The following is a 55,498-nucleotide window of genomic DNA, read 5'->3' as shown; positions in this document are numbered from 1 at the left end:
CCCACTTGCCTTCGAGGAACTCGGCCTTGACGCCAAGCTTGTCGGCGATCGCCTTGGCGATTTCGACGTCGAAGCCGACCAGTGCACCGGACGTGTCATGGTAGGTGAACGGCGCATAGGTGCCTTCCGTGCCGACCTTGATGACACCGGCGTGCTTGATCTGGTCGAGATTGGCGCCGGCATGGCCTGCAGTGACAGCCAGGGCCTGCAGCGTTCCGGCGATGATGAGCGACTTGAGCCATTTCATTTTTCTGTGATCCCGTCCTTGGCCGGCTGGCCGGCATATTTGTGAGCGCTGGAAACTGACAGATGCAAGCCGAAAAAATAAGGAACAGAATTTCAAAAACAACCGGTTTATGAAACCTAATTCTCCAAATGGCACTTTCTGCTCGTCATCGCAGCCATCACGAACCGTCCTGGGAATCCTTCAGGCAACACAATCCCGCCGCCACGGTCGCGGAACCTTTCCCGCGCATGGCAGTTCTGGCTGTTGTAGGGCACGACGCCGCCATTTCAACCCGGGCGCCAGCCAAGTTTGCAAAGTCATCCGCACCACCCAGGGAGCGCCTCATGATGGAAGACACGGCAGGACGGATCATGGTCCGCGCGGCAATGAAGGCTCCCTACCTCGAGCGTGACGAAGAGCATCGGCTTGCATTGCTCTGGAAAGAGGACAACGACCAGAACGCGCTGCACAGCATCACCGTCGCCCATATGCGGCTGGTCATTTCCATGGCCTCCAAATTCCGCCATTACGGCCTGCCGCTCGGCGACCTGGTTCAGGAGGGTCATGTCGGACTGCTCGAGGCCGCCGCCCGCTTCGAGCCGGAGCGCGAGGTGCGGTTCTCGACCTATGCGACATGGTGGATTCGCGCCTCGATGCAGGACTATATCCTGCGCAACTGGTCTATCGTGCGTGGTGGCACCAGCTCGGCCCAGAAGGCGCTGTTCTTCAATTTGCGACGCCTGCGCGCGCGGTTGGCGAATGGCACGGAGCCGCTCTCCAACGCCACGCTCTATCGCGAGGTGTCGGAGGCGCTTGGCGTCTCCGAAGCCGATGTGGCGATGATGGATTCGCGGCTCTCGGCGCCCGACTCCTCGCTCAACATGCCTATTGCCGACGATGCGGGTTCGACCGAGCGCATGGATTTCCTGATTTCGGACGATCCGCTGCCCGACGAGATCGTCGGCGACAAGATCGATGTCGCGCGCCGCTCGCTCTGGCTGAGGGAGGCGCTTCGCGCGCTCAACGCACGGGAACTGAGGATCATCGAGGAACGGCGGCTGAACGACGAGGGCGCCACACTCGAAGCGCTCGGCGAAACGCTCGGCATCTCCAAGGAACGCGTCCGCCAGATCGAGGCCCGCGCCATGGAAAAGCTCAAGGTCGCATTGGTGAAGCAGAATCCGGAGTTCATGGCGACTGCCGCCTGAACGGCGGCAGGCGTCCAGCGGCGCCTACTTGTCGGTGACGATCTTGACCTTGTCGCCGGCCGAAACGGCGGCACCCGGCGACAGCGCATTGAGCACGCGGAACAGGTCGAGCTTGCGGTCGACGCCGACCATCTGCGCCGAAAGCGAACCCATCGTCTGCCCAGGCTGGACGGTGACGACGCGGATGTGCAGCGGCTTCAGCGCCGCCTTTTCGGCAGCGCTCAAAATCCGGAACGAGCCGCTGACCGAGCGGGCGATCGTGTCCAGCGACGTGCTGGCGGAAGGGGCCGCGGTCAGCAGCCGGTAGACCTGGCCGCCGGCGCGGATGACCGCAATGTCGAACTGCCAGCCTTCGGCGCCGGCATGCGCGGTCGCCGCCTCATTGCCGTTGATGGTTTCCTGCTTGACGCTGCTGTCGACGAGACCAGCCACCCAGCCGCTGCGGATATAGTCCGTCAGCGCCCGGTTCTTGTCGATGGAAACGCCATCGAAACGGATCGCTATGTCGCCGGGGCCGGTGGCCGTCACCGCTGCCGCCGAATTGTCGATGATGAAGCCGTCCGGCACCGTGAACGACACGCCAAGGCCCGGGTGCAGGAAGGTTTCGCCGCGCACATAGCCTTCCTCGGGTGTGTCGCCATAGAGCAGGCCGTCTATGCCGGCGAGGAAGGAATCGCGGTCGCGCGTGCCGACGCCCGGCGCGCCGAACTGGCGGGCATGGCGCTGCGCCAGATCGATGCGCTGCGGCGTGTTGGGGTGCGTGGCCAGGAAGTCCAGGCTGGCATCGGTGGCGCCGCTGATCGAGCGGAAATCGGTATAGGCCGACATCGATTGAAGGAAGCGGCCTGCGGCGAAAGGATCGTAGCCGGCCTCGCCGATCGATTTGATGCCGATGGCGTCGGCTTCCAGCTCCTGGTTGCGCGAAAATTGCGCCAGCCTCAGCTTGCCACGGATCAACGCCGCCTTGGCGGTCGGGCTGTCGCCGAGCACGTCCGAAACCACCTTGGTGGCCAGGCCTTCCTCGGCCTCCAGTTGCTGGCGCTGCAGGCCGTGATTGGCGGTGACGTGGCCCATCTCATGCGCGATGACGGCGGCAAGCTCGGCCGAATCATTGGCCAGCGCCAGGAGGCCGCGGGTGATGTAGAGATAGCCGCCCGGCAGCGCGAATGCGTTGACGTTGGGCGAATTTAAAATGGTGATGCGATAGGTCTGTGTCGGGTTGGCGGACACCACCGTCAAACTACCGACCACCTTGGCGACCATGCGTTCGAGCTTGGGGTCGGAATATTCACCGCCATAAGTCGCCAGGATGCGCGGGTGCTGCGCCTTGGCCAATTCGGCGAGCTTGTTGTTGGCGCCGACATTGTCCACCGTGATCGGCTTGTCGGAAGGCTGGAAGCCGGATTCCTGAACTTCCGGCGGCGTGAACATCTGGCAGCTTGCCAACGCCACGGCAAAGCCAGCCAGCGCGAGAAAGCGCGCCAGCGGTTTCATTCCCAATGTGTTAGCGCCGATCGCCAGAACGGCTTCCTTTCGGGTCCCGGCGCATGATCACGAAAATCGGGGGCGATCTTCGGAACGTGTCATGCGCTATCTCAAACTGCTGCAGCATCCGTGCCCGTCCCTTACGGCGGCGGCGGATACTGCAGGCAAATCACGGCCTGTGCCGGACCGGTAGGGCGACCTAGCCACACTCCCCCGGTCATGGCAAGCAAACGCCACATCGCCTGGAGCCGGTTTGACCGTAAATTATGTCCGCTTCCGGGCAACATCGCGTGATGTGGAATATCCAGCACCCGCGCCGATATAGCGCCGGAACGCCTCCGGACCAGCCCCGGTAAAGAAATCATCAGCCTTGCCGGTTGCCACCACCAACCCATTGTCGACAAACACCATGTGCTCGCCGATGCGGCGTGCATCCTCGGGCTGGTGGGTGACAAATAGCACCGTCATGACGCGTTCGGCATGAACGGCAGCAACCAGATCCAGCATCTCGTCGCGCAAAGCGGGTCCGAGCGAAGCGAAGGGCTCGTCGAGCAGCAACACCGGTCGGTCGCGCACCAGCACGCGGGCCAGTGCGACGCGCTGGCGTTCGCCCCCGGAGAGCTCGCGCGGCAGGCGTTTCTCCTTGCCCGCGAGACCGGTGCGCGCAAGCGCCTCGGCGACCGCGGCGCGGTCCGCCTCGGTCAGTCCCAGGGAGGGCGAGCGGCCGAGCCCGACATTCTGCTCGACGGAAAGATGCGCGAAGAGATTGTTCTCCTGGAACACCATCGACACCGGCCGCGCCGAGGCCGGCTCGGCGCTGACATCGGCCCCGCCGATCAGCACGCGGCCCGATTGTGGGGTCTCGAAGCCGGCGACCAGATTGAGCAGTGTCGACTTGCCCGAACCGCTCGGACCCATGATGGCGGTGATCTTCGCCGTGGCGAACTCGACGTCGAAGACAAGTGGCGCATCGCCATAGCTGCCATAACTGAACGACACATTGTCTAGCCGCACCGGCGCGCCCTTTTCGAGCCTGTTGGCCGCCCTCTCACGCATCGCGGACCTTCTCCCTTCCCAGCCAGTGCGCCGCCACGATCAACGCGAGACAGACGAAGCCGAGCAGCAGTGCCAGGCCGGCGGCATCCTCGGTGCGGTAGCTGCCCATCCGTGCCAGAAGAAGGTAGGGCAATGTCTGCACGGAATCACTGCCGAACAGGGCAATGACACCGAGATCGCCGAGCGACAGCGCCATGGCGAAAGCGAAGGCCGTGGCGAGCGGTCGCCGCAGCGACGGCCAGTCGACCAGCATCAGCCGGTTCCAGCCCGCAATGCCGAGCTGTGCGCAGAGCCGTTCGTGACGCTCGCTCGCCGCATCATAGGCGGGACGCACGGCGCGCAGGGCGAACGGCATCGCCATCACCGCATTGACGGTGACGACCATGACCGGGGCGATGGCAAAGACATCGCCGGCATGGCGCAGCAACACGAACCAGCCGGCGCCGACGACGATCGGCGGCACGACAAGGACAAAACCGGCGCCTGTATCGGTGGCGCGTTCGAGCAGTGTCTTTGCGCCGGCACGGCGGTTCAGCGCCAGTGCCCGCCGCGCCATGGTCAGCGCCAGCGACAGCATCACCGAAAGCAGCGCCGACAGAAAGGCGAGCGCCGCGCTGGTCAGCGTTGCCTGCCGGACAGTGGCCTCTCTGGCCAAACGGCCGAGGTCCGCACCCAACCCGGCCACCACGGTTGCCGCCATCGGCCCAACGACGAACAGCAGCGCCAGGATGATGACTAGCGCGTTCAACCAGGTCTCGCTCCGATTGACCGAGAGATAGCGGCGTTGCGCGACCGGCAAATTGGTGTCGCCGACCACATTGGCGCCCAGGCGCGTCAGGGTCAGCACAACGATAAAGGTCAAGGCGATCTGCAACAGCGTCAATGTAACGGCCCGGGCGGGATCGAAATCGAAGCGCAGCGCCTGGTAGATGCCGACCTCAAGCGTCGTCGCGGCCGGCCCGCCGCCGAGCGTCAGCACGATGGTGAAGGATGTGATGCAGAGCATGAACACCAGCCCGGCGACGCCGGGCAGTGCGGCGCGCAGCGTTGGCCATTCGATCAGCCGGAACGCCGGCCGCGCCGCCATGCCGAGCTGGCTCGCCAACCGCCATTGGTCGGCCGGTATGGTCTGCAGCGCCTCGAGGAACAGCCGCGTCGCCAGCGGCAGGTTGAAGAAGACATGGGCGACGAGGATGCCGGACAGGCCATAGATGCCCGGCCAGCTTCCCCCGCCGATCACGGCAAGCACGCCGGCGAAATAGCCGGCACGGCCATAAAGCGCCAGGATGCCGAGTGCTGCGACAATAGCCGGCAGCGCCAACGGCACGGCGAAGATCTGCAGGATGAAGGCGCGAGCGAAGAAACGTGGGTGCCGCGACAGAGCGCGCGCCACGAACAGCGCCGGGATGACCGAAAGCAGCGTCGAGAGCGCCGCTTGCCAGAGCGTGAAGCGAATGACGCGAAGCAGATAGGGATCGAAGGTTGCCCAGGCGCCCGAGAAATCATGGGCGCCCTCGAAAAGCAGGCCAGCAAACGCGCCGCCGATCAGCAGCGCGATTGCAGCGAGCGCGAGGGTGCCAGCGGTGATGCGGGGGTCAGACGCGCGTTGCACGCTGGACCACCATTCTTTCCATCGCGGCAATTACAAAGGATTGCGTTCCTTGGCGCCCCCCTCTGTCCTGCCGGACATCTCCCCCTCCAGGGAGGAGATCGGCCGTCACCCATGCTTCCGCTAGTCTCCAACGTTGCCGGACTATAACCAGCAACGACGCTGCCAATCTCCCCCCTTGAGGGGGAGATTGCCGGCAGGCCAGAGGGGGGTGGAGTGGCGCGAACATCAAAAGAACTCGCAAGCCTACTTGCTCATCACCGCCAGCCATTCATCGACCCAAGCCTTGCGGTTGGCAGCGACCTCTTGCGGGCTGAACAGCAAGGTCTTGGTCGGCTTGACCAGTTTGTCGAAGGCCGGATTGAGCGGCTTGTCGGTCTTGCCGGCCGGGAACATCCAGTTGGTCTCGGGGATGGCATCCTGGAATTTCGGCCCGGTCATGAAGGCGATGAACTTGGCCGCCAGCGGGTTCTTGGCCCCCGCCGTGGTGATACCCGCGACTTCTATCTGCAAATACTCGCCCTCCTCGAACGACGCTGCCTGATAGCGCTCTGTCTTCTCGGCGACCATGTGGTAGGCCGGCGACGTCGTGTAGGACAGCACCATCGGCGCCTCGCCCTTGGTGAACAGCCCATAGGCCTCGCTCCAGCCCGGCGTCACGGTCAGCACTTTCGCCTTGAGCTTGGCCCAGGCCTCGGGCGCCTTGTCGCCATAGACTGACTTGACCCACAGAAGCAGACCGAGGCCCGGCGTGGAGGTGCGCGGATCCTGGATGACGATCTTGTCATCGGCACTGCCCTCGACCAGCTCTTTCAGGCTTTTCGGCGGGATCTTCAGCTTCTCGGTGTCGTAGACGACGGCGAAATATCCGTAGTCAAAGGGGACAAAAGTATCGTCGCTCCAGCCACCCGGCACGTTGACATCAGTTACGCCGCCATGCGGCGCGAACAAGCCTGACGCCTTGGCATCGGCGGTGAGATTGGTGTCGAGGCCAAGCACGATATCGGCCTTGGTCGATGCGCCTTCCAATCTGACGCGGTTGAGCAGCGCGACGCCGTCGGCGACCGAGACGAACTCGACATCGCAGCCGCATTCGGCCTCGAACTCCTTCTTCACCACGGGACCCGGACCCCAGTCGGCGGTGAAGCTATCATAGGTGTAGACGGTGAGCTTGTCCTTGGCCAAGGCCGGTCCGGACAAGGCCACGACCGTTGCTGAAACAAGAGCGTATAAAAACGTGCGCATCGGCGCCTCCTTCGTTCGAATTGAAAGGAATTGAGGCGTCGGACTGTCCGAAACGTCTAATCCCTCCGCCGGTACAAACCGGATCAGGTTCAGCGGGTTGGCGAGACTGCCTCTCAGCCGGTCCGCGAAGATCGCGTCCGGCACCCCGTTAGAGCGTTTCGACACATAGGCCGGGCCGATCCCCCATGCAAGTGGGAGTTTGCCGCCTTCCGTTTCCCGTGCCGGGCTGGTAAGGGCCACACGATATGAGCACATTCACCATCCTGCTTGGCGGCGATCTCATCCGCACGCCACGGCTCGACCGCCAGGCCGAAGGCTCCCGCGTCATCGCCGCCGACGCCGGCATCGGGCATGCGCGGCTGCTGGGTCTCGTGCCCGAACTGTGGGTGGGCGATTTCGATTCCGTGCCAGCCGAGCTGCCTGACGATCTCGCTTCCGTGCCGCGCCGGACCTTCCCGGCGGAAAAGGACCAGACCGATGGCGAACTGGCCATTGCCGCCGCACTCGAGCGCGGCGCGACCCGCCTGGTGCTCGCAGGTGCTTTCGGCGGCAAGCGCGCCGACCACGCTTTCCTGCATCTGGCGCTTGCCCTGCGGCTGGCCGAGGCCGGGACTGATGTGCTCCTGACCAGCGGCGCCCAGGAAGGCATCCCGCTGCTGCGCGGAACGGCCGGCTTCGACTATGCCGATGGCACGCTGTTTTCGGTGCTCGGCTTTTCCGAGCTCGCCGGCCTGACCGTCACCGGCGCCAAATGGCCGCTGAACCACGTCAAGGTGGTGTTCGGTTCGTCGCTGACCATCTCCAACGAGGTCAAGTCCGACAAGACCGGGGGCCGCCTCGAAATCGCGCTCGGCCATGGCCGCGCGATGCTGCTCGCTCATCCCTATCCCTTACCTGAAAGCTGACATGGCCCCGCCTCTTCTCAACCTCGACGGGATAAAACTGACCTTCGGCGGCACGCCGCTGCTCGACGGCGCCGCCTTGACGGCTTCGGCCGGCGACAAGATCGCACTGGTCGGCCGCAACGGGTCGGGCAAGTCGACCCTGCTGAAGATCGCCGCTGGCCTGATCGAGCCGCAGGATGGCGAGGTGTTCCGCCAGCCTTCGGCGACCGTCCGCTATCTGCCGCAGATGCCCGACATGGAAGGTTTTGCCACCGTCCGCGCCTATGTCGAGGCCGGGCTTGGCCCCGCCGACGATCCCTACCGCGCCAGCTATCTGATGGAGCATCTCGGACTGTCGGGCGAGGAGCGGCCCAACGATCTGTCGGGCGGCGAGGCGAGGCGCGCTGCCCTTGCCCGCGTCATGGCGCCGGAGCCAGACATCCTGCTGCTCGATGAGCCGACCAACCATCTCGACCTCTCGGTCATCGAATGGCTGGAAGAAGAACTCATCCGCACCTCCTCGGCACTGATCGTCATCTCGCACGACCGCCGCTTTCTCGAACGTGTGTCGCGCGCCACCATCTGGCTCGATCGCGGCCAGACCCGCAGGCTGGACAAGGGCTTTGGCCATTTCGAGGAATGGCGCGACCTGGTCCTGGAGGAAGAAGAGCGCGAGCAGCATAAACTCGGCCGCCAGATCGTTCGCGAAGAGCATTGGCTGCGCTACGGCGTGACGGCGCGGCGCAAGCGAAACATGCGCCGGCTCGGCGAGTTGCAGACCATGCGCCAGCGTTTTCGCGGCCATCGGGGTGCCGAAGGGTCGGCGACCATGGTGGCGAGCGACGCCGCCGAGTCCGGCAAGCTGGTGATCGAGGCGAAGAACATCGAGAAGAGCTTTGGCGATCTCACCGTGGTCAAGGGGTTTTCGACCCGCATCCAGCGCGGCGATCGCGTCGGCCTGGTCGGGCCGAACGGCGCCGGCAAGACGACGCTCTTGAAGATGCTGACCGGCGAGATGAAGCCGGACGCCGGTTCGGTGCGGCTCGGCACCAATCTGGAGATCGCCACGCTCGACCAGAAGCGCGAGGCGGTCGACCCGCAGGAGACGCTGGCGCAATATCTCACCGACGGGCGCGGCGAGAACCTCGTCCTCAATGGCGAGCAGCGCCACGTCGTCTCCTACATGAAGGATTTCCTGTTCAAGCCGGAGCAGGCACGCACCCCGGTGCGCGAGTTGTCCGGCGGAGAACGGGCACGGCTCTTGCTGGCGCGGGTGCTGGCGCGGCCGGCAAACCTTCTGGTGCTCGACGAGCCGACCAACGATCTCGATATGGAGACGCTGGAACTGCTGCAGGAACTGGTCGCCGGCTTTGCCGGCACCGTCATCCTGGTCAGCCACGACCGCGATTTCCTCGACCGCACCGTGACCAGCCTGATCGCGCCGGATGGTGAAGGCCGCTGGATCGAATATGCCGGCGGCTACTCCGACATGCTGGCGCAGCGCGGCGGCACCAGGCTGGACGACCGCAAGGCGCGTGCGAAGGCCGAAAACGGCGAAGCGCCAGTGACGACCAGAAGTGAAGCGGCCGCGCCAAAGGGGCCGGCGAAGAAACTGTCGTTCAAACAGAAATTCGCGCTGGAATCGCTGCCCAAGAAAATCGAGGCTGTGACGGCTTCGATCTCAAGGCTGGAGAACAACATCGCCGATCCGGCCTATTACGAGCGCGACCCGGCCTCCTTCCAGAAAACCATCGCCGCCCTCGACAAGGAGCGCGCCACGCTGGCGGCGCTGGAGGAAGAGTGGCTGGAACTGGAGATGCTGCGCGAGGAGATGGAAGGGTAAGGGATTGTGTGTGAACTTTTATGCGCCTACATTATGCGCATAAAAGAGAGCGATTTCCATGCTTCAATCGACGTCAAAACCTCAACGGCAATCCGTCAACACGTCCATCGATTCCCAGTTGATCAGCGACGCGAAAGCGTTGGGCATCAACATTTCCCGTGCCGCCGAGGCGGGGATCGCGAAAGCGATTGCGGCGGAAAAGACGCGTCGATGGCAAGAGGAAAACAAAGAAGCCATTGAAAGCTCCAATGAATATGTCAGGCGCAACGGACTGCCATTAGCCAAATACCGGCTGTTTTGATGGCACGTTACGATCTTTATCGGAATGCTGAAGGCGGCGGCTATTTTCTCGATGTTCAGTCCGACCTTCTTGAAGGACTGAGCACAAGAGTCGTCATTCCGTTGATGCCGCCCAACATAGCACCGGTTCCGGGCCGCCGACTAAATCCGACCTTCGCTATCGATGGCAAAGATCATGTAATGGTCACGCAGTTCATGTCAGCCTTGATGGCCTCTGAATTGCCGGATGCCGAGGGAAATCTCTCCCGGCACCACGACGACATCGTCGCCGCGCTCGATATGTTGTTCCAGGGCTTCTGAGTCAACGAGGCTTCGGGCCGGCTTCCTTCTCAGCCCGCCGTCTTCGCCTGCCAGGCCTTGATTGCCTCGTCGAACACCTTCTCGCCGGGAATGCCCTTTTCCATGGTCAGCAGTGCCCGCCGTCCGGTCTTGTAGACGACCGGTACGTCGATCCAGTCCTGGCCGCGAAGCAGGGTCATGTTGGCGTCTTCGTCGGCCTTGGTATCGTTGAGCGCGACGAGGAAGAAGCCGTCGGCGATCTTGGCCGGAATGCCGATCAACGGGCTGCCGGCATCCTGCTCCGAACCCTTCATGGCGACGCGCAGGATGTTGTCGACACCGCCGCCCTCGAAACCGTCGGGCGTCAGGAAGATCATCTCGATGATATGGCTGGCCGGCAGTGTCTGGTCGGTGTTGCGGCGGATGGTCATGCGCAACTGGATGTCCTTGCCGGGAATGGTGGCCTCGGCGCGGATCGCCGGCTCCGGCGGCAGGTCGCCACCGGGCGATTCCTGCACCAGCGACCAGACGATGTTGCCGGGCTCGGCGGAACCCTGGGCAGTGCTGGTACGCTCCTCATAGAAGATCGCCTTCTGGCCGACAGGCAGAGCGGCTTCCGCAGGCGCAGCTGCCGTGGCGGGCGGCGCGGCGCCGGCCGGTGCGGTCGGCGTGCCGGCAGCATCGGCTGGCGCTGCCGGGGCAGCTCCGTTGGCAGGCGGTGTTGCGGGGGCGGCACCTGTAGCGGGGGGCGCTGCCGCGGCAGGTGTGCCTGCGGCCGGAGCGGAAATCGCCGGTGGGTTCGTCGCCGAGGGCGGCGTGGTCAGCGCGGCGACCGATTCGCCTTCGCCGATGCCGCTTTGGCCACCGGCCGGACCCGGGTCGACTTCACTGCCCTGCGGCGTCAGCCGCTGCGTGAATTTCGTGCTTTCGGCTTCCGTGCCGCCAGCCGCGGGCGCCGGAGGCGTTGCCGCGGCATCGGTTGCCGGCTTGGCAGGCGCTGGTTTCACCGGCTCGGTCTTGGCGACCTGATTGCCGCCAAACCCAAGCATTTTGCCGAAGGCATCCTTGTTCAGCCAGATTCCGTAGCCGCCGCCGGCTACGACCAGAAGAGCGACGACGGCCGCGATCAGCCCACCATAGCTGCGCTTGCGCTCGGCGGGACGCAGGCGCTGGAAGGTATCCGACACCGGCTCTTCGTCGCTGGAAAAGACATCGGCCTCGTCCTCCTCCTCGTCGGCATCCATACCTGGAAGAGGCGTGTCGGCGCGAGCCAGCTGGGAAGGCGCCGGCGTCGCCCTTTGCCAGCTCGGCTCGACCTTGGCGGCAGGTGGTGGCGCGGGCTGATAAGATTCAGGCTTTGCAGCGGGCGGTGCCGGCCAGGCTGATTCGGCCTTGGCCGGCTGCCGTGTATGGGTTGGCTGATTCTTGTTGCGATCGATCGACGAAAAGATGTGTTCCAGCTCCGCCAGCGGATCGGTCTCCGGCAGGCTCTTGGCATAGTCCCGCTCGACACTCGCGATCGCGTCTTCCAGCGAACGCATCTGCGTGGCTATGGCTTCGGCGGCCGGCGGCGGCGAATATTCCTCAAGCTTCTTCGCCAGCATGGTGCGAACGCTGGCATAGATGCGCGTACGCTTTTCCGGCGTCTCGTCACCATGCTTGCCGAGCGCCTTTTTCAGAATAGCAACGTAATCTGCCATGCTTCAGTCGACCTGTATTTTGTTTCCGCGCCGGCCCCCGCAAATCGGCCGCGATGCCCGGAAAGGCTTCAGAAACTAGTCTTGAAACGGATCGGTCACAAGTATCGTGTCGTCCCGTTCGGGGCTGGTGGAAAGGAGTGCGACCGGGGCGCCGATCAGCTCTTCGATGTAGCGGACGTATTTGACGGCCTGGGCCGGCAGATCGTTCCAGCTGCGCGCGCCGGCAGTGGTGCCTTTCCAGCCCTCGAGCGTCTCGTAGACCGGCTCGACACGTGCCTGCGCGCCCTGGCTGGCCGGCAGATAATCGATCATCTCGCCGTCGAGACGATAACCTGTGCAGACCTTGATCTCGTCCAGCCCGTCGAGCACGTCGAGCTTGGTCAGCGCGATGCCCTTGATGCCGTTGACAGCGACGGCCTGGCGTACCAGCACCGCGTCGAACCAGCCGCAGCGGCGCTTGCGGCCGGTGACGACGCCGAATTCATGGCCGCGCGTGCCGAGGAATTCGCCGACCTCGTTCTTCTGCTCGGTCGGGAAAGGACCCTCGCCGACGCGTGTCGTATAGGCTTTGGTGATGCCGAGCACATAGCCGATGGCGCCTGGGCCGACGCCGGAGCCGGCGGCAGCCTGTCCGGCAACGGTGTTCGACGAGGTCACGAATGGATAGGTGCCGTGGTCTATGTCAAGCAGCGTGCCCTGCGCGCCCTCGAATAGGATACGCTCGCCAGCCCGGCGCTTGTCGTCGAGGATTTTCCAGACCCGGTCCATATAGGGCAGGATGTCGTCGGCGACCGAGGTCAGTTCCTGCATGATCGCGTCATGCGTGACTTCCGCATGGCCAAGCCCCCGACGCAGCGCATTGTGGTGCGTCAGCAGCCTGTCAACCTTCACGGGCAGTGTTTCCAAATCCGCCAAGTCCATCACCCTGACCGCGCGCCGGCCCACCTTGTCCTCGTAGGCGGGGCCGATGCCACGACGGGTCGTGCCAATCTTCGTCCCGGAATTGGATGCGGCGTCCTCACGGAATCCGTCCAGCTCCCGATGCAGGGACAGGATAAGCGCTGTGTTTTCGGCTATTTTCAGGCGATCCGGTGCGACTTCGACACCTTGCGCCTTGAGCTTGGCCACCTCGGCGACGAAAGCATGCGGGTCGAACACGACGCCATTGCCGATGATAGACAGCTTGCCCTGGCGCACGACGCCCGACGGAAGCAACGACAGCTTGTAGACCTTGCCGTCGACGACCAGCGTATGGCCGGCATTGTGGCCGCCCTGGAAACGCACCACGACATCGGCCCGCTCCGACAGCCAGTCGACGATCTTGCCCTTGCCTTCGTCACCCCACTGCGAGCCGACGACCACCACATTGGCCATGTTTCTTTTCCCTTGAGACGCCGCCAAGCGGCTTGAATATGGTTCGAAACGACAGGCCTCTATAACGTCAAGACCTCGCGAGCGCGACCTTTCTTTGCCGTCGAAAATGCCCTGAGGCACAACAATTTTCGGCTTTGACATCATTTACTTGGGCGAGCGAGGGCAATAGGCCGGCAAACACCGCAGCTCCGGCGACTGGAATCCCGCGATGCATCGAAGCGCCTACATATTCCTGCTGCTCACCACCTTGCTCTGGGGCGGAAATTCGGTGGCCGGCAAGCTGGCGGTCGATCACGTCTCGCCGATGACGCTGGTCTTCCTGCGCTGGGTTCTGGCCGTGGCGATCATGCTGCCCATCGGCTGGAAGACCATCCAGAAGGACTGGCCGGTCGTCCGCAAGCACTGGTTCGTGCTGGTCGCCCTCGGCGCCAGCGGCTTCACCCTGTTCAACACCATCTTCTACACGGCGCTCAACTACACGACAGCGATCAATGTCTCGATCGAACAGGCGGCGATGCCGACCCTGATCATGACTGCCAATTTCGTCTTCTTCCGCCTGCGCGTGAACTGGGCGCAGATTGTCGGCGTCGTGCTGACCATCGCCGGCGTGATCCTCACCGCCTGCCATGGCGATCCGCGCCGGCTGTTGACGCTGGAACTCAATTTCGGCGATGCCATCATGCTGGTCGCCGTGTTTCTCTACAGCGGCTATTCGGTCGGACTGCGGTTGAAACCGGTGATGCATTGGCAAAGCCTGATGCTGGCCCTGTCGGTTGCGGCACTCGTCACTTCGCTGCCGTTCTTCCTGTGGGAGGTCGTCGCCGGCAAGGTCATCATGCCCGACGCGCGCGGCTGGACCGTCATCGTCTATACGGCGATCGGCGCCTCCGTCGTTTCGCAGATCTTCTACATCAGAGGCAACGAACTGATCGGCGCCAACCGCGCCGGCCTGTTCATCAATCTGGTGCCGATCTTCGGCACGCTGCTGTCGGTGCTGATCGTCGGCGAGACGTTCCACCTCTATCAGGTACTGGCTTTGGTGCTCGTGCTGGGCGGCATCGGGCTTGCCGAATACAGCGGGCGCAAGATGGCGTTGGCGGACCACCGCGGATGACATGTGGCGGCTGACGCCCTCCGCCGTCGCGGCAATTCACGCGAACGGCCTGGACTTCGCCAATGGCCGCGGAACGGCGGCATAAACCCTGCCGCGTCCCCACTTGGAACATTTCACCTCCAGCGGAGTTTGAACGGCAGGGAGGCGACATGATGAGCCACAACCCTCGCAGCACGGCAAGCATCGCTGGTCACCCTATCCATCCCATGCTGATTCCGTTTCCGATTGCTTTTTTCGTCGGCACCTTCGTTTGCGATCTTATCTTCTGGCGAACAGCCGATCCCGGATGGGTCACCGGATCGCTCTGGCTTCTCGGCGCCGGCCTGATCATGGCTGCCCTGGCTGCGCTTGCTGGCCTGACGGATGTTCTCGGCGATGTTCAGATCCGCAATCTCACGACGGCATGGCTCCATGCCGGCGGCAATGTACTCGTCGTGTTGATCGAGCTTTACAACTGGTACTTGCGGTATACCGGCGGAGCGGCGGCCGTGATGCCAACCGGCTTCGTCCTATCGCTGATCGTGGTTCTCATCCTGCTGTTTACGGGCTGGAAGGGTTGGGAACTGGTCTACCGACATCGGGTGGCTGTCTCCGATGGCTCGGACGAGTTGACCTGAACCGGCCGCCGCGGCGGCCGGCATCAACGAGGGCGACCCCTGTCCTCGATCACATCGCGTTGACGTCGAACTGCAGCCGCTTGGCCGAGTCGATCGACTTATGCGCCTTGACCTTTTCCAGCACGGCTTCCGGGAACGGCGCGTCGAGATAGAGCAGCGCTATGGCATCGCCGCCCGGCCGGTTGCGGCCGAGCTGGAAGTTGGCGATGTTGACGCCATTCTCGCCGCAGACAGTGCCGAGCAGCCCGATAATGCCCGGCGCGTCGGCATTGGTGGTGTAGAGCATGTGCTGGCCGACCTCGGCATCGAGATTGATGCCCTTGATCTGGATGAAGCGTGGCTTGCCATCCGAGAAGCATGTGCCGGCGATCGAGCGCGTCATGTGCTCGGTCTTCACCGTCAGCTTGATATAGCCGTCGAAGACGCCCGACTTGTCGCGCTTGACCTCGGCGACGATGATACCGCGCTCCTTCACCATGATCGGCGCCGACACCATGTTGACGTCGGAGACCTGAGGCCGGATCAGTCCGGCGAGTGCGGCGCTGATCAGCGCGCGCGTGTTCATCGTCGCGGTGGAGCCGTCGAACAGGATCTCCACCTCCTTGATCGGATCCTCGGTGACCTGGCCGACGAAGGCGCCGAGCACCTCGGCAAGCTTGACGAACGGCTTCAGCCGCGGCGCCTCCTCGGCGGTGATCGACGGCATGTTGATGGCGTTGGAGACGGCGCCCTTGATCAGATAGTCGGCCATCTGTTCGGCAACCTGCAACGCGACATTCTCCTGGGCCTCCGTCGTCGAGGCGCCGAGATGCGGCGTCGCCACCACATTCTCCATGCCGAACAGTTCGTTGTTCTCGGCGGGTTCGACCTCGAAGACGTCGACGCCGGCGCCGGCCACCTTGCCGCTCTTCAGCGCCGCGATCAGGTCGGCCTCGACGATCAGACCGCCGCGTGCGCAATTGATGATGCGCACGCCCTTCTTCATCTTGGCGATCGCCGCGGCATCGATGATGTTGCGCGTCTTGTCGGTCAGCGGCGTGTGCAGGGTGATGAAATCGGCGCGGGCGAACAGTTCGTCGAGTTCGACCTTGTCGACGCCAAGCTCCTCGGCACGGCTGTCCGACAGGAACGGATCGAAGGCGATGACGTGCATCTTGAGGCCAACGCCGCGTGTCGCGACGATCGAACCGATGTTGCCGCAGCCGATGACGCCCAGCGTCTTGCCGGTGATCTCAACGCCCATGAAGCGGTTCTTTTCCCATTTGCCGGCATGGGTCGAGGCGTTGGCTTCAGGGATCTGGCGCGCCAGCGCAAAGATCATCGCCACCGCATGTTCGGCTGTGGTGATCGAGTTGCCGAAGGGCGTGTTCATCACGATGATGCCCTTGCGGCTTGCCGCCGGGATATCGACATTGTCGACGCCGATGCCGGCGCGGCCGATGACTTTGAGATTGGTAGCGGCGTTGATCAGCTTTTCGGTGACCTTGGTCGCCGAGCGGATGGCGAGGCCATCATACTGGCCGATCACTTCGGCGAGCTTTTCCTTGTCCTTGCCGAGATCGGGCAGATAGTCGACCTCGACGCCACGATCCTTGAATATCTGCACGGCGGTGGGGGAGAGTTTGTCTGAGACGAGAACGCGGGGCGCCATGGCGACCTCCTTGAAATGGATTTGATCCTGATGGGAATGGGCGGCCCGGAGGCCGCCGCGAATGATCTCAGGCCGCCGCTTTGAGCGACGCCTTCTGTGCGGCGAAGGCCCAGTCGAGCCAGGGCAGCAGCGCTTCCAGATCCGACGTCTCGACCGTCGCGCCGCACCAGATGCGCAGGCCGGGCGGTGCGTCGCGATAGGCACCGATATCGTAGGCGACGCCTTCCTTGTCGAGCACCGACACCAGCCCCTTGGCGAAAGCCGCCTGCCCGTCGGCGTCGAGCTCGGACACGTCCGGATCGGTGAAGGACAGGCAGACGGACGTGTTCGACCGTGTCGCCGGCTGGACGGCGAGATGACCGAGCCAGGAGGATTTGCCGACAAAGCGATCGAGGACGGCCGCATTGGCATCCGCCCTGGCGATCAGCGCGTCGAGGCCGCCGGTCGACTTCGCCCAGTTGAGCGCATCGAGGTAATCCTCGACGCACAGCATCGAGGGGGTGTTGATGGTCTCGCCCTTGAAGATGCCTTCGATCAGCTTGCCGCCCGAAGTCAGGCGGAAGATTTTCGGCAGCGGCCATGAAGGCTTGTAGGTCTCCAGCCGCTCGACGGCACGAGGCGACAGGATCAGCATGCCGTGAGCGCCCTCGCCGCCCAGCACCTTCTGCCAGGAGAACGTGACGACATCGAGCTTTTCGAAGTCGAGCCTCTGCGCGAATGCGGCGGAAGTCGCATCGCAGACGGTCAGGCCCTTGCGGTCCGCGGGAATGAAATCGCCGTTCGGCACGCGCACGCCCGACGTGGTGCCGTTCCAGGTGAAGACCACATCGCGGTCGAAATCGATCCTGGTAAGATCAGGCAGTTCGCCGTAGCCGGCTTCGATCTTGCGCACATCGGCGAGCTTCAATTGCTTGATCACGTCGGTGACCCAGCCGGAGCCAAAGCTCTCCCAGGCGACCATGTCGACGCCGCGCTCGCCGAGCAGCGACCACAGCGCCATCTCGACCGCACCGGTGTCCGACGCCGGCACAATGCCGATGCGATAACCCGCCGGGACCTGGAGAATCTCCCGCGTCAGCTCGATCGCCTGTTCGAGCTTGGTCTTGCCGATCTTGGCGCGGTGGGAACGGCCGAGCGCGGCATTGTTCAGCGCCTCGACCGACCAGCCGGGACGTTTTGCACAGGGACCTGAGGAAAAATTGGGGTTTGCCGGACGGAGTCCGGGCTTCGTATGCGTCGTCATCGTGGTCTATCCTTCCAGATAGTGGCCCCTCGTTGGGGAGGGGTGGCCCACGGACGGCGATATGCGTTCAGGCTTCGGGCGTCAAGAGGAAAGTTTTTGTCGCTGCCGGGATACCGGCGATCCCTGATCGGGATGTCGTGACTTCAAACGCAAACGGCGGACCCCGAAGATCCGCCGTCCTGAACCTCGTGCTCGCCGCGCCTACCAGAGATCGTAGCGCAGCCCGAGCTTGACCTGATGGTTGCTGATACCTTTTTTGACCGGATAGGAGGTCAGGCTCTCAGCCGTCACATATTCAGCGTCCGGGGCGGAGAAATACTGATAGCCCAGGTCGACGGAAACGTTCTTCGATACCTGATAGGCGAGGCCCGCATTCAGCGTGTAGGCCAGCGAGTACTGGGTCTTGCTGTCACTTACGGCGAAATCGTCCGTGTCGTCGCCATTGTCGGTGAAATAGCTTGCCGACAGGCTGCGCTTGCTGCGGACGACCCCGATACCGGCGCCGAGATAGGGTGTGATGCCGACATAGGTGCCAAGATCGACATAGCCGTTGAGTATGCCCGACAAGGCGTAGTTCTTCAGGGATGCCGACGCCACGGTCGGCTCTGCCGCAGTCGCTGAATCGTCATAGCCGACGCCGATCTCGTTGCCAGGCAGATAGCCGAGATTGAGGTCGGCGCGCAGATAGTCGTTGAAATGGTAGCCGAAGCCGATGCTGGCAAAGATCGGATCTTCTTTGTCGCTGAAGCTTGCAGGTGGCGAAGGTGTGAAGGCGAAATCCTCATTTTTGAAGCTCTTCTGCGCCAGATAGGAGACGTCGCCGCGCAGGTACCAGCCGGAACCGACCTCGACCGGGACATAGTCGGGCGCCTGGTCGACATAGATCGGCGGGTCATAATCGGCCGCGTGCACCGGCGTCAGCGGCAGGAGGGCTAGTGCACCGAGCGCCAGCGCCATACGCGATGTAAGTTTCATGGTCCCCGACTCCCGAATTTGGCGCAGCCCGCAATCGCAGCGGCAGCCATCGTTTCAAGGAGCATTGTTAACCATAGTGGTTAAGTGCCGGTTAAGGCTAACAGAGCGTTAGCGGATTCATTTCCGCTGTTGATTCTAGGCGGCCAAACGAAAAACCGCCCGGCTTGAGGCCGGACGGTCGAAGAATTCAAGTGATGAAGAATTCAAGTGATGTAGATGGCGTTACTTGGTGTAGATCGGCTCGGGTTCGGGCTGGTAGGCGACGACCGGCGCGGCGCAACCGTTGCTGCCGCCGAACTGATAGCGCAGGCCACCGCGCACTTCGTGGGTATTGAAGCCGTGATCGAAGCCCGGCCCCGCGCTGCTCGTATCAAATTCGAACATGCGGCCGCCCTGGATATGGGAGAAGCGGTAGCCGGCGTCGAGGATGACCTTGTCGGTCAGGCAGTACGAGGCGCCGGCCATGACCGCGTAAGCGAAGCGCCAGTTGGATGATCCGGGATTGGTCTCAGTGGTGTTCGGGTCATAGACGGTATCCCACTTGACCCGGGCACCGCCGATACCGGCGCCGACATAGGGCGTGATGCCGTGCCAGGTGCCGATATCGACATAGGCATTGGCGAGCAGCAGCAGGGCGCTCATCTTCGACACTTCGGTCGAGGTCGTGGTGGCATCCGAGGTGCCGCCGTTGAAGTTCGATTTGAACCAGTAGTCGGCGGTCAGATCGGTCCGGAAGTGGTCGTTGATCTTGTAGCCGATGCCGGCGCCGAGCGAGAAGCCGCCCTTGAGCTTGCCGTAGTCGAAGGACTTGCTGCCGGCGACTCCGACAGGAGGTCCGCAAGGGCAAGGCTCGGCTCCGTAAGTGATGTAGTCAATGTCACCTACCTTCGACTTATGATAGCCGATATCGCCACGGATATACCAGCCGCCGACCTCGACCGGCTGTTCGTAGACGGCCTGAGGCGGAGCCTCTTCAACCATCGGTTCCGGCAGGTCGGCTGCGAACAACGGTCCTGCCAGGCCCGCGAACAGTAAGGCGAGCAGGGCCTTTCGTGCTGTCTTGAACATGCTTGTCACCCCTGAGAAGCTCGGAACGGCGAACCCGCCCGAAATGCGATTGGCTTTCAGTCGTGGATAATGAATTGCAAAGGTTAAAAGGCGTTTAACCCTGTTGCTTAACCACGAATCTCGAAACTCTAGGGATTGGCGCGAGATTTACGGACACCGAAAAAAGTGGCGGCTGACAAGAAAAAGCCCGCCGAGGGGCGGGCCTTGGACCGGTTAAGGGAGCGCGGCGCGCCTGGTTGTCCGATCCACGTCCTGCTGGACGCGCTGGGGTCAGGCGGCGCTGCGCGTTTCCGAGATGACTTCAACGATGCCGTTGACGACGGACTCGACCAGCTGCGGGTCGTCGCCTTCGGCCATCACGCGGATCAGCGGTTCTGTCCCTGATGGCCGGATAACCAGCCGTCCGGTCTTGCCGAGGCGGTTACGGGCGTCTTCGATGGCGGCCTTGACCGGCGCCTCCTCGAGCGGCTTGCCGCCGGAAATATGGACGTTCTTCAGAAGCTGCGGCACCGGTTCGAACTTTTTCGACAGTTCGCTGACCGGCCGCCCCTGCCGCTTGATGCAGGCCAGCACCTGCAGCGCCGAGACCAGGCCGTCGCCGGTCGTCGAAAAGTCGGACAGCACGATATGACCTGACTGTTCGCCGCCGACATTCAAGCCATGCGCGCGCATATGCTCGACGACATAACGGTCGCCAACCTTGGTGCGGTGCAATTGCAGCTTCATGCCGCCGAGGAAGCGCTCGAGGCCGAGATTGGACATCACCGTCGAAACGACGCCGCCGCCCGCAAGCCGCCCGCTCTGGTGCCAGGATTCGGCGATCAGCGCCATGATCTGGTCGCCATCGACGATCGCGCCGTTTTCATCGACGATGACGACGCGATCGGCGTCGCCGTCGAGCGCGATGCCGATGTCGGCGCGCACTTCGTGCACCTTCTTTTGCAGGCCGGCCGGATGGGTCGAGCCGCATTCCTTGTTGATGTTGAAGCCGTTGGGCTCGACATTGATGGCGACGACTTCGGCGCCCAGTTCCCACAGCGCCTCGGGCGCCACCTTGTAGGCCGCGCCATTGGCGCAATCGACGACGATCCTCAAGCCCGCGAGCGACATCGAGCGCGGCAAGGTGCGCTTGGCGAATTCGATGTAGCGGTCATGCACGCCATCGACGCGCTTGGCGCGGCCAAGCCCGTCGGAATCGGCGAGCGCCAGTTCGATATCCTTGTCGAGCATGCTCTCGATGCGCTCCTCGATTTCGTCGGAGAGCTTGTAGCCGTCGGGTCCGAACAGCTTGATGCCGTTGTCGTAATAGGGGTTGTGCGAGGCCGAGATCATGACGCCGATATCGGCGCGCAGCGAACGCACCAGCATGGCGACAGCCGGAGTCGGGATCGGGCCGAGCAGGAACACGTCCATGCCGGCGGCACAAAGACCGGCGACCATGGCATTCTCGATCATATAGCCGGAAAGCCTGGTGTCCTTGCCGAGCACGACACGATGACGATGGCTGCCGCGTTGGAAGGAAAGGCCGGCGGCCATGCCGACCCGCATCGCGATTTCCGCAGTCATCGGAAACTTGTTGGCGCGCCCGCGAATGCCGTCCGTGCCGAAATAATTCCCTGCCATGCTAGTCAGCTTCCTCGAAGTTTCTTCCCCGGCACGTCATGCCACAATTGGCCGGCGCGCTATGATCACATTGTGTGATTATACGTTACCAATTCTTAGAAAACCATTGTTGTGCACTGCACACAACGTGGCTGCAACCTGACATGCCCAGACTGCCATGCTGCAATATACAAGTCATTCGAGCCTTTCAGCGCGGATGCATCAGGAAAATCTTGCTCTCAACCAGGCAATGGACAACGATTTCATCACCTTATCGGGAGAAGCCGGTTTTCGGCGATATATACGCCACTTAGCATCTGGCGCAACCGGCCGTTGAGCGTTATTGATTTGCAGGGACGTATCATGGGCTGCTGCAACGGAGAAACGCTATGCTCATCCACCGACTTGCCACTTTGACCGGCCTCGCCGTCGCGACCTTGTTCCTGGCCGCGCCAGCCAACGCACTGACGATGGCCGAGTGCAGCACGAAGTATAACGCCGCCAAGGATGCGGGGACACTCGCCGGAGCGACCTGGAATCAGTTCCGCAAGGCTCAATGCGGCACCGATGCCGCGGCAACCACCGACGCCAAGCCGGCCGATACCAAGAAGGCCGCGGAAACGAAGCCGGCCAAGGCTGCCAAGGCTGCCGCCGCGACGGACGACAGCACAGCCAAGGGCCTGACGGCGAAGGAATGCAGCACGAAATACCAGGCGGCGAAGGCTGCCGGCACGCTGAACGGCATGAAGTGGAACGACTTCCGCAAGTCCGAATGCGTCGCCGGTGCATCCGCCGCTGCCGCCGCCAAGCCGGCAACCACCAAGGCTGCCGCGGCTCCCGCCGACGGCAAGGGTCTGAGCATGGCCGAATGCAGCACCAAGTACCAGGCTGCCAAGACGGCCAACACGCTGAAAGGCATGAAGTGGAACGACTTCCGCAAGACGGAATGCGGCACCAGTGCCTCGGATGACGACACCGTGCCGGCCGCCGACGAGGCGAGCTACACCAAGGAGCCGGCAAAGCCGACCACGGCCGCACCCAAGGGCGTCACTTTCCCGTCCGCGATCTCGGCTAAATATGCCAGCGAGACCCCCGGTAAAGGCCGCATGCACACTTGCCTCGACCAGTACTATGCCCTCAAGGACGCCAATGCGCTTGGCGGCCTGAAGTGGATCCAGAAGGGCGGCGGCTTCTACAGCCTGTGCAACGCCAAGCTCAAGAGCTGATCGCTTAGCCATAGTCTCCAAACAAAGGCCCGCGCATCGCAAGATGCGCGGGCCTTTTTTGTTGCGCGAAGACGCACACTGCCTTGCTCGCATCTGCATGTCGCCGGGCTGCCGGCATCATCAATTCGCCTACACTGCCCACCGCCAAGCTCATCGGTAGTCCGAAAAGATTCTGTTGAACATATAAAGAACAAACCATATACAAAAAGACGTCAAACTTATTATCAACCAGGAGGGTCTTATGCACAGTTTGAAATTGGCGGTATTGGCTGCGACCGCATTTGTCGCTTGGAGCGTCGCCCCCGCAAGCGCACTGACGATGAAGGAATGCGGCGAGACCTATCGAACAGCCAAGGAAGGCGGCACTCTGAACGGCATGGACTGGACGGCTTTTCGCAAGGAGAAGTGCGCGACATCAGCAGCGGACAGTGTCAGCGAGGATACGGTCAAAACCGAGCCGCAGACGAAAAAGGAAACCAGCGCGGCGGTCGCCCCCACTGTAGCGCCCGCGGGCGTGACATTCCCGACCACGCTGGCCGCCGAGTTCAAGACCGAAAAGCCCGCGAAGGCGCGCATGAAGACCTGTCTCCAGGGCTACCATGGCAACAAGGACGCGGGCACGTTGAACGGCCTTCGCTGGATCCAGAAGGGCGGCGGTTATTACAGCCTGTGCAATGCCAAGCTGAAGAGCTGAGCGACAAGACATCTGAAGAAGAGAAGGCCTGCGAACCGCAGGGTTCGCGGGCCTTCTTGTTGCCTTCGAGGGCACGCCAGCGGCGACGTTGCCAATCTCCCCCGCAAGGGGGGAGATTGGCTATCACCTAGGCTTTCGCCAATCGTCATCGTCGCAGATGCGAGGTCGCGGACAACTCCTCCCCAACGCCAAAAACAAAAAACGCCGCGGAGCAAGCCGCGGCGTTCGATGAAATCAGTGGTCAAGCTCAGCTCGATGGCTGCGGTTCCATGCCGCCTTCGGGCTCCGGCCCCTTCTTGCGCCGGCCGCCGGACTTCGGCACGGCAGAGCCACGGCTCGGCGGCGTGTCGTCGCCAAGGTCGCGCGCTGGCTTGTGGCCGGCGATCAACTGCTTGATCTCCTCGCCGGACAGCGTCTCGTATTCCAGCAGGCCCTGCGCCAGCGCGATCCATTCCTTCTTCTTCTTGGTCAGGATGGACTTCGCCGATGAGTAGGCCTCGTCGATCAGGCGGCGTACTTCGGCATCGATGATCTGCGCTGTCTCTTCCGAGACGTTCTGCGTGCGTGCCACCGAATGGCCGAGGAACACTTCTTCCTGGTTGTCGCCATAGGCGACATGGCCGAGCTTGTCGGAAAAGCCCCAGCGCGTGACCATGGCGCGCGCCAGTTTGGTCGCCTGCTCGATATCCGAAGAGGCACCCGAGGTGATGTTTTCCTTGCCGAACTTGAACTCCTCGGCGACACGGCCGCCCATCATGATGGCGAGCCGCGAGATCATGTATTTGTAGCTCATCGAATAACGGTCGCCTTCGGGCAACTGCATGACCATGCCGAGCGCGCGACCGCGTGGGATGATCGTGGCCTTGTGCAGCGGATCGGCCGATGGCACGTTCAGCGCGAGAATGGCGTGGCCTGCCTCGTGGTAGGCGGTCAGCTCCTTCTCGGCCTGCGTCATGGCCGACGAGCGGCGCTCGGCGCCCATCATGATCTTGTCCTTGGCGTCCTCGAATTCGGCCATGGTGACGAGGCGCTTGTTGCGCCGTGCCGCCATCAGCGCGGATTCGTTGACAAGGTTCATCAGGTCGGCGCCGGAAAAGCCCGGCGTACCGCGCGCGATCACCTTGAGATCGACATTGGGCGCCAGCGGCACGTTGCGTACATGCACCTTGAGGATCTTCTCGCGGCCGACGATGTCAGGGTTCGGCACCACGACCTGGCGGTCGAAGCGGCCTGGCCTCAGCAGTGCCGGATCGAGCACGTCGGGCCGGTTGGTGGCAGCGATCAGGATGATGCTTTCGTTGGATTCGAAACCGTCCATCTCGACCAGCAGCTGGTTCAGCGTCTGCTCGCGTTCGTCATTGCCGCCGCCGAGGCCGGCGCCGCGATGACGGCCGACAGCGTCGATTTCGTCGATGAAGATGATGCAGGGCGCGTTCTTCTTGGCCTGGTCGAACATGTCGCGGACGCGGCTTGCACCGACGCCGACGAACATCTCGACGAAGTCGGAACCGGAAATGGTGAAGAACGGCACATTGGCTTCGCCGGCAACCGAGCGCGCAAGCAGCGTCTTGCCGGTTCCCGGAGGGCCGACGAGCAGCACGCCGCGCGGAATCTTGCCGCCGAGCCGCTGGAATTTCTGCGGATCGCGCAGGAACTCGACGATCTCTTCCAGATCTTCCTTGGCTTCGTCGACGCCGGCAACGTCCTGGAAGGTGACGCGGCCATGCGCTTCGGTGAGCAGCTTGGCCTTCGACTTGCCGAAGCCCATGGCGCGACCGGAGCCGGACTGCATCTGGCGCATGAAGAATATCCAGACGCCGAGGATGAGGATCATCGGCAGCCACGAGATCAGATAGCCGAACAGCGAATTGGAACCGTCTGTTTCAGGCCGCGCATTGATGGTGACGTTCTTGTCCTGCAGCCGCGAGACCAGCGAAGGATCGCCGGGCGAATAGGTCTGGAAGCCGCTGGCATTGTCGGTGTAGGTGCCGCTGATACGGGCGCCCGCGATGGTCACCGTCTTGACCCGGCCCGCCGCGACATCCTGCAGGAACTGCGAATAAGGCACATCGCTGGAGGCCCCTCGCGTCTGCGGCGTCTGGAACAGATTGAACAGGGCTATGAGCAGGACCGCTATGATCGCCCAGAGCGCGAGGTTGCGATAGTTCGGATTCATCAATTGTCCCGTTGGCGTCCGCGGGGCGGACACGCGTCATGAGAGGAAACTTGCGCCTAACATAGGGAGAGCGTCCCCCCTTGCCAAGCAGAACAGCACGTCTGGGTTAAGCTTTCGCGCAACCATCAGCCGGCACTGTGGCCGCTGAAAGGCAAGGGCGGCACCGGGGCCGCGCCAATCAGCCCGGCGACGGCCTGCGCCGGCGCCAGGTCGAAGGACGGCAGGAAGCGGGCAAAGGGGGTAACGACCGGCCGCACTTCCATCATCGCCGACTTCAGCCCATATCCAGGCAAACCAAGGCATTCCCCGGCGTGCCACAACGCCGGTTCGGCCGCGAGCGCGGCGCGCATCAGGCTCGGCGGGGCTTTTCCTTGGCCCGTCGCCAGCCGCTTCGCCGCTGCCGTGCCTAACGGGGCAATCAACAATGCGCTGCTGCTGTCGCTCAATGTGATGCGCCGGCGGCCATCCCACAGGGTGCTGCCGGTGGCGGTTGCGGCGGCGGGCAGGCCGCGCGCCTCGCGGCGCAGGAAGATGCCGGAGCGCCGGGAATCGACAACCGTCCGCGACAATGTGGCGCAAAGAAATCCAGCCCTCAGCCGACCGAACAGAGCCTCGCTGCGGGCCTGATCCGGCAGGAAGGCAATTCCGCCGGTCATGGCCAGCAGGATACGCAACGCATAGACGGCCGCTCGCTCGTCACCTGTGTTCAGCAAAAGCGGATCAAGACGAATGAGCCCGCAGGACAGCCGGGTCGCGAAATCGCCGATCAAACTTGCGGCGGCGAGGCCGAGTTGACTGCGCGCGCGGCCCTCATGCGCGGCCAACGCCAGTGCATCGCCGATGCGCTGTGCACCGTTGCCGTCGGCAAGGGCTGCCCGCATGCGCGGCCGCTCGAAAGCCTCGTCGGCATTGGTCGGGTCGTCGGCCCAGCCGACATTCTCACGCCGCAGGACATCTCGCAGCGCCGCGCGCCGCAACCCGAGAAGCGGCCGCACGATCCACGCGCGAGAGTCATACAGGGTGGCCGGCGCCATGCCGGCAAGTCCCCGGCCTGCCATTTCGGCATGGCCTTGGCCCTCGTCCCGCGCCAATCCTTCTGCGCGCGCTTGCCGCATCAACACCGTCTCCGCCTGGTCATCGGCGGTATGGCCGGTGAGGATCATGCCGACGCCTTCGGCTTGTGCCGCTTCGGACAACAGCCGGTAGCGCGCCTCGCGAGCGGCGGCGGGCAGGCCGGTCGATGGCTTGGGGCCCGACCATGTCAGGATGCGGTGTGAAATTCCGAGTCTGGCGCACAGCTTCGCCACTGCTTGCGCTTCCGCAGCCGAACCGGACCGCAAACCGTGGTCGATCGTCACCGCCAGCAGCTTGGTTGCCGGCGCCGTACGGTCGAGATGGTGTCTGAGAAGAAGGAGCAGGGCGGTCGAGTCGCTGCCGCCGGACACGGCCGCAACAGCGCCGCTGGTAAAATCGATATGCGAAAAAGGGTTAGACGAAAGGTCCGGCTCGGTGTCGAGCATAATGCATGTCGCCCAAAAGTGATCCCGGTTTCAGGACAACGACATGTAGGACAAGGATCAGCAGGCAGCCAGAGCCTTCTCTTGCTTGACGCGTTCCTTGAGCGCACTGGAAATATCAGGGTAGCGCTTGCCGACCTCGCTGAAGGTGGCACAGGCAACATCATGCTGCTTGAGGCCGACCAGCGACACGCCGAGCTTCAGCAACATGTCGGGAGCTTTCTTGGCCTTGGGGTAGTCCTTGCTGGCGGCAAGGAAAGTCTCGGCCGCATCGCGGTATTTCTGCTGGCCGAGCAATGACTCGCCCAGCCAGTAATGCGCGTCCGCCGCCTTCGCATCCCTGGGGAAGCGGGCGATGTGGTCGCGAAAACCCTGCTCGGCGGTGCCGTAGTCGCCCGAGAGGATGAACTGGTATGAGTTGCGGTAAAGCTCCTCCGGGTTGTTGGTGGCGGGCAACGCCGCGACTACCGTGTCGGACTTGCCGGCCTTGGGCGCCGCCCCGGCGACTGGCGCGGTGTCCTGCGCCGGCGCGGTCGATTGTGTGTTGCCGCCGGCATCGATGACATTGCCATTCTTGTCGACGGTGATGGTGCCGAAATTCTTTTCCGGCGCTCCCGTACCGGGAATGACCTTGCCGGGGTCGCCATCGGGAGATTCGACGATGACGTCCTCGACCGTCTTGCCGCCTGCCGACTGGTCGTTGGCGGGCGCGGCGCCGGCATCGGCCGGCGCCCGTATTGCCGGGGCCGCCGCCACGTCGTTGTCGGGGCCGGTGGTGGCGTCCGATTTCTTCTGCGCCGGCGGCTGCCCGCCTTGCGTGCCGCCACCTTCCAGCTGCTGGAAGCGGAATTCATTATCTTCCTGCTGCTTGCGAATCTGCTCCTGCATCTGCAGGACCTGGAAATTGAGTTCCTCGATCTTGCCGTTCATCTGCCGCAGTTGCTCTTCCAGGCTGGTGACAGCGGCAGGATCGGACTGCACCAGCTGAACCTGGTCCGGTTTCTTCTTTTGACCAAAAAACCCCGGCAATTCGATACTGGGAAGATGGAAGGTAAAGCCGCTGTCGGTTGATTGCCCTGTGCCACTAGCCAAGGCGGTGACGCCTGATAGGAGCAGCAGCGCAAGCGTGCCGCTCAGAACCGATCTCAAATGCATGTGCCTCTCGCAGTGATTTCGTTAGCTTGTTCGCGCCTTCCAATCAGAATGGGACCAGCCAAGCGCCCTCGGCTCATAGCAGGAGCCGAGACTTCGGCCAAATTTTGTTTCGAGCATCCGGATATGAAAAAGGCGGCCCCAGGGCCGCCTTTCGCGCAGGTATGTTGCATTTTTACCGCTAGACGGCCGCGCGTTCTTTGACGCGCCGGTCGGCTGCGTGATGCCTCAGGAGCCAGCACCGCTGAGCGTGGTGACCGCGCGGCGATTCTGCGACCAGCAGGAGATGTCGTCGCAAACCGCGACCGGACGTTCCTTGCCGTAGGAAATGGTCTTGAGACGGCTGGCCGAGACGCCCTTGGCAACGAGGAAGTCGCGGGTGGCGGCGGCGCGGCGGGCGCCGAGCGCCAGATTGTATTCGCGCGTTCCGCGTTCGTCGGCATGACCTTCGACGACGATGGCATACTGCTTGTACTGGTTCAGCCACTGCGCCTGGCGCGAGAGCGTCGTCTGCGCGTCGGCACGGATCGAGGTCGAGTCGGTGTCGAAGAAGATACGGTCGCCGATGTTGACGGTGAAGTCCTGCGCCGAGCCGGGCGTCGCCGCGCCGGCGCCGTTGAGGCCAAGATCGGCCGCGTTGTTCGGCGTCTTCTTCGAGGCGCAACCTGCGATGGCGAGCATCGCCACCAGCGCGATCATGACCGGGTTTCTGGTAAGTGCTGCGATACGGCCCATGCCGCCTCTCCTTCGTATTTCGAGTGATCTACTTTGAGTGATTTCGTTGATCACCCAGTAACCACGTTTGGGTTAACCGGCATTCAAGAAACACGGTTAAATTTTGGTTTAAGCTGCCCGTCCGCAGCCGTTTCGGCCTGAAGCCACAGTTCACGCGGACCCTAGGCGTAAATACGGCCAAAAGGCGGCCAAGGCATGGAAAAGGGGCCGAAACGGCCCCTTTTCAGCATGTGTGGCAATTCAGCCGAACCTATTCGAGCAGCGGCGACCAGGCCGGGTCCGAAGCGAAATTCGCCGTTGGGATCGATTGCTCGTTGCGTCCGGTCAGATCGACCGAAACCAGTTTGGGGCCACCGGCGGAATCGCGGAAGAACATCAGCACGCGGCCGTTCGGCGCCCAGGTCGGTCCCTCCTGCTGGAAGCCGGAGGACAGGATGCGCTCTCCCGAGCCGTCGGTCTTCATGACGCCGATCTGGAATTCGCCGCCGGTCTGCTTGGTGAAGGCAATCAGGTCGCCGCGCGGCGACCAGACCGGTGTCGAATAGACGCCGTCGCCAAAGGAGATGCGGGTCTGGCCCGAGCCGTCGGCGCCCATCGCGTAGATCTGCGCACGGCCGCCACGGTCGGAGGTGAACACCACCTTGCTACCATCGGGCGAATAGGACGGCGAGGTGTCGATGGCGGTCGAGTTGGTCAGCCTCGTTGTCGAGCGGCTGCGCAGATCCATAGCGAAGATGTTGGAATTGCCGTCGTCGCGCAGCAGGCTCATGATCACCTTCTGGCCGTCGGGCGAAAAGCGCGGCGCAAAGGTCATGCCGGGGAAATTGCCGACCAGTTCGCGCTGCCCCGTTTCGATCTGCAGCAGGTAGACCCGCGGCTGACCGCTTTCATAGGACATGTAGGTGATTTCCTGCCGGTTCGGCGAGAAACGCGGCGTCAGCACGATCGACCTGCCGTCCGAGAGATAGCGCACATTGGCGCCGTCCTGGTCCATGATGGCAAGGCGCTTCTTGCGCGCGTTCTTGGCGCCGGATTCGTCGATGAAGACGACGCGGGTGTCGAAATAGCCTTTTTCGCCGGTCAGCCGCTCATAGATGGCGTCGGCGATGATGTGGGCGACACGGCGCTGATTGGCGTCGTTGGCGAAGAACTGCTCGCCGGCCATCTGCTGGCCCGCAAAAGTATCCCACAACCGGTACTGGGCGCGGATGCGGCCGTCGGCTTCCTTGCTGACGCTGCCGGTGACCAGCGCCTGCGCGTTGATCACCTTCCAGTCGTCGAAGCGCGGTGCTGCATCGGGGTTGGTGATCTTCTCGATAAAGGCGCTTTTGTCGATCGGAGCGAACAGACCCGAACGCTTCAAATCGGCGGTGACGATCTGCGAAATCTGCGCCCCAAGCGCGTCGCCGCCCTGGAAATCCGTGATGGCGATCGGCAGCGGCTCGACATTGCCCTTGTTGACGTTGAGCTCGACGAGCGCCAGCGCCGGCAACGTGCCTGCCGCGGTCATGCCCATCGCCATTGCTGCGACCATCAGGAGCGGCTTGAGGATTGATTTCATGTCTTCTCGCTTCTCGTACTGATTTTCGGATACGCGGGCCGCCTTAGAGGCCCAGCATCTCCCTTGGATCGAAGGTGACGCGGACGTCGGCCCAGATGTCCTGCTTGCCGGCGGGAACTTGCAGGCCGGTGACATCGCATTTTTGCACCGCACGAACGGCACTTTCGTCGAACTGGCGATTTCCGCTCGACTTTTCGACCGCCGGGCGCCCGTCCAGCTTGCCGGAACCATCCAGGTTGAACCGCACCACGACGACGAAGTTCTCGGAACCTTCCAGGCCCGCGGGAAGGGTCCAGCAGCCGCCAAGCTGGCTTTCCAGGGCGCCCATTTCGGACCTGGAAAGCTTCTGGCCCTGATCCTTGTCGCCGCCGAGCGATGCCTGCTGGGTCGAGCGCTTGGCGCCGCCGCCGGATGGCTTCTGCTTGTCGAGCAGCGCGGAGATCTCGTCGGCGTTGAATTGCTTGTCATCGGACTTCGGCTTCGACGACGCTTCCTTGACCGGCTTGTCGGCGTTCTTGCGCTCCGGCGCCTTGGCGCTTTCGGCCTGCGCCGGCTGCGGCTTCGGCCGTGCCTCCGGCGCGGGCGCCGAGTCGGGCAGCTGCGTCGCCTCGGCGGGGGGCTCCTGCGCTATGGCTTCGGCGACGGCGTCGGGCTTGACCTCGGGCGTCGGATCGATGGCGGCGGTCTTGTCCTGCGGCGGCGGGGTTGGCGCCGGCTTGGCCGGTGTCGGCTTGGGGTCGGGCTGCTTGACCGGCTCGGGCTTGACCTCTTCCTTGGGCGTCGGCGCCGGCGCCACTTCCGTTGCCGGGGTGGGCTTGGGCTTCTCCTGCGGCTTCGGCACGTCCTCGGGCTTCGGCTTTTCGATCGGGGTCGGCGCGGGCGGCGGAGCCGAGGTCATGTCGACGGGCTTGGGCTTGGCTTCCGGCGTTATCGGCTTGTCCGTGTCGACGCTGTTCTCGCCCACCTTCTGCGCATCCGGAACGATGTCCGGGCGCTGCGTCGGCACGGGTGCCGGCTTTTCATGCATCACGGCCTTCTTGTCGCCCTGCAACGTCTGCGCGATGGCTTCCATCGGCACGATATCGACCGCGACCGACTCGACGTCGGACGACGGAAGCGCGGCCGGCGCCGTCAGCGTGAACAGGCCGAAGGTCAGCGCCGCCGTATGCAAGATCACCGATGTGGTGAGGCCGGTCTTCATCGCGCGTCTATTGGTCCTGTTCCTGCAGTGAAACCAGCCCGATGTTCTTGTAGCCAGCGGCCGAAATGCGGGCCATCACCTTCATCGCCGTGCCATAGTCGGTGGACTTGTCGCCGCGGATGAAGATGCGCTCCTCATAGCCGGTCTTCGAGATCGCCTGCAGCTTGGCTACCAGCTCCTCGATCGGGATCTCGGTTTCCTGGAGATAGATCTGGCCGGCGGCGTTGATCGAGACGGTGATCGGCTGCGTGTCGGCATTCATCGCCTTGGCCTGCGTATCCGGCAGGTCGATCGGCACGCCGACCGTCAGCATTGGTGCGGCGACCATGAAGATGATCAGCAGCACCAGCATCACGTCGACCATCGGCGTGACGTTGATCTCGGACATCAGTGCATGGTGACGGCCGCGCCGCCTGTGGCCGCGTCCGCCGCGTCCTCCCATGCCCATGGACATACCCATCTGCTACTCCTCAGGCCTTGGGGGCCACTTTTTCATCGATTTGGCGCGAGAGTATGGCGGAGAACTCGTCGGAGAACCCTTCCATGCGCACGGCTATCTTGCTCGCGTCGGACGACAGCTTGTTGTAGGCGATGACGGCCGGAATGGCGGCGAGCAGGCCGATGGCCGTCGCCAGCAACGCTTCGGCAATGCCGGGCGCAACCACCGCGAGACTGGTGTTCTTGGAGCCGGCGATCGCCTGGAACGAGGTCATGATGCCGATGACGGTGCCGAACAGGCCGATAAAGGGTGCCGCCGAGCCGGTGGTGGCAAGGAAACCGAGGCGCCCTTCCAGCTTTTCCATCTCGCGGGTCAGCGCCAGGTCCATTGCCTTGTCGATGCGGGTCTGCAGGCCGAGCGGCGACTTGGCGCCCTTCTCGAAACTCTTCTTCCACTCGCGCATGGCGGCGACGAAAATGGCGCCCATGCCGGTGGTCTTGCGGTCGGCGAGCGTGCGGTAAAGCTCCTCCAGCGACTGCCCCGACCAGAACACCTGTTCGAACCGGTTGAGCGCCAGCCGCATGCGGGCATAGGAAACCAGCTTGTCGACGATGATCGCCCAGGTCCAGACCGAGGCGCAGAGCAGGCCGATCATGACCAGCTTGACCACCCAACTGGCCGAAACGAACAGCGACCAAACCGACAATTGCGCGCCCGGATCGGCGAGTGCGATATTTTCCATCGTTACGTCCTTAAGATTTTCCGGGCGAAGCTGGCGGCTGGCCCCTGGCATCCCTTGTGGTCGGTTCGCACGAAGCTACCGGAACAACCCCAAACTGTGCCGTTATCGGCCTTTTCGGGGCAAATATTGGTGAAAGGAAGGCGTTCGATAACGCCAATCTTCGCCAATCTCTTCATGAACCGTTATGGTTAAGGATGGGTTAGTATATAAGGCGCGGCGCATTGCCACGCCCCGCGGCAAGGCCATCAATTCAATGGCTGCGCCTAGGGTGTGCTGAGATTCAGGTCAGGCCGAGCCGAAAACGGTAGATTCCGAGAACCGGAGCGGAGCGTACTTTTCGTACGCGAGCACCGGAAGCGCAGGAAGCTGCTGTTTGCAGGCCGGCATCACCTGAATATCAGCGCACCCTCGGCATGAACGCCGCCACCCATTCCTTGGGAAAACGCCTTGGGCGGCCATTCTCGCCGATGATCGCCGCCTCGACCTTGGCCTTGACCAGCACCTCGTCGCTGCGCTTGAGCTGCTGCGCCATGAAGATGCGCGCGCCGGAAATCTCCTCGGTGCGGGTGTCGACCGTCAGGATGTCGTCAATGCGGGCGGGGCCGCGAAAGTCGATCTCCATGCGGCGCACCACCCAGACTATTCTTTCGCCATGCTTGCCGTCGGCAAGCTCGGTGTGGTGCACGCCGGTCAGCCGGAGATAGTCGGAGCGGCCGCGTTCGAAGAATTCGAGATAGCGCGCATGGTAGACGACGCCGGAGAAATCCGTGTCGGCATAATAGACCCGCGCCATCAGCCGGTGGCCGAACGCCGTCAGCGCACCGGAAAGCCCAGCCAGCAGCGTCGCCGATTCACCATGATCGCCCATTGCGCTTCCTTTTTCAGCCCCGACGAGGCACCTGTTTCCCGCGTGGCACAGCATCGGATGGCACTGTTGACGGAGATGATCAAGACCTTGATGGCGGCGCTGCTTGTGCTCGCGGCCTTGGCGTGGCCCAGCCAGGCGGCGAGCTTTTCGATGAAGCGCGGCCTCAATCTCGACCAATGGGTCACATGGCCCGGCGAAGACCAATGGGGCGACGCCAAGGCCATCCTGCCCTATCCGGAGTGGCGCAAATTCCTTGGGGAGAACGATCTCAAGGCACTGAAGGATGCCGGCCTCGATTTCCTGCGCATGCCGGTCGACCCTTCGCCTTTCCTGTCCGACCAGACCGTGGCCTTGCGTGACGACCTCTATGCCAGCGTGCTGGACTCCGTGCGCATGATCAACCGCGCCGGACTGAAAGTCGTCGTCGACATGCACCTGATCCCGGCCGGCGGCAGCCGCAAGATCGGCATGGCGCAAGTGATGGAAGACCCGCGGACCTTCGACGCCTATCTCGAGATGGTGCGCAAGATGGCCCGCACGCTGGCCGGCGAAGATCCCAGACAAGTGGCTCTCGAGCCGATGAACGAACCGATCGTCGACTGCGACAGCGACGGCACCAGCCTGTGGCCGGACCGCCAGCGCAAACTGTTCGCGGCAGCGCGATCCTCGGCCACCAAGCTAACCTTGATCCTGACTGGTGCCTGCTATTCCGCTGCGAACTCGCTGGAAAAGATCGACCCGAAAACAATACCGGACGACAACGTCATCTGGACCTTCCATTCCTACGATCCGTTCCTGCTCACCCATCAGGGCGCAACCTGGGCCGGCGACTTCATCCCCTATGTGACTGGCCTGCCCTATCCGCTGAGCGCGGTGCCCAAGGCACAGCTCGACGTGACGCTCGACACCATCCGCGCCAGGATCAAGGCCGAGGCGCCATGGACGCGGCAGAGCGGCCTGCTTGCCTATCTCGACGAACAGGTCGCCAGCATGGACAGCCCCGACAAACTGCTCGGCTTGATGGATGCGCCGTTCAAAAAGGTCGAGGCATGGGCGAAGGCCAACCGCGTCAAGCCGGAAGACATCACGCTGGGCGAGTTCGGCATGATCCGCCAGGAATACGGCAATGCCTATGTGATGCCGGCCGAGTTCCGGGCCGCCTATGTCAAGGACATGATCGCGCGCGCCGAAGCGCATGGCTTCTCATGGTCGGTGTGGAGCTATGGCGGCGCCTTCGGCATCGTCGACGCCTTCAACGGCGACAAGGCCGAGCCGGATGTAATGGACGTGATCCGTGGGCTGCGTTGATCGCTCACGGACGGCGCGCCGGAAAATTACTCTTCCTGGAACAGGTTGATCTGCTGCTGCGCCAGATCCTTCGGCGCGTCGAGGCCGAGATGGCGCCAGGCATTGGCCGTCAGCATGCGGCCGCGCGGCGTGCGCTGGATGAAGCCCTGCTGGATCAGATAAGGCTCGATGATGTCTTCGATGGCGTCGCGCGGCTCTGACAGGCCGGCGGCGATCGTCTCGATGCCGACCGGCCCGCCGCCGAAATTGCGCGCGATCATGCTGAGGTACCGCCGGTCGAGCGCGTCGAGGCCGAGCGCATCGACCTCCAGCCGAGTGAGCGCCTCGTCGGCGATCTTGCGGTCGACATGGCCGTCGCCGGCCACCGAGGCGAAATCGCGCACACGGCGCAAGAGCCGGCCGGCGATGCGTGGCGTGCCGCGCGCACGCCGCGCGATCTCCAGCGCACCGTCGTCGCCAAGCGGCATTTGCAGGATGCGCGCGCCGCGCCGCACGATCTGCTCCAGCTCCTCGACCGTGTAGAAATTGAGCCGTACCGGAATGCCGAAACGGTCGCGCAGCGGATTGGTGAGCAGGCCGAGCCGCGTGGTGGCGGCGACGAGCGTGAAGCGGGCAAGGTCGATCTTGACCGAACGCGCCGCCGGTCCTTCGCCGATGATCAGGTCGAGCTGGAAATCCTCCATCGCCGGATAGAGGATCTCCTCCACCGCCGGGCTCAGCCGATGGATCTCGTCGATGAACAGCACGTCGCCTTCCTCGAGATTGGTCAGCAGCGCGGCAAGATCGCCGGCCTTGGCGATGACCGGGCCGGAGGTCGAGCGGAAATTGACGCCGAGCTCACGCGCCATGATCTGCGCCAGCGTCGTCTTGCCCAGACCGGGTGGCCCGACGAACAGTACGTGGTCGAGTGCCTCGTTGCGGCCTTTGGCGGCCTCGATGAACACTTTGAGATTGGCCCGCACCGCCGCCTGGCCGACAAAATCGTCGAGCGTCTGCGGCCGCAAGGTCTGCTCGGCATCCTCGCCGCGTTTTTCCGGCGCAATCAGGCGGGGCGACAGGCTCATGCGAGCAGTTCCATACTGGCAATGGACTTGGCGGCCCGCTGATCGAACGTGACTGTATGCGAGCAACCCAGATTTCGATTGTGCTCGGCGATCAGCGCATCGGCAAAATCTACCTGCGGCAAATTTGATCTTTCGAGCGCAATCACGATGGCATCGAAATCTTCGAACAACAGTGTCTTGACCTTCAACAGTCTCTGGATTGCCGCCTGCATCTGCTCTTTCGGTAGTCTGTAGCGCGAAATCAACGACCAGCTGAATTCCACCAGCACGATCAAGCTGACGAAGCCGGGAGCATCGTCGCTGAGGCCTTCGCCGAATGCGAGGGCTTTCGCCCGTTGCTCTGCATCGTCGTTCAGCACCATTCGAAGCAGAACGTTCGTATCAATGCCGATCGACGTCACTCGTCGCCCTCTCGTCCGCCTTGCGATCCGTCTCCGACAACATGCCTACCAACTGCATCCCGCACCGCGAGGTCGATTTCCTCCAGTGACGCCGGACCGCCGGGCGGATCGCCCAGAAATCCGGCGAGGTCCGCAAAGTCGAGATTGCGCGGTGTTCCAATCAGGTAGCCATCCATGACCGTCCAGGCGATCATGTCACCCGTTTTGAGTGACAGCGCATCCCGGACATCTTTTGGAATTGTAAGCTGACCCTTCGAGGTCAGACTGGCGTAAGCACCCATTTTCTTACTTTCTAAGAAATTTCCTACCAATCATATGATAGTTGGAATTTTCTTTTCCAACAACCATATCACTGCGCCAGTTCCTTCAGCCCGAAGCGGATCAGCTTCGGCGCATCGGCATCCTCGCCCGCCGTCTTCAGCGCCGCCGCCACAGCATTGGCGGCGGTGTCGCGCGAATAGCCAAGATTGACCAGCGCCGAGACCGCGTCGGTTATCGGCGCGGATGCCACGCCGTCGCCGAGCTCTTGTTTCAGGCCGATGGTGCCCGAGGCGGTGCCGGCATAGGCCGGCGCCTTGTTCTTCAATTCGGTGACGATGCGCTCGGCCACTTTCTTGCCGACGCCGGGCGCGCGCGAAACCATGGCGATGTCGCGCAGCGCAATGGCGTTGGCGAGATCCGCCGGCGCCAGCGTCGACAGGATGGCCAGCGCCACCTTGGCGCCGACGCCCGGCACATTGTTCATCAGCAACCGGAACCACTCGCGCTCGAGCTGCGACTGGAAGCCGTAGAGGCGCAGCATGTCCTCGCGCACATAGGTCTCGATGAACAGCACCACCGCTTCGCCGGGCGAAGGCAGCGCGGCCAGCGTGCGCGCCGAGCAATAGGCGGCATAGCCGACGCCATGGATATCGACGAGACAATGGTCCTCGTCGACCTCGTCGAGCGTGCCCTTGAGCTTGCCGATCATGCCAGACCTTTCATGGAAGATGGGCTCTCATGGGTGCGTCTCAGGAGAGATGATGTCGAGCTCCGGGAAGTAACTGCGGTAACGCGCGGCGTCGCGGGTCAAAAGACGATGTCCAGCGACGGTCGCGTGAGCGCCGATAAAGAAATCGGGCAAGGTTCTTTCCCTGATGCCACCGGCCCGGCGATAGCGGGAATGCGTGACGCCGGCAAGGAATGCCGCGTCCCAAGGTACAAGTTCGCGATCCATCTCAAGCATGTCGACTGCTTTTCGAAGCGCCGTTTCCGTCGCTATCAGTGGCGCGAGTTCGGACCAAATGATGGTGTTGACCACCAAGGCTCCATCACGGCGGCAGGAAGCAATCGCCGACGCCGACCATGTTGTCAGCGGTCCGGCCGGTCCCCAGACGTCGATCAGGACATTTGTGTCAATCAACGTCGAGATCTTCACGCGGCCCCCTCAACCACTCCATGTACTGATCGGTGGTCATGCCTCCCAGATCCAACGTCCCCTCCATCCGGTCGAGGACATCGCTGAACCTGCGCAATTTGTCTTCCTGGGAGAGGTTCTCGTTGACGGCAACCAGCCGAACGCCCTCGTCGGTGGCCACAAACTCCACCTCGGAGCCCGGGGCGATGCCCAGACGGTCCCTTATCGGCTTGGGGATTGTAACTTGCCCCTTGGTGGTCACGCGCATGGTAATACCTCTGCGGTATTACTTATCCCTGCAACGTGAACAAGTCAAGAACATAGCTAGCCGGCCAGCGCCATCCTGTAGGCCACGCTTTGCCGATGATGCGCGTGGCAGATGGCGATGGCCAGCGCGTCGGCGGCATGTTCGGTGTCGAAGACGGCTTTTGGCAACAGCACCTTCACCATCATGTGGATCTGCTTCTTGTCGCCATGACCAACGCCGATCACCGCCTTCTTGACGGCGTTGGGCGCATATTCGGCAACGACGAGACCGGCACGCGCCGGCACCAGCATGGCGATGCCACGTGCCTGGCCGAGCTTCAGCGTCGCCACGGCGTCCTTGTTGACGAAGGTCTGTTCGACCGCCGCCTCGTGCGGCATCGCGCTGTGCAGGATATCCGCCAGCCCGTCATGCAGCTGGCACAGCCGCGTTGCCAGCGCCGCCTTGTCGTCGGACTTCACAGTGCCTGAAGCAATAAAGCGCAGCGAATTGCCGAGGCTTTCGACGATGCCCCAGCCGGTGCGCCGAAGCCCCGGATCGATACCGATGATGCGAATCGCTTCCGCCATTTGCCGACTTTACCTCCGGCCCACAGCGATGCCAGCGAAATGTGAACAAACCGGAAACAGAAAGACAGACCGAGGTCTAACCCCGAGCGAAAGCCGTGTTGAGCAGGCTGATCTGGTCGGAAACCGGATTGAGGCGGCGCGCCATCGGTTGCATGTCGACCAAGGCGCCCGAGCCATAGATCTCCTCGTCCATGCGGCGCACCAGTGCTTGCAGGCGCAGCGAGCGGGTGACGAGGTCGAGGAAATCCTCGGGCAGCTCGGCCCAGCCGGTGGCTTCGTCATGGGCGGAAGCGGTGTCGAGGCGCACCTTGGACTTTTCCGACGCGACCTGGTCGCGGGTCATCTCGCCGGAATTGGCGGCGCGCTGCAAAAGCAGCCAGGACGCAACCTGCATCAGCCTGGTGGTCAGCCGCATCGATTCGGCCGCATAGAGCGTGGCGCCCAGCCGCGACAGTTTCTTTGCCTCGGCCCGGCCCTTGCCGTCGAGATATTCGGCGGCCTGTTCGACCAGGCCCATGCCTTCCTGGTAAAGCGGCTTGAAGGATTGCGAGAAAACCCGGCGCTCCGCCAGCTTGACGGTTTTCGCACTGCCCTTCGAAGGCTCGTTCATTGATACGCCCCTGCACTTGCAACCGGCCGATTCGGCTCCCTGCCGATACACCCGGAACCCTATCTGACTGAAGCTTGAAAATGCGCTTCGTCACTGGCGAAGGCAAGCACATGTTTAACAGAAGGTTAACGGCGAGCCGCCATTGGGCGGCCCCCGCCGAGATGCGGACAAAAAGGGAAATGAAGACAAAAAAAGAGCCGCGGATAAGGCGGCTCTCAGGAGTTTAACAGGGAGGCGTCAAACAAAGTGGCTCCAACCACTCGGTAAGAATCCAGATCACTGGATGAACATAGTAAACACCTGTAAAGCTTAATGAAGCCTTAACGGCGCGGATGTTTTTTGACCGAACGCCGCCATACTGTGCCGTAACAGCACAGCATCTCCTACGTCAGGCTAGCTCAGGCTGTCCTCCAGACGGCGGGCAAGGCGATGAAGGCAAACAACAGCATGGCTGCGTAGAAGCCCATCGAGGAGGCCGCCACCAGCGGTTCGATCGCGGCATTACCGGCAAGCAGGAAATAGAGGCCGATCAGCAGGCCGATACCGCTGATTGCGGTCAGCCAGAAATGAACGGTAGCGAGCGTCTTCTGCCCGATTGCCGGAAACAAATGGTAGAAGAAGGCGAAGACCGCCGACATCAGCCATCCGGCCACCATCGTGTGGGCGTGGGTCGGCATCTGTCCGTGATCCTGGCTGATCGCCATGTACAGGCCGAGCGCCATGCCGCACAGCGAATAGATGATGGCCAGCGTGAAGAAATTCCGTGCTATCCCTTGCATAATAATGGTCCCCCGAATTGCCTTTTCCCGTTTGCGGGAATGGGTTGATCGTCAGGCGATTGTTGTCGCCACCGGGCTCCCGGCATTGGCGCACTAGCATCGGCAGCGTATCCGGACGATGTCGCGCCAACCCCTCCCGACATCCGTATATTAGCAGAAAATCAGATAGTGCATTCACAATCTCGGCGACTTCGTAAGTTGAGGGCAGGCTGAAACAGAGCCGAATTTTTCGCGACATCGTACCGAAACAGGCACCACGCAAAACGCCCGCTCCTCTGACGGCCGGCGCAAATCAGCGCTGCCGCAAACCTGACCGGACACTGCAGGAGCAACCCATGGACTGGTACTCGATCGTCAAATTCCTCCACGTCACTACCGCCATTCTGTGGGTCGGAGGCGGCTTCGTGCTGTTCCTGCTGGGCATGCTTGCCGAGCGGGCGGGCAACATCGAGGAAAAACTGCAGGCAATGCGCGCCAGCGGTCAGCTGGGCGGCAGGTTCTTCGCGCCGATGTCGATGCTGACGCTGATTTTCGGCCTCATCATGTGCTGGTTCTGGGTCGGCTTCTCCGACCTATGGATCCTCATCGGCCTGGCCGGCTACGCCACGACCTTTTCGATCGGCATGTTGATCTTCAAGCCGACGGGCGAGCGCATGGGCGAGATGATCGCCAAGGAGGGCGTCACACCGGCTGTTCTTGCCATCGGTCAGCGCATGATGAGCGCGGCACGCTTCGACTATGCGGTGATGCTGGTGATCATCGCCGACATGGTGCTCAAGCCGACCGCGCATGATATCGGCATCCTCGCCGGCATGGTGCTGGTCGTCGTGGCCGGCGCCACACTGGCCTTTGGCGGCAACCGTCGCCTCGTGCCGAGCGCCGCGTGACCCCCGGATAAACAGGGCGGCTGCGCGGCCGCCTTTCTACATCAAGCCAGCGATGCCGTCCCAAAGCAGCTTCAGCGCCACGACCGCGACGGTTGCGTAGGTGAAGGGATAGAATGTTTCCGGGCGCATCCGTCGCACCAGCCACGCCCCGGCGATGGTCGACAGCGGCGCCAGCGGCATCAGCACCGCCGACGCCGTCAGGTTGGCGGTGTCGAACTGGCCGAGCGCGAAATAGGGCACGAGCTTCAGCGCATTGGTGGCGGCAAAGAAGATCGCCGCCGTGCCCGACAACACCTTCGGGTCGAGCCGGATCGGCAAGGCATAGACCTGGAAGGGCGGGCCGCCGACATGGGCGACGAAGCTGGTGAAGCCGGCGACCGTGCCCCAGACGGCGGCGGCGACACGGTTGGGCTTGGCCGCGTGGTTGGCGCCATGGCGAAACTGCAGATAGAGCCAGCGCAGGACGAAAATGATGGCGACGGCGCCGACGATCAGCCGCACCGCTTCTTCGGTGACCAGTGCCGCCGTCAGCCAGCCAAGGCCGATGCCGATGACGGCGCCCGGCATCATGTCGATCAGCATCTTGCGGTCATAGACCCCCCACCATGTCCACACCGAGACGATGTCCATCAAGCACAGGATCGGCAACAGGATGGCGGCTGCCTGCACCGGTGGCATGGTCAGCGCCATCAGCGGCACGCCGACGAAACCGACGGCGCCGCCGAAGCCGCCCTTGGACAGGCCGACCAGAATGACCGCCGGAAGGGCAGCCGCGTAGAACCACGGATCGAGAAGCAGGCCGGACATGGGAGGGGGACTGGTCTGGAGGGAAAGCGTATCGACGCTTGAATAGCCCAGAATCCCGAGCGGGGCGACAACAAATATCGGCAGGGCCGCCCCATCCCTTGGCTGTCGGCGCCTTTGCCTATCGGCGGGCCGAGACCAGCAGGAACATCGGCCGCTCTAGCTCCTCAGCCAGTTCGGGTTTGGCCGCAATCTGTGCGTCGGTCGGGCGGAATTCCTCGACATGGTCGATGGTGAAGCCGGACCGGATCAGAGCGTTGAGCGTGGTGCCGATCGTGCGGTGATGTTTCACCACACCCTTGGCCAGCCAGTCCGTCCGGCGCGGTCCTTCAACCAGGTACTGGTCGACAGGCCATGTCTTGCGGCCCTCGGCATCGATTGCCCAGCCGGGATTGGTCGGCGCCATGAAAATCGGATGCTCGGTCGAGAAGACGAAATGCCCGCCGGGCGCCAGCGCCTGATGCACGGTCCTGAACAGACGCATCACGTCCTCGACATAGTGCAAGGCGAGCGAACTGTAGACGAAATCGAAGCTGGCTTGCCGCAGGCTGAGCTGATCGAGGTCGGCCGTCTCATAGGTGATGCCGGCGTCCGGGCCGGCCGCTCTCGCCCGGGCAAGCATCTTTTCCGACAGGTCCAGGCCAAGCACATGCACCGCCCCGTGCTCGTGCGCCCAGCGGCAGAACCAGCCGAATCCGCAGCCGAGATCGGCGACTCTCGAGCCGCTGACATCGGGCAGCATCGCGCGCAGCGCCGGCCACTCGGCGGCGCCATCCAGACCTTCGACGGAACGGCCGAGCTGGCTGTAGCCTGCGAAGAAATCCTCCCGGTCGTATATATTCTGCGCCATGACGGTCTCGATTCGTTTGGCCGGCACCCTAACCAACCGGCCCGGCTTTCCACCCGGCTTCGATCGGCCCTCTGAAAACATGGCCGAGCCCAGCCTGGCTCAGGAAGCCTGCAAGGCCTTTACCCTGTCACGAGGCGCGGTTGCATCGAGCGGCGGCGGCCGCCGCCGGATCGGCTGCGCCTTGATGATGGCGGTGCTGGTCTCGGCCTTGTCGGCGATGCGGTCGAGAATCCCGTCGAGATCACCGATCGAGCGCACGAACAGCCGGGCGACGAAACAGTCATCGCCCGTCACCTTGTCGCATTCGCCGAATTCGGGGATTTCCTCGATCAGCTTCTGGACGATGTGCAGCTTGCCCGGCAGAGGCCGGATGCGCACGATCGCCTGCAAGGTATAGCCGAGCGCCAGCGGATCGATCTCGACGGTGAATGCGCGAATGACGCCGCGCTCCTCGAGCCGTCGCAGCCGCTCCGAAACGCTTGGCGACGACAGTCCGACCTGGGCGGCCAGCTCCTTCAGCGAGGTTCGCGAATCCTTGACCAGGATTTCAAGGAGATTTCGGTCGAGATCGTCCAGCATCTTTTTCGTTTCCAGATAGTTTGGAGTTTTTCCTAATATAATTAGGCTAATCGGCCATACACCCTTTCCAATCGGATGGAAAGGTTCGCGGCCGCATGAGATTATAGCGGCTCAACCGATATGGAGATTCGTTGTGAACGAAACGGTGCGCGGCACGGTCGAAATGTCAGCCGCAATGGCCATCCTGGGAACGATCGGATGGTTCGTCGTCCTGTCCGGCCAGCCGATCATGGATGTGGTGTTCTGGCGTTGCGCTTTCGGCGCGCTGACGCTGCTCATCATCTGCACCGCCCTGGGGCTGCTGCGCAACCGACTGTCGTTGCGCATCATCGGCATCGCCGCGCTCGGTGGCGTCGCCATCGTCGTCAACTGGCTTTTGCTGTTCAGCGCCTTCTCCCGCGCGTCGATCTCGATCGCCACCGCCGTCTACAACACGCAGCCCTTCATGCTGGTCGGCTTCGGCGCGCTCTTCTTCGCCGAGCGGCTGACCTTGACCAAGCTGACCTGGCTGGCCATCGCCTTCGCCGGCATGGTGCTGATCGTTGAGGCCGCTCCCGACGCCGGTGATGTCGGGACGGATTACTTTACCGGCATCGTCATGGCATTAGGCGCGGCTTTCTTCTGGGCCGTCGCCGCCATCGTCACCAAGAAGCTCAAGGGCACGCCGCCGCACCTGATCGCGCTGATCCAGGTCTGCGTCGGCGTGGTCATGCTGGCGCCGTTCGCCAATTTTTCCCAGCTTCCGGCCGATGCGTGGAGCTGGACCATGCTGGCGACGCTCGGCATCGTCCACACCGGCCTCATGTACATATTGATGTACGGCGCCATCCAGAAGCTGCCGACGCATCTGCAGGGGTCGCTGTCCTTCATCTACCCCGTCGTCGCCATCCTGGTCGATGTCGTCGCCTTCGGCCATCGGCTGCATCTGAGCCAGATCGTCGGCGCCACCGCCATCCTGATCGCCGCCCCCGGCATGAATCTCGGCTGGACGCTGTGGAAGGGCAAACCGCCCGTCGCAAGCCCGCACCCGATCAAGTAAAGCGGTCCGCCGGCGTCTGGCGGGCCAACATCGCGATCCCGGCTGCCCGCCTGTTCAAAGCGGGCACTTTGCTCTATGCCGCAATCCAACCATCTTCGCCCGGCATAGGCGAAACGCGGGACCCGAAGAACCATGAATGACGTAACGCCCCCCAACCGCTGTCGCATTGTGCTGATCGCGCCGCCCGGCGTGCCGGCGGCCCGAATCGCCGCGGCATTCGAAGGCGGCGACGTCGCTTCGCTGATCCTGCCCGAGAACGGCATGGATGAGGCCTCCTTCCAGGCTTTCGCCGAACAGATCGTGCCGGCGGCGCAAGCCGCCGGTGCGGCCGTTATTATCGCCGGCGACACCCGCATAGCCGGCCGCGTCCAGGCCGACGGCATCCATGTCGAGGTCTCCAAGGCCGAGCTGGCCGAGACGATCGAACACTTCCAGGCAAAGATGATGGTCGGCACCGGCGGCGCCAAGACGCGTGACGACGCGCTCGAGCTTGGCGAGACACGGCCCGACTACATCTTCTTCGGCCGCTTCGGCTACGACAACAAGCCCGAACCACACCCGCGCAACCTGTCGCTCGGCAGATGGTGGGCGGATATGATCCAAATCCCGTGCATCGTCATGGCCGGATCCGACATCGCCTCGGTCGAAGCCGTGGGCGCCACCGGTGCCGAATTCGTGGCGCTGTCGAGCGCCGTGTTCGCCGACGGCACCGATCCCAAGACAGCGGTCGCCAGCGCCAACGCGCTGCTCGACGAAACCGCGCCACGCTTCGAGGACTGACGTGCCCTCGGCGAGGCTTCCCCTCCAGGCCCTGCTTGCGATGCTGATGGTCCAGGCAGCGGCCGCGGAGACCATCCCGCTGCCGCAGCCCAAGCCGGAAATCGGCGTGCACACCGACAAGCCGATCGACAAGCCGCTGCCGCAGCCCGCCACCACGGCAGAACCGGCGCCGCTGCCGTCGGCCGACACGGTCAATCCCGACCGCTTCGGCGCAAAACCCGCCGACGCGGCCTATGGCGCCTTCCAGCGCGGTCTCTACAAGACAGCTTACAATTTGGCATTGGTCCGGGCGCAAAACGGCGATCCGGCGGCGCAGACCTTGGTGGCCGAGATCCTGTCGCGGGGGCTCGGTGTACCGGTCAATTCGGCGCAGGCGGCGAAATGGTACGCGCTGGCCGCCGAACAGGGTGTGCCGGAATCGCAGTTCCAGTATGCGCTGATGCTGCTCGACGGCCGCTATGTCAAAAAGGATGGAAAAGAAGCCTACGCCCTGATGCAGGCCGCCGCCGAAGCCGGCAACCGGCTGGCGCAATTCAATTTCGCGCAGATGCTGGTCCAGCAGGACCCCGGCGATGCCGGCATGGCCAAGGCGGTCTCCTACTATGAGCGCGCCGCCGCGACCGGCCTCGCGGACGCGCAATATGCGATGTCGCAGATCTACGCCAATGGCGTCGGCGGCAAGCCACGCGACGACGCCCAGGCAAGGCGCCTGCTGGCGCAGGCAGCCAGGCAGAACTACGACACCGCGCAGATCGATCTCGCCGCCTGGATGATCGAAGGCCGCGGCGGTGCGCGCGACCTGAAATCCGCCTTCGGCTGGATGAAGCAGGCGGCGGAAGGCGGCAATGTCGCCGCCCAGAACCGCCTGGCCAAGCTCTATATGCAAGGCATCGGCACCGATCCGGACCTTGTGCTTGCCGGCGCCTGGTACGTCGTCGCCCGCCGTGCCGGCCTCATCGACCCCCAGATGGACGACTTCCTGCAGGGGCTGGACGACGACCAGACCAAGCAGGCGCTGCAGAAGGCCAACCGGCTGCCTTGACGGCGGTTCTCGCGGTCATTGCAAGTGTAACCTCGGCTCCCCTCGCCTGGCACCGACCTGCCCGCTCCCTTGCCTCTTCTGGCGATTTGTGGTCTTGGGAGCCCGAAATCGCTTTCCCAGCGAACATCCCATACCGACGGCGTGGCCGTTGGCATCATTCCGGATCATCTCATCATGGCCAAGATCAATGGCAACGAAATCCGTCCCGGCTATGTCATCGAGCATGATGGCGGCCTTTGGGTGGCGGTCAGGACCAACACCGTCAAGCCCGGCAAGGGCGGCGCCTACAATCAGGTCGAACTGAAGAACCTCATCAACGGCACCAAACTCAACGAGCGCTTCCGCTCGGCCGAGACCGTCGAACAGATCCGGCTCAACCTGAAGGATTTTTCCTTCCTCTACGCGCAGGAAGACGCACTGGTGTTCATGGACACCCAGAGCTACGAGCAGCTCGAATTGAACAAGGACTTCGTCGGCGATCGCGCCGCCTTCCTGCAGGACGGCATGATGGTGACGGTCCAGCTCTACGAAGAGCGGCCGATCGGCATTTCGCTGCCCGACTATGTGACGCTGACCATCACCGAGGCCGACCCGGTGGTGAAGGGTCAGACGGCGGCATCGTCCTACAAGCCGGCGATCCTGGAGAACGGCATCCGCGTCCTGGTGCCGCCCTTCATCGGCGCCGGCGAGCGCATCATCGTCGACACCAACGAAATCACTTACGTGCGCCGCGCCGACTGACGCATGTCGCCCCAAAGTGGCCTCGGTTCTGGGTCACCGACATGCATCGAGGCGGAGTTTAAAGCGCAGCACCGGGAAAAAGCACTATGGCACGCTCAGCCCTTCTCAACGTCATGGTCCAGGCCGCAATGAAGGCCGGCCGCTCGCTGTCGCGCGACTTCGGCGAGGTGCAGAACCTGCAGGTCTCGATGAAAGGCCCCGGCGACTATGTCAGCCAGGCCGACCGCAAGGCAGAGGACATCGTCTTTGCCGAACTGTCCAAGGCTCGGCCCGGCTATTCCTTCCTGATGGAAGAGCGCGGCGTGGTCGAAGGCGACGACGGCCAGCATCGCTGGATCGTTGACCCGCTCGACGGCACCACCAATTTCCTGCACGGCATTCCGCTCTTTGCCGTTTCGATCGCGCTGGAGCGCCAGGGCCAGATCGTCGCCGGCGTCATCTACAATCCGGCGATGGACGAACTCTACACCTGCGAACGCGGCGGCGGCGCCTTCATGAACGACCGCCGCTTGCGCGTCGCTGGCCGCATCAAGCTGGTCGACACCGTGATCGGCTGCGGCATGCCGCATCTCGGCCGCGGCCACCATGGCAATTTCCTCGTCGAACTGCGCAACGTCATGGCCGAGGTTTCCGGCGTCCGCCGCCTCGGCTCCGCCTCGCTCGATCTCGCCTATGTCGCCGCCGGCCGCATGGATGGCTTCTGGGAAACCGGCCTGTCGGCCTGGGACATCGCCGCCGGGCTGCTTTTGATCCGCGAGGCAGGCGGCTTCGTCTCCGACATGGACGGCGGCCAGGACATGCTCGATAACGGTTCGGTCGTCGCCGGCAACGAGGTCATCCAGCGCGCTTTGCTGAAGGTCGTGAAGAAGCCGCTCTCCTCCCGCTGACAGCCACGCCGCGCGGATGCGCCGCAGTCGCAAAACCGCAATGGAAGCTTGAAATACTGCCCGGCATGCGCCCAAATTGGAGGGCGCGGTGCAGGAACCCGGCTTAGTGAGAGACAACGAACCTTACCCCGATATCCCGTTCATCGGACGCTGGCACTATTCGCGTGCCGAGATGATCGCAGACGGTATCGTCCACGCGGTCGGCATCGTGCTGGCGATATCGGCCGGTTCGGCACTGCTGGCGCTGGCGGCGTTCCGTGTCGGACCGGGCGAATACATCGCCGCCGCCTTCTACGTGGTTTCGCTGCTCACCGTGCTCTCGGTGTCGATGACCTACAATCTGTGGCCGGTGTCGTCGCCGGCAAAATGGGTGTTGCGGCGTTTCGACCACGCCGCGATCTATCTGCTGATCGCCGCGACCTACACGCCTTTCCTGGCGCAGCTCGAAGGCTCGCCGCTGGCGCGCTGGATGATCGTGCTGGTCTGGACCGCGGCAGTGCTGGGCATTGCCATCAAGGTGTTCTTTCCCGGCCGTTTCGACCGGCTGGCGATCAGCTTCTATCTCGCCATCGGCTGGAGCGGCATCATCCTGGTCAAGCCGCTTGTCCAGACACTGCCGACGACATCGATAGCGCTGATCGTCGCCGGCGGCATCGTCTATTCCTGCGGCGTCATCTTCTTCGCCTGGAAGGGGCTGCGCTTCCACAACGCGCTGTGGCACGGTTTCGTCGTCACCGGCGCCGGCCTGCATCTGGCCGCCATGGTTGACTGTCTGGTCATCAATCGCCTCTGACACTATCGACGCGGCAATATTGCCAAGCGCCATTCAATTTGGTCACAATTCCGTTTAGAGTCGCGGTTTACGTGATCGGCGGCGGCATCGGAAACGGGGCACGGATGGCTTTTCTCAGATCCTTCGGCATGGGCAGACGTTCTGATGTCCTGATCTACGACCCGCATAAACTATCGAGCCCGCAGGTCTTTTTGCTGACCATGGTGATCTTCCTGGTCATCGTCGCCTTCATCGCCGCCATCCTCACCCGACAGATCTCAACCGCTTTTGGCAGCAATCCCGGCCTCAATGGCCTGATCGTCGGCGTGCTGGTGGTCGGCATCCTTTTGGCCTTCGCCCAAGTCGGGCGACTGTTTCGCGAAGTGCGCTGGGTCAACTCCTTCCGTGCCGGCTCGGAGACGACCGAACCGGTGCTGCTGGCTCCGATGAAGGCGATGATCGGCCGTTCCTCGGCGATGGCCTTCTCGACCAGTTCGATGCGCACCATGCTCGATTCCATCGCCACCCGCCTCGACGAAAGCCGCGACACCTCGCGCTATCTCGTCGGCCTGCTGGTGTTCCTCGGCCTGCTCGGCACCTTCTGGGGCCTGTTGAACACCATCGGCTCGATCCGCGAGACCATCGAATCGCTCGATCCCGGCACCGGTGACGCCGCCGCGGTGCTCGATTCCCTGAAGCAGGGGCTTTCCGCGCCGCTGGCCGGCATGGGCACGGCCTTCTCGTCCTCGCTGTTCGGCCTCTCCGGCTCGCTGGTGCTCGGCTTCCTCGACCTGCAGGCCGGCCGCGCCCAGACGCGCTTCTACACCGAACTGGAAAACTGGCTTTCCTCGGTGACCGACCTGTCGTCGGACATCGTCGTCGCCGACCCAGCCAAGACCGAATCCTCCGACGAGATCCGGGTGCTGTCGGAACGGCTGCGCAGCATGCAGGAGAATGGCGGCGGCTCCAACCCGCGCGTCGCCACCGCCATGGCCAATCTCGCCGACGGCATTTCCGGCCTGGTCAAGAACATGCGCTCGGAACAGCAGATCATGCGCGACTGGGTCGAGGCCCAGTCCGACGAGCAGAAGGCGATGCGCAACACGCTGGAAAAGATCGCCGATGCCCTGAAGAAGCCCGGAGTGCACTGAAGTGGCACTCGCCAGGGGCAGGCGCACCGATCGCCGCATCGACTACTGGCCGGGCTTCGTCGACGCGCTGTCGACGCTGCTTTTGGCGATCATGTTCCTGCTCACGGTATTCGTGCTGGCGCAGTTCCTGCTGGGACGCGAAATCTCCGGCAAGGATACGGCACTCTCGCGCCTCAACTCCCAGATCAACGAACTGACGCAGCTGCTGGCGCTGGAGCGCTCGACGGCGCAGGACAAGGATGACTCGCTGGCCAATCTGCAGGCATCGCTGTCGGCGGCGGAAGCGGAAAGGAGCCGGCTCCAGCAATTGCTGGCGCAAGGTGCGGGCGCCGGGGACGCCGCCAACCAGCGCGCTGCGGCGCTCGGCGGCGAACTCGACAGCCAGCGCCAGATCAGCCAGCAGGCACTGAGCCAGGTCGAGATCCTCAACCAGCAGATCGCTGCACTGCGCAAGCAGATCGGCGCGCTCGAGGATGCGCTCAACGTCTCCGAAATCCGCGACCGCGATTCAAACACCAAGATCGCCGACCTCGGCCGTCGCCTCAACGTCGCACTGGCGCAGCGCGTGCAGGAATTGAACCGCTACCGCTCCGACTTCTTCGGCCGTTTGCGCGAAATCCTCGCCGACCGCGAGAACATCCGCATCGTCGGCGACCGCTTCGTCTTCCAGTCGGAAGTGCTGTTCCCGACCGGCTCCGAGGTGATCAACGATGCCGGCAAGGTCGAGATGAAGAAGCTCGCCGACGCCATCATCGAGTTGCAGAAGGAAATCCCGCCCGAGATCAACTGGGTGCTGCGCGTCGACGGCCACACCGACAACAAGCCGCTCTCCGGCGCCGGCCGCTACCGCGACAATTGGGAACTGTCGACGGCCCGTTCGACCTCGGTGGTGAAATTCCTGATCGAGAACGGCGTGCCTGCCAACCGGCTCGTAGCCGCCGGTTTCGGTGAGTTCCAGCCGCTCGACCCCGCCGACACCGAAGAGGCGCGCAACAAGAACCGCCGTATTGAACTGAAGCTCACCGAACGTTGATCCGTCCTCACGCGAACTTGTTCGTCGGCTCAACTCTAGGGCGCGGATCAAGGCCGGCAAGGTCTGAAAAGATTATCTTTTTTTAAGTACACATTGTCGCAGGGCGGTCCTAGCTTGCCGCCCGGGCCGAGAACCGCCGGCGATGAACCCCCCTCATCGCGACGCGACGGAACCGGACGGCCCAAGGCCGGAAGGCAGGCGGACAACCGCCGCTTTCCTCTACAAGAGGAGACGCGTGATGCGCTCTTTCAAGACCTCGCTTAGAACTGCTACACTCACGGCGTTCCTCATCGCCGTTCCGCTTGCCGGTGCCTATGCCGCGGGCCATCACAAGGGCGCTCTCGACGCGACCGATCCGACCGACATGACTGGCCCGCGTGTCGAGGCGCTTATCGCACAGGTGCAGGGCGTCCGGCAGGGCATCGTGGACGCAAGACAGGCCAACAACATCACCCCGGCCGTGGCGGAACGCCTGGAAATGCGCACGGCCCACATCAGTCAGGCGGCAGAGAAAGTCGCCGCGTCCTATCATGGCAGGATACCGGCCGCGCAATACCATGACCTGTTGCGTCGTCTCGACAATGTCGACCAGCGGTTGATGGTCGATACCGGCAGTGGTTTCCTGATCGGCGACGGCGCCGACGGCGGCAATTACCCGAACGGCTAAACGGTCCAAGAGGACGGCTGAAACGGTCCAAGAGGAAGGGACGCTGACGCCTTCGGGGAGCCATCCCGCGGGCGTCCTTTTTACCAGCCGAGCCACACCGCGATCAGCGCAACCGCTGCCGGCACGGTCTGGATGAACAGGATCTTGCGGCCAACCGTTGCCGCGCCATAGAGGCCGGCAATGGCCACGCACGACAGGAAGAACAATTTGACCTGAAAACCGGCGGCACCGAGGTAAAGCCCCCAGATCAAGCCGGCGGCGAGGAACCCGTTGTAGAGCCCCTGATTGGCGGCGAGCACCTTCGAGGCACTGGCGAATTCGGGCGTCAGATTGAATGCCTTGTGCCCACGCGGCGTGTCCCACAGCACCATCTCCAGATAGACGATGTAGGCATGGATCAAGGCCACCAGCGCGACCAGGATGTTGCCGATCATGTTGTTTCCCCCAATTGTTGCCGGCAGCATTTCACGCATGACCGCCCCCACGCAAGATGCGTCCGTTGCGCGGTGCCTGAGGGTTGCAAACGCCTTTGCGTTGGTATCTTTTCGCGCCGTCCCCAATCACGGAAGCAGCCATGTCCTTTCAGAAACTCGATAATCTCGGTCACAAGCTCGAAGCACTCGAGCATGCACTGGCCATCCTCGGTGCCGACGAGGCCACCCACATGGCCGTCGGCGGCGGCGAGAAGCGTGCCGAGGCGATGTCGGCACTGGCCGGCATGTATCACACCAGGGCAACGGCGCCGGAGATAGCAGACTGGATCGTCGCGGCAGAGCAGGAAGCGTTGGGTGAAGAGCAGCGCACCGCGGTCTCGGAACTGCGGCGGCAATACACCAACCTGACCTGCCTGCCGGTCGAATTCGTCGAACGCCAGACGACCGCGCGCATGCGTTGCGAGCAACTGTGGCGCGACCTGCGCGCCAAGAACGACTGGGCGGGCTTCCAGCCGGCGCTGGAGGGCGTCGTGGAGTTGGTGCGCGAGGAAGCGGCGCTGCGTGCCGACATGCTCGGCCTCGCCCCCTATGACGCGCTGATGGAGCAGTACGACCCCGGCAACCGCACCGCCGACATCACGCCAGTCTTCGCCGACCTGAAGGCTTTCCTGAAAGGCTTCGTGCCGGAGGCGCTGGCTATCCAGGACGCACGGCTGCGCAAGCGCCCGCTGAAGCCGCTGTCGGGCACCTATGCGATCGACCGGCAGCGCGAGCTCGGCCTTGCCATGATGGCGTCGGTCGGCTTCGACCTGACGCACGGGTCGTTGTCGGTGTCGCACCACCCTTTCTGCGGCGGCGTGCCGAGCGACGTGCGCATCACCACCCGCTACAAGACGTCCGACTTCCTGTCGGCGCTGATGGGCGTGCTGCACGAGACCGGCCATGCGCTCTACGAACAGAACCTGCCCAAGGCATGGTCGCACTGGCCGCTCGGCAAGGCGCGCGGCATGGCCGTGCATGAAAGCCAGAGCCTGTTCGTCGAAAAACAGCTCGGCCGCAACCCGGCCTTCTGGAACTGGGCGCTGCCGGTGGTTGAAAAGCATCTCGGTGAGGCCTGGTCGCTCGACGATATCCTGCCGCATGTGCATCGCGTCGAGCGCGGCCTGATCCGTGTCGATGCCGACGAGGTGACCTACCCCCTGCATGTCATCCTGCGCTACGAACTGGAGCAGGAGCTCGTCGCGGGCCGGCTGGAGGTCGCCGACCTGCCCGAAGCCTGGGACGCCAAGATGCGCGATTACCTCGGTCTTTCCACCATCGACAATCCGGCCGACGGGCCGATGCAGGACGTGCATTGGCCTGGGGCCGCCTTCGGCTATTTCCCCTCCTATACGCTGGGCGCGATGATGGCGGCGCAGCAATGGGCGGCGCTGACGCGGGATCATCCTGCCGCCGATGGCGATCTCGCCAAAGGCAATTTCGAGGCGATCAACGAGTGGCGCCGCCAAAAGATCTGGTCGCAGGGATCACGCTGGTCGACGCCGGACCTGCTCGAACGCGCCACCGGCGAAAAGCTCAACGCCACCTATTTCGTGAACCATCTGAAGCAGCGCTACGGAGCCGCGTAGAGCGGCACATCAGGAACGTAGTTGGTTCTGCCTACTCCGCCGCGCCCCTGAAAGCACTGGCGCCGGTTTCGAACTGCAGCTTGGCCAGCCGCGCATAGATGCCGCCCTTGGCGACAAGGCTTTGATGCGTGCCTTCCTCGACGATCGAGCCGCCATCCATGACCAGGATCCTGTCGGCCTTCAGCACCGTTGCCAGGCGGTGGGCGATGACGATCGTGGTGCGGCCCTGCATCAGCCGTTCCAGCGCCGTCTGCACCAGCGTCTCGCTTTCGGCGTCGAGGGCGGAGGTGGCCTCGTCGAGCAGCAGGATCGGGGCGTCGCGCAGGATGGCGCGGGCGATCGCAACCCGCTGGCGCTGGCCGCCTGACAGCGTCACGCCGCGCTCACCGACCTGGCTGTCATAGCCTTTTTCCAGCTTGAGGATGAATTCATCGGCAAGTGCATCCTTCGCCGCCGTCTCGATTTCGGCCTTGCTGGCTCCCGGCCGGCCGAAACCGATATTGTCACGCGCGCTTGCCGCGAAAATGGTGACGTCCTGCGGCACGATCGCGATGCGCTGGCGGATCGAAACGGGATCGGCCTCGCGCACGTCGACGCCGTCGATCAGGATCTTGCCTGTTTCGGGATCGTAGAAGCGCAGGATCAGTGAAAACACGGTGCTCTTGCCGGCCCCTGACGGCCCGACGATCGCCACCGTCTCGCCCGGCATGACCTGAAAGCTCAAGCCGTGCACGGCGGCGCGGTCGGGCCTTGCCGGGTAGGAGAAGGAGACATTGTCGAAGGCGATCGCGCCCTTGGCGACGGCCGGCAGCGGCTTCGGATCGGCGGGAGCCTGGATCGCCGGCTTCTCGGCCAGGATCTCGGTCAGCCGTTCGGCGGCACCCGCCGCTTGCGCAAGCTCGCCCCAGACTTCCGACAACGCGCCCAGCGCGCCGGCGGCGAACACCGAATAGAGCAGGAACTGACCGAGCGTACCCGGCGATATCGAGCCTTCGAGCACGTCGCGCGAGCCGAACCACAGCACCGCCACGACGGACGAGAAGATGGTGAAAATGGCGAAGAAGGTAAGGAAGGAGCGCGCGAAGATCGAGGAGCGTGCCGCCTCGAAAGCAGCTTCCACCGCGGCCGAGAAATGCCCGGTGACCAGCTTTTCATTGGTGAAGGCCTGCAGCGTGCGCACCGCGCCGATCTGTTCGCTGGCATAGGCGGTGGCATCGGCAAGCGTATCTTGCGCCTGGCGTGATTTGCGCCGCACCGAACGGCCGAAAGCGACCAGCGGCAGCACGATGACAGGAATGGCTGATATGACGAGGCCTGATAGTTTCGGACTGGTGATGACCATCATCCCCACCGCGCCAAGACCGAGGATTACGTTGCGCAGCGCCACCGAGGCCGTCGCTCCGACCGCCGACTTGACCTGCGTCGTGTCGGCGGCAAGCCGCGACACGATCTCGCCCGACTGGGCGGTGTCGAAGAAGGCAGGCGACAGCGTCGTCACATGGGCAAACACATCGCGCCGGATATCGGCGACGACGCGCTCGCCCAGCGTGATGACGAAATAGTAGCGGCCGGCCGATGCCGCCGCCAGCAGGGCGGCCATCGCCACCAGCGCTGCGAAATATTCGGCGATGAAGGTGGTGCTGGCCGACGAGAAGCCATGATCGATCATGCGTCGCACCGCCAGCGGCAGCGCCAGCGTGGTTGCCGCCGCGATGACCAGCGAGATGATGGCGCCGACGACCAGTGTGCGATAGTGCGTGATGTACGGGAACAGGCGCCGGAGCGGCTTGAGCGAACGCCGGCGCTCGTCTGCGCTGGTGATTTGCGCCATCCCGATGTTTCCTCCAGCCGCCCTTGGGGTCTGCGCCTCAATATGCGCTTGCCGCGGCCTTGTGATTCAATTCCGGCTGATGTATAGGCTCGCCGACCGTTTTAGAAGCCGTGGCTCCTCAATAGCTGCGGCTTCGAGTTTTAAAAAGAGGCGCATCGACGCAGGCTTATGCCCGTCGGCAGCGCCGGCAA

At 63.3% G+C, this 55,498-nt stretch carries 56 protein-coding genes and 1 riboswitch (1 of these 57 only partly in view); of the genes, 21 read left to right on the top strand and 35 right to left on the bottom strand.

The features are described from left to right. Positions 1-247, bottom strand: partial view of an amino acid ABC transporter substrate-binding protein gene (locus NKI99_RS16050; protein WP_128305517.1) — the 5' portion only. It extends 527 nt beyond the left edge of the window; 247 of the gene's 774 nt are visible here — the first part of the coding sequence; its start codon is at positions 245-247; the stop codon falls past the left edge of the window. A 323-nt stretch (positions 248-570) separates the two neighbouring features. Between NKI99_RS16050 and NKI99_RS16045 the strand changes: the two genes are divergently transcribed. Beyond that, a complete protein-coding gene (locus NKI99_RS16045) occupies positions 571-1,434 on the top strand; it encodes an RNA polymerase factor sigma-32 (RefSeq protein WP_023814301.1) in 864 nt (287 codons plus the stop codon). 24 nt (positions 1,435-1,458) lie between these two features. Here NKI99_RS16045 and NKI99_RS16040 read toward each other — a convergent pair whose 3' ends face one another. From NKI99_RS16040 to thiB, 4 genes are all read right to left on the bottom strand, one after another. Further along, on the bottom strand, positions 1,459-2,928 hold the full coding sequence (locus NKI99_RS16040) for a M48 family metalloprotease (RefSeq protein ID WP_127267258.1): 1,470 nt from the start codon (positions 2,926-2,928) through the stop codon (positions 1,459-1,461). Positions 2,929-3,183: 255 nt separating this feature from the next. Continuing rightward, entirely contained in the window at positions 3,184-3,975 is a 792-nt protein-coding gene (thiQ, locus tag NKI99_RS16035) for a thiamine ABC transporter ATP-binding protein (RefSeq protein ID WP_352611409.1), read from the bottom strand. Further along, positions 3,968-5,587, bottom strand: a complete 1,620-nt coding sequence (gene thiP, locus NKI99_RS16030) for a thiamine/thiamine pyrophosphate ABC transporter permease (protein WP_352611408.1) — start codon at positions 5,585-5,587, stop codon at positions 3,968-3,970. The genes thiQ and thiP overlap by 8 nt, the downstream gene beginning before the upstream one ends. Before the next feature lie 243 nt (positions 5,588-5,830). Continuing rightward, positions 5,831-6,829 (bottom strand): thiamine ABC transporter substrate binding subunit, encoded by a 999-nt coding sequence (gene thiB / locus NKI99_RS16025; protein WP_352611407.1) that lies wholly within the window; start codon positions 6,827-6,829, stop codon positions 5,831-5,833. A 43-nt stretch (positions 6,830-6,872) separates the two neighbouring features. Beyond that, a riboswitch (TPP riboswitch) is annotated at positions 6,873-6,987 on the bottom strand. Positions 6,988-7,074: 87 nt separating this feature from the next. Between thiB and NKI99_RS16020 the strand changes: the two genes are divergently transcribed. The 4 genes from NKI99_RS16020 to NKI99_RS16005 are packed head-to-tail and all read left to right on the top strand — an operon-like array spanning position 7,075 to position 10,156. Then, a complete protein-coding gene (locus NKI99_RS16020; RefSeq protein WP_352611406.1) occupies positions 7,075-7,734 on the top strand; it encodes a thiamine diphosphokinase in 660 nt (219 codons plus the stop codon). A gap of 1 nt (position 7,735) precedes the next feature. Further along, entirely contained in the window at positions 7,736-9,556 is a 1,821-nt protein-coding gene (locus NKI99_RS16015; protein WP_352611405.1) for an ABC-F family ATP-binding cassette domain-containing protein, read from the top strand. Between the two features lie 58 nt (positions 9,557-9,614). After that, the gene (locus NKI99_RS16010; RefSeq protein ID WP_128305512.1) at positions 9,615-9,857 is read left to right on the top strand and encodes a type II toxin-antitoxin system CcdA family antitoxin; all 243 of its coding nucleotides are present in this window, start codon (positions 9,615-9,617) and stop codon (positions 9,855-9,857) included. Then, the gene (locus NKI99_RS16005) at positions 9,857-10,156 is read left to right on the top strand and encodes a CcdB family protein (protein WP_127297430.1); all 300 of its coding nucleotides are present in this window, start codon (positions 9,857-9,859) and stop codon (positions 10,154-10,156) included. The genes NKI99_RS16010 and NKI99_RS16005 overlap by 1 nt, the downstream gene beginning before the upstream one ends. A 29-nt stretch (positions 10,157-10,185) precedes the next feature. Here NKI99_RS16005 and NKI99_RS16000 read toward each other — a convergent pair whose 3' ends face one another. Next, positions 10,186-11,835 (bottom strand): hypothetical protein, encoded by a 1,650-nt coding sequence (locus NKI99_RS16000; protein WP_128305511.1) that lies wholly within the window; start codon positions 11,833-11,835, stop codon positions 10,186-10,188. 75 nt (positions 11,836-11,910) lie between these two features. Further along, positions 11,911-13,209 carry an adenylosuccinate synthase gene (locus tag NKI99_RS15995; RefSeq protein ID WP_127267133.1) on the bottom strand — a complete coding sequence of 433 codons (1,299 nt, stop codon included), beginning with the start codon at positions 13,207-13,209 and terminating at the stop codon, positions 11,911-11,913. A 208-nt stretch (positions 13,210-13,417) separates the two neighbouring features. On the opposite strand from NKI99_RS15995, the gene NKI99_RS15990 reads away from it, so the two are divergent. Together NKI99_RS15990 and NKI99_RS15985 are read left to right on the top strand one after the other, a co-directional pair. Continuing rightward, positions 13,418-14,323, top strand: a complete 906-nt coding sequence (locus NKI99_RS15990; RefSeq protein ID WP_352611404.1) for a DMT family transporter — start codon at positions 13,418-13,420, stop codon at positions 14,321-14,323. Positions 14,324-14,475: 152 nt separating this feature from the next. Next, positions 14,476-14,940 carry a DUF2231 domain-containing protein gene (locus NKI99_RS15985; RefSeq protein ID WP_352611423.1) on the top strand — a complete coding sequence of 155 codons (465 nt, stop codon included), beginning with the start codon at positions 14,476-14,478 and terminating at the stop codon, positions 14,938-14,940. A gap of 49 nt (positions 14,941-14,989) precedes the next feature. Here the strand turns inward: NKI99_RS15985 and serA are convergent, their stop codons facing one another. The 5 genes from serA to glmM all read right to left on the bottom strand — a co-directional run bounded on the left by serA (position 14,990) and on the right by glmM (position 21,500). Continuing rightward, a complete protein-coding gene (serA, locus tag NKI99_RS15980; protein ID WP_023811867.1) occupies positions 14,990-16,591 on the bottom strand; it encodes a phosphoglycerate dehydrogenase in 1,602 nt (533 codons plus the stop codon). Positions 16,592-16,658: 67 nt separating this feature from the next. Beyond that, positions 16,659-17,834, bottom strand: a complete 1,176-nt coding sequence (locus NKI99_RS15975; protein ID WP_023811866.1) for a phosphoserine transaminase — start codon at positions 17,832-17,834, stop codon at positions 16,659-16,661. A 201-nt stretch (positions 17,835-18,035) separates the two neighbouring features. Further along, positions 18,036-18,809, bottom strand: coding sequence for an outer membrane protein (locus NKI99_RS15970; protein WP_023811865.1), 774 nt, complete (start codon positions 18,807-18,809; stop codon positions 18,036-18,038). A gap of 222 nt (positions 18,810-19,031) precedes the next feature. Next, positions 19,032-19,877, bottom strand: a complete 846-nt coding sequence (locus tag NKI99_RS15965; RefSeq protein ID WP_128305508.1) for an outer membrane protein — start codon at positions 19,875-19,877, stop codon at positions 19,032-19,034. Between the two features lie 270 nt (positions 19,878-20,147). Next, entirely contained in the window at positions 20,148-21,500 is a 1,353-nt protein-coding gene (gene glmM, locus NKI99_RS15960) for a phosphoglucosamine mutase (protein ID WP_023811863.1), read from the bottom strand. Positions 21,501-21,868: 368 nt separating this feature from the next. Between glmM and NKI99_RS15955 the strand changes: the two genes are divergently transcribed. Together NKI99_RS15955 and NKI99_RS15950 are read left to right on the top strand one after the other, a co-directional pair. Then, positions 21,869-22,705 (top strand): hypothetical protein, encoded by an 837-nt coding sequence (locus NKI99_RS15955; RefSeq protein ID WP_352611403.1) that lies wholly within the window; start codon positions 21,869-21,871, stop codon positions 22,703-22,705. 241 nt (positions 22,706-22,946) lie between these two features. Further along, positions 22,947-23,399: a hypothetical protein gene (locus tag NKI99_RS15950; protein ID WP_023811860.1), complete on the top strand. Its 453-nt coding sequence runs from the start codon at positions 22,947-22,949 to the stop codon at positions 23,397-23,399. Between the two features lie 247 nt (positions 23,400-23,646). On the opposite strand, the gene ftsH is transcribed toward NKI99_RS15950, so the two are convergent. The 9 genes from ftsH to ybgC form a co-directional block, all read right to left on the bottom strand. Next, positions 23,647-25,575: an ATP-dependent zinc metalloprotease FtsH gene (ftsH, locus tag NKI99_RS15945; protein WP_023811859.1), complete on the bottom strand. Its 1,929-nt coding sequence runs from the start codon at positions 25,573-25,575 to the stop codon at positions 23,647-23,649. A 125-nt stretch (positions 25,576-25,700) separates the two neighbouring features. Continuing rightward, positions 25,701-27,095, bottom strand: a complete 1,395-nt coding sequence (gene tilS, locus NKI99_RS15940) for a tRNA lysidine(34) synthetase TilS (protein ID WP_352611402.1) — start codon at positions 27,093-27,095, stop codon at positions 25,701-25,703. A gap of 57 nt (positions 27,096-27,152) precedes the next feature. Further along, positions 27,153-28,247: a tol-pal system protein YbgF gene (gene ybgF, locus NKI99_RS15935; protein ID WP_128305347.1), complete on the bottom strand. Its 1,095-nt coding sequence runs from the start codon at positions 28,245-28,247 to the stop codon at positions 27,153-27,155. 225 nt (positions 28,248-28,472) lie between these two features. Then, a complete protein-coding gene (gene pal, locus NKI99_RS15930) occupies positions 28,473-28,979 on the bottom strand; it encodes a peptidoglycan-associated lipoprotein Pal (RefSeq protein ID WP_013529149.1) in 507 nt (168 codons plus the stop codon). Between the two features lie 250 nt (positions 28,980-29,229). After that, positions 29,230-30,513, bottom strand: coding sequence for a Tol-Pal system beta propeller repeat protein TolB (gene tolB, locus NKI99_RS15925; RefSeq protein ID WP_502900202.1), 1,284 nt, complete (start codon positions 30,511-30,513; stop codon positions 29,230-29,232). A 70-nt stretch (positions 30,514-30,583) separates the two neighbouring features. Then, complete coding sequence (tolA, locus tag NKI99_RS15920; RefSeq protein WP_352440960.1) at positions 30,584-31,741, bottom strand: cell envelope integrity protein TolA; 1,158 nt, start codon at positions 31,739-31,741, stop codon at positions 30,584-30,586. 7 nt (positions 31,742-31,748) lie between these two features. Beyond that, positions 31,749-32,201, bottom strand: coding sequence for a protein TolR (gene tolR, locus NKI99_RS15915; RefSeq protein WP_023811855.1), 453 nt, complete (start codon positions 32,199-32,201; stop codon positions 31,749-31,751). Between the two features lie 10 nt (positions 32,202-32,211). After that, positions 32,212-32,922, bottom strand: a complete 711-nt coding sequence (gene tolQ, locus NKI99_RS15910; protein ID WP_013529145.1) for a protein TolQ — start codon at positions 32,920-32,922, stop codon at positions 32,212-32,214. Between the two features lie 397 nt (positions 32,923-33,319). After that, a complete protein-coding gene (gene ybgC, locus NKI99_RS15905; protein ID WP_128305344.1) occupies positions 33,320-33,790 on the bottom strand; it encodes a tol-pal system-associated acyl-CoA thioesterase in 471 nt (156 codons plus the stop codon). 57 nt (positions 33,791-33,847) lie between these two features. Here ybgC and NKI99_RS15900 point away from each other — a divergent pair, with 57 nt between their 5' ends. Continuing rightward, positions 33,848-35,098 carry a glycoside hydrolase family 5 protein gene (locus tag NKI99_RS15900; RefSeq protein ID WP_128305343.1) on the top strand — a complete coding sequence of 417 codons (1,251 nt, stop codon included), beginning with the start codon at positions 33,848-33,850 and terminating at the stop codon, positions 35,096-35,098. 26 nt (positions 35,099-35,124) lie between these two features. Here NKI99_RS15900 and ruvB read toward each other — a convergent pair whose 3' ends face one another. From ruvB to NKI99_RS15855, 9 genes are all read right to left on the bottom strand, one after another. Further along, entirely contained in the window at positions 35,125-36,162 is a 1,038-nt protein-coding gene (gene ruvB / locus NKI99_RS15895) for a Holliday junction branch migration DNA helicase RuvB (RefSeq protein WP_023811851.1), read from the bottom strand. Next, positions 36,159-36,563 carry a type II toxin-antitoxin system VapC family toxin gene (locus tag NKI99_RS15890; protein ID WP_127296186.1) on the bottom strand — a complete coding sequence of 135 codons (405 nt, stop codon included), beginning with the start codon at positions 36,561-36,563 and terminating at the stop codon, positions 36,159-36,161. Before NKI99_RS15890 ends, ruvB begins: the two co-directional genes overlap by 4 nt. Beyond that, the gene (locus NKI99_RS15885) at positions 36,560-36,844 is read right to left on the bottom strand and encodes an AbrB/MazE/SpoVT family DNA-binding domain-containing protein (protein ID WP_023811849.1); all 285 of its coding nucleotides are present in this window, start codon (positions 36,842-36,844) and stop codon (positions 36,560-36,562) included. The genes NKI99_RS15890 and NKI99_RS15885 overlap by 4 nt, the downstream gene beginning before the upstream one ends. 68 nt (positions 36,845-36,912) lie before the next feature. Next, on the bottom strand, positions 36,913-37,533 hold the full coding sequence (gene ruvA, locus NKI99_RS15880; RefSeq protein WP_352611400.1) for a Holliday junction branch migration protein RuvA: 621 nt from the start codon (positions 37,531-37,533) through the stop codon (positions 36,913-36,915). A gap of 27 nt (positions 37,534-37,560) precedes the next feature. Then, positions 37,561-37,980, bottom strand: a complete 420-nt coding sequence (locus NKI99_RS15875; RefSeq protein WP_023811847.1) for a type II toxin-antitoxin system VapC family toxin — start codon at positions 37,978-37,980, stop codon at positions 37,561-37,563. Next, positions 37,958-38,227, bottom strand: coding sequence for an AbrB/MazE/SpoVT family DNA-binding domain-containing protein (locus NKI99_RS15870; protein ID WP_023811846.1), 270 nt, complete (start codon positions 38,225-38,227; stop codon positions 37,958-37,960). Before NKI99_RS15870 ends, NKI99_RS15875 begins: the two co-directional genes overlap by 23 nt. A 56-nt stretch (positions 38,228-38,283) precedes the next feature. Beyond that, positions 38,284-38,793 carry a crossover junction endodeoxyribonuclease RuvC gene (gene ruvC, locus NKI99_RS15865; RefSeq protein ID WP_127296188.1) on the bottom strand — a complete coding sequence of 170 codons (510 nt, stop codon included), beginning with the start codon at positions 38,791-38,793 and terminating at the stop codon, positions 38,284-38,286. Between the two features lie 76 nt (positions 38,794-38,869). Further along, entirely contained in the window at positions 38,870-39,403 is a 534-nt protein-coding gene (gene rcdA, locus NKI99_RS15860; protein WP_023811844.1) for a protease adaptor protein RcdA, read from the bottom strand. A 398-nt stretch (positions 39,404-39,801) separates the two neighbouring features. Next, positions 39,802-40,182 carry a hypothetical protein gene (locus NKI99_RS15855; protein ID WP_023811843.1) on the bottom strand — a complete coding sequence of 127 codons (381 nt, stop codon included), beginning with the start codon at positions 40,180-40,182 and terminating at the stop codon, positions 39,802-39,804. A gap of 335 nt (positions 40,183-40,517) precedes the next feature. On the opposite strand from NKI99_RS15855, the gene NKI99_RS15850 reads away from it, so the two are divergent. Continuing rightward, the gene (locus NKI99_RS15850) at positions 40,518-41,069 is read left to right on the top strand and encodes a DUF2269 family protein (protein ID WP_352554254.1); all 552 of its coding nucleotides are present in this window, start codon (positions 40,518-40,520) and stop codon (positions 41,067-41,069) included. A gap of 36 nt (positions 41,070-41,105) precedes the next feature. On the opposite strand, the gene NKI99_RS15845 is transcribed toward NKI99_RS15850, so the two are convergent. The 3 genes from NKI99_RS15845 to NKI99_RS15835 form a co-directional block, all read right to left on the bottom strand. Then, positions 41,106-41,876: a sulfite exporter TauE/SafE family protein gene (locus tag NKI99_RS15845; RefSeq protein WP_023811841.1), complete on the bottom strand. Its 771-nt coding sequence runs from the start codon at positions 41,874-41,876 to the stop codon at positions 41,106-41,108. A gap of 118 nt (positions 41,877-41,994) precedes the next feature. After that, positions 41,995-42,723, bottom strand: coding sequence for a class I SAM-dependent methyltransferase (locus tag NKI99_RS15840; RefSeq protein WP_128305340.1), 729 nt, complete (start codon positions 42,721-42,723; stop codon positions 41,995-41,997). Positions 42,724-42,822: 99 nt separating this feature from the next. Continuing rightward, positions 42,823-43,302, bottom strand: a complete 480-nt coding sequence (locus NKI99_RS15835) for an Lrp/AsnC family transcriptional regulator (RefSeq protein WP_352611399.1) — start codon at positions 43,300-43,302, stop codon at positions 42,823-42,825. A 133-nt stretch (positions 43,303-43,435) separates the two neighbouring features. On the opposite strand from NKI99_RS15835, the gene NKI99_RS15830 reads away from it, so the two are divergent. The 9 genes from NKI99_RS15830 to NKI99_RS15790 all read left to right on the top strand — a co-directional run bounded on the left by NKI99_RS15830 (position 43,436) and on the right by NKI99_RS15790 (position 51,414). Further along, the gene (locus tag NKI99_RS15830; protein WP_352611398.1) at positions 43,436-44,341 is read left to right on the top strand and encodes a DMT family transporter; all 906 of its coding nucleotides are present in this window, start codon (positions 43,436-43,438) and stop codon (positions 44,339-44,341) included. Positions 44,342-44,473: 132 nt separating this feature from the next. Beyond that, on the top strand, positions 44,474-45,121 hold the full coding sequence (locus NKI99_RS15825) for a thiamine phosphate synthase (RefSeq protein WP_352611397.1): 648 nt from the start codon (positions 44,474-44,476) through the stop codon (positions 45,119-45,121). Between the two features lie 46 nt (positions 45,122-45,167). Continuing rightward, positions 45,168-46,163 (top strand): tetratricopeptide repeat protein, encoded by a 996-nt coding sequence (locus NKI99_RS15820; RefSeq protein ID WP_502895834.1) that lies wholly within the window; start codon positions 45,168-45,170, stop codon positions 46,161-46,163. 174 nt (positions 46,164-46,337) lie between these two features. Next, positions 46,338-46,904, top strand: a complete 567-nt coding sequence (gene efp / locus NKI99_RS15815) for an elongation factor P (protein ID WP_352611396.1) — start codon at positions 46,338-46,340, stop codon at positions 46,902-46,904. Between the two features lie 86 nt (positions 46,905-46,990). Then, complete coding sequence (locus tag NKI99_RS15810; protein ID WP_023811836.1) at positions 46,991-47,791, top strand: inositol monophosphatase family protein; 801 nt, start codon at positions 46,991-46,993, stop codon at positions 47,789-47,791. 106 nt (positions 47,792-47,897) lie between these two features. Continuing rightward, positions 47,898-48,584 carry a PAQR family membrane homeostasis protein TrhA gene (gene trhA, locus NKI99_RS15805; RefSeq protein WP_352611395.1) on the top strand — a complete coding sequence of 229 codons (687 nt, stop codon included), beginning with the start codon at positions 47,898-47,900 and terminating at the stop codon, positions 48,582-48,584. A gap of 104 nt (positions 48,585-48,688) precedes the next feature. Further along, complete coding sequence (locus NKI99_RS15800) at positions 48,689-49,714, top strand: MotA/TolQ/ExbB proton channel family protein (RefSeq protein ID WP_013529124.1); 1,026 nt, start codon at positions 48,689-48,691, stop codon at positions 49,712-49,714. 1 nt (position 49,715) lies between these two features. Then, entirely contained in the window at positions 49,716-50,747 is a 1,032-nt protein-coding gene (locus NKI99_RS15795) for a peptidoglycan -binding protein (protein WP_023811834.1), read from the top strand. A 238-nt stretch (positions 50,748-50,985) separates the two neighbouring features. Further along, on the top strand, positions 50,986-51,414 hold the full coding sequence (locus tag NKI99_RS15790; protein WP_352440967.1) for a hypothetical protein: 429 nt from the start codon (positions 50,986-50,988) through the stop codon (positions 51,412-51,414). Positions 51,415-51,494: 80 nt separating this feature from the next. On the opposite strand, the gene NKI99_RS15785 is transcribed toward NKI99_RS15790, so the two are convergent. Further along, a complete protein-coding gene (locus NKI99_RS15785; RefSeq protein ID WP_352611394.1) occupies positions 51,495-51,848 on the bottom strand; it encodes a DUF1304 domain-containing protein in 354 nt (117 codons plus the stop codon). 140 nt (positions 51,849-51,988) lie between these two features. On the opposite strand from NKI99_RS15785, the gene NKI99_RS15780 reads away from it, so the two are divergent. After that, positions 51,989-53,476 (top strand): carboxypeptidase M32, encoded by a 1,488-nt coding sequence (locus NKI99_RS15780; protein WP_352611393.1) that lies wholly within the window; start codon positions 51,989-51,991, stop codon positions 53,474-53,476. 31 nt (positions 53,477-53,507) lie between these two features. Here the strand turns inward: NKI99_RS15780 and NKI99_RS15775 are convergent, their stop codons facing one another. Beyond that, a complete protein-coding gene (locus NKI99_RS15775) occupies positions 53,508-55,307 on the bottom strand; it encodes an ABC transporter transmembrane domain-containing protein (RefSeq protein WP_352611392.1) in 1,800 nt (599 codons plus the stop codon). Between the last annotated feature and the right edge of the window lie 191 nt (positions 55,308-55,498).

This window comes from Mesorhizobium sp. M0239 (genome assembly GCF_040321815.1).
Classification (GTDB): domain Bacteria; phylum Pseudomonadota; class Alphaproteobacteria; order Rhizobiales; family Rhizobiaceae; genus Mesorhizobium.
The sequence above is the reverse complement of the archived record's forward strand: the minus strand, read 5'-3'. Positions and strand labels throughout refer to the sequence as shown.

Bases quoted from the DNA above. Each gene is read 5' to 3' on its own strand.
- NKI99_RS15780 (WP_352611393.1), top strand. From the start codon at position 51,989: ATGTCCTTTCAGAAACTCGATAATCTCGGTCACAAGCTCGAAGCACTC.
- NKI99_RS16020 (WP_352611406.1), top strand. From the start codon at position 7,075: ATGAGCACATTCACCATCCTGCTTGGCGGCGATCTCATCCGCACGCCA.
- NKI99_RS15855 (WP_023811843.1), bottom strand. From the start codon at position 40,182: ATGCAAGGGATAGCACGGAATTTCTTCACGCTGGCCATCATCTATTCG.
- NKI99_RS15845 (WP_023811841.1), bottom strand. From the start codon at position 41,876: ATGTCCGGCCTGCTTCTCGATCCGTGGTTCTACGCGGCTGCCCTTCCG.
- NKI99_RS15835 (WP_352611399.1), bottom strand. From the start codon at position 43,302: ATGCTGGACGATCTCGACCGAAATCTCCTTGAAATCCTGGTCAAGGAT.
- NKI99_RS15950 (WP_023811860.1), top strand. From the start codon at position 22,947: ATGCACAGTTTGAAATTGGCGGTATTGGCTGCGACCGCATTTGTCGCT.
- NKI99_RS16045 (WP_023814301.1), top strand. From the start codon at position 571: ATGATGGAAGACACGGCAGGACGGATCATGGTCCGCGCGGCAATGAAG.
- ybgF (WP_128305347.1), bottom strand. From the start codon at position 28,247: ATGCATTTGAGATCGGTTCTGAGCGGCACGCTTGCGCTGCTGCTCCTA.
- NKI99_RS15840 (WP_128305340.1), bottom strand. From the start codon at position 42,723: ATGGCGCAGAATATATACGACCGGGAGGATTTCTTCGCAGGCTACAGC.
- NKI99_RS16005 (WP_127297430.1), top strand. From the start codon at position 9,857: ATGGCACGTTACGATCTTTATCGGAATGCTGAAGGCGGCGGCTATTTT.
- NKI99_RS15885 (WP_023811849.1), bottom strand. From the start codon at position 36,844: ATGGGTGCTTACGCCAGTCTGACCTCGAAGGGTCAGCTTACAATTCCA.
- efp (WP_352611396.1), top strand. From the start codon at position 46,338: ATGGCCAAGATCAATGGCAACGAAATCCGTCCCGGCTATGTCATCGAG.
- NKI99_RS15825 (WP_352611397.1), top strand. From the start codon at position 44,474: ATGAATGACGTAACGCCCCCCAACCGCTGTCGCATTGTGCTGATCGCG.
- ruvA (WP_352611400.1), bottom strand. From the start codon at position 37,533: ATGATCGGCAAGCTCAAGGGCACGCTCGACGAGGTCGACGAGGACCAT.
- glmM (WP_023811863.1), bottom strand. From the start codon at position 21,500: ATGGCAGGGAATTATTTCGGCACGGACGGCATTCGCGGGCGCGCCAAC.
- NKI99_RS15850 (WP_352554254.1), top strand. From the start codon at position 40,518: ATGGACTGGTACTCGATCGTCAAATTCCTCCACGTCACTACCGCCATT.
- NKI99_RS15870 (WP_023811846.1), bottom strand. From the start codon at position 38,227: ATGCGCGTGACCACCAAGGGGCAAGTTACAATCCCCAAGCCGATAAGG.
- tolB (WP_502900202.1), bottom strand. From the start codon at position 30,513: ATGGTCGCAGCAATGGCGATGGGCATGACCGCGGCAGGCACGTTGCCG.
- pal (WP_013529149.1), bottom strand. From the start codon at position 28,979: ATGGGCCGTATCGCAGCACTTACCAGAAACCCGGTCATGATCGCGCTG.
- NKI99_RS15955 (WP_352611403.1), top strand. From the start codon at position 21,869: ATGCTCATCCACCGACTTGCCACTTTGACCGGCCTCGCCGTCGCGACC.
- serA (WP_023811867.1), bottom strand. From the start codon at position 16,591: ATGGCGCCCCGCGTTCTCGTCTCAGACAAACTCTCCCCCACCGCCGTG.
- NKI99_RS16000 (WP_128305511.1), bottom strand. From the start codon at position 11,835: ATGGCAGATTACGTTGCTATTCTGAAAAAGGCGCTCGGCAAGCATGGT.
- NKI99_RS15800 (WP_013529124.1), top strand. From the start codon at position 48,689: ATGGCTTTTCTCAGATCCTTCGGCATGGGCAGACGTTCTGATGTCCTG.
- NKI99_RS15970 (WP_023811865.1), bottom strand. From the start codon at position 18,809: ATGAAACTTACATCGCGTATGGCGCTGGCGCTCGGTGCACTAGCCCTC.
- NKI99_RS15820 (WP_502895834.1), top strand. From the start codon at position 45,168: ATGGTCCAGGCAGCGGCCGCGGAGACCATCCCGCTGCCGCAGCCCAAG.
- ybgC (WP_128305344.1), bottom strand. From the start codon at position 33,790: ATGGGCGATCATGGTGAATCGGCGACGCTGCTGGCTGGGCTTTCCGGT.
- rcdA (WP_023811844.1), bottom strand. From the start codon at position 39,403: ATGAACGAGCCTTCGAAGGGCAGTGCGAAAACCGTCAAGCTGGCGGAG.
- NKI99_RS15965 (WP_128305508.1), bottom strand. From the start codon at position 19,877: ATGTTCAAGACAGCACGAAAGGCCCTGCTCGCCTTACTGTTCGCGGGC.
- NKI99_RS15990 (WP_352611404.1), top strand. From the start codon at position 13,418: ATGCATCGAAGCGCCTACATATTCCTGCTGCTCACCACCTTGCTCTGG.
- ruvC (WP_127296188.1), bottom strand. From the start codon at position 38,793: ATGGCGGAAGCGATTCGCATCATCGGTATCGATCCGGGGCTTCGGCGC.
- thiB (WP_352611407.1), bottom strand. From the start codon at position 6,829: ATGCGCACGTTTTTATACGCTCTTGTTTCAGCAACGGTCGTGGCCTTG.
- NKI99_RS15985 (WP_352611423.1), top strand. From the start codon at position 14,476: ATGAGCCACAACCCTCGCAGCACGGCAAGCATCGCTGGTCACCCTATC.
- NKI99_RS15785 (WP_352611394.1), bottom strand. From the start codon at position 51,848: ATGATCGGCAACATCCTGGTCGCGCTGGTGGCCTTGATCCATGCCTAC.
- tolR (WP_023811855.1), bottom strand. From the start codon at position 32,201: ATGGGTATGTCCATGGGCATGGGAGGACGCGGCGGACGCGGCCACAGG.
- NKI99_RS15975 (WP_023811866.1), bottom strand. From the start codon at position 17,834: ATGACGACGCATACGAAGCCCGGACTCCGTCCGGCAAACCCCAATTTT.
- NKI99_RS16010 (WP_128305512.1), top strand. From the start codon at position 9,615: ATGCTTCAATCGACGTCAAAACCTCAACGGCAATCCGTCAACACGTCC.
- NKI99_RS15775 (WP_352611392.1), bottom strand. From the start codon at position 55,307: ATGGCGCAAATCACCAGCGCAGACGAGCGCCGGCGTTCGCTCAAGCCG.
- NKI99_RS16040 (WP_127267258.1), bottom strand. From the start codon at position 2,928: ATGAAACCGCTGGCGCGCTTTCTCGCGCTGGCTGGCTTTGCCGTGGCG.
- NKI99_RS15900 (WP_128305343.1), top strand. From the start codon at position 33,848: ATGGCACTGTTGACGGAGATGATCAAGACCTTGATGGCGGCGCTGCTT.
- NKI99_RS16015 (WP_352611405.1), top strand. From the start codon at position 7,736: ATGGCCCCGCCTCTTCTCAACCTCGACGGGATAAAACTGACCTTCGGC.
- tolA (WP_352440960.1), bottom strand. From the start codon at position 31,741: ATGAAGACCGGCCTCACCACATCGGTGATCTTGCATACGGCGGCGCTG.
- thiQ (WP_352611409.1), bottom strand. From the start codon at position 3,975: ATGCGTGAGAGGGCGGCCAACAGGCTCGAAAAGGGCGCGCCGGTGCGG.
- NKI99_RS15790 (WP_352440967.1), top strand. From the start codon at position 50,986: ATGCGCTCTTTCAAGACCTCGCTTAGAACTGCTACACTCACGGCGTTC.
- tilS (WP_352611402.1), bottom strand. From the start codon at position 27,095: ATGCTCGACACCGAGCCGGACCTTTCGTCTAACCCTTTTTCGCATATC.
- NKI99_RS15995 (WP_127267133.1), bottom strand. From the start codon at position 13,209: ATGGCCAATGTGGTGGTCGTCGGCTCGCAGTGGGGTGACGAAGGCAAG.
- ruvB (WP_023811851.1), bottom strand. From the start codon at position 36,162: ATGAGCCTGTCGCCCCGCCTGATTGCGCCGGAAAAACGCGGCGAGGAT.
- tolQ (WP_013529145.1), bottom strand. From the start codon at position 32,922: ATGGAAAATATCGCACTCGCCGATCCGGGCGCGCAATTGTCGGTTTGG.
- ftsH (WP_023811859.1), bottom strand. From the start codon at position 25,575: ATGAATCCGAACTATCGCAACCTCGCGCTCTGGGCGATCATAGCGGTC.
- NKI99_RS15810 (WP_023811836.1), top strand. From the start codon at position 46,991: ATGGCACGCTCAGCCCTTCTCAACGTCATGGTCCAGGCCGCAATGAAG.